This window comes from Lacrimispora sp. YZC11, assembly GCF_057543815.1.
Genome location: NZ_BAAJYQ010000005.1, coordinates 634,386 through 692,056, shown reverse-complemented (window position 1 = coordinate 692,056; position 57,671 = coordinate 634,386). Strand labels below are relative to the sequence as shown.

Here is a 57,671-nt window from a genome sequence, read left to right as displayed (position 1 = left end):
GTATGAAGAAACTTAGAAGAATAGAGCCTACCAAAGAAGAAAAGAAAAAGTTGAAGGTTGCTGCGTATTGTAGAGTTAGTACAAGATTCGAGAGCCAACAAAGCAGCATTGATTTACAAATTTCTAATTATGAAACCATCATACAAAGTAATCCTCAGTGGGAATATGCAGGTGTTTATTTTGATTATGGCAGTGGACTAAGGCAAAAAGGTCGATCTAATTTAGAGAATATGATAAATAAGGCTTGTGCTGGCGAGATTGAATACATTCTTACGAAATCTCTCAGTAGATTATCTAGGAATGTTTTAGATACATTAATTATCATAAGAAAATTAAAAGAAAGGGGCATTAATATGTATTTTGAAAATGAAAATCTAAATTCAATTGAAGATGAAGCAGAATTTGCAATCACTCTTAGTGGTATTTTAGCTCAGGAAGAAAGCAGAAATCTAAGTGAGAATATTCAATGGGGTTATCAAAGAAAATTTGAAAACGGAGATATCTTTACTAAGTATAAAAATTTTATGGGTTATAAATGCCAAAACGGCAACTTAGTTATTGTACCTGAGCAAGCAGAAGTAGTGAAAACAATATTTATACTATATTTAGATGGCATGACATTACAGCAGATAAAAGAGCATTTAGAAAACCAGAAAATCAAAACTGCTACAGGTAAAGATATTTGGTCAACGTACGTTATCCAGAAGATGCTCAAAAATGAGAAGTATAAAGGTTGCACCATGTTTCAGAAAACTTTTACTGAGGATTACCTTACTGGAAAAAGAAAAGTGAATCATGGTGAGAGGGCAAAATATTATATAGAAGATACTCACCCTGCTATTGTATCAAAAGATGTATTTGATAGAGTGCAAGCGGAAATGAAACGTCGTGAAAGAATTGTACGTAATAATGATGGGAGTATAGAAGTGTCAAAGAACAAATTCAATAGCAAGTACATACTAGGCAATTTATTAGTATGTGGGGACTGTGGCGCATCCTATCGTAGAAGAACGGAACGTGGCAAAGTTTTATGGAGATGTGCTACCAGAATTGAAAGGGGCAAAAATGAGTGTGCCCTATCCCCTACAATAAATGAAGAGTGGTTAAAGGAAGAGCTTTCAAAGCTGATTTGTCACGGTATTTACGATGAAAGTGTAGTGAAGAGTAAGGTGGATAGAATTGAAGTGTATGATGGACATATTTTAATTAAAAGATACGACGTGAGAAGTGTTATTTGCTGTGTAAATATGTTATAATTTGTATGTAAAAAGATGAGCTACCACAAAGCTTAAAATATATGTATTAATTTGGAGAGAAAGTTGGTGGGCACATGGCGAAAAGGAAAGCAGGTAAAGCAAAAAAGATAAATTCTTGTACATCTAAGTCAACTATTCAAGAATTGCAAGTGTCAAGAACTGGAGGGCAAATTGCACTCACAGGATTTACTTATCAATTTCTATATTCTTGCTATTTGATATTGTCTGAAATAGAAGAAAATACTGTTTTTTATTTAGAGGGAATTGAAGATATTGATAAGATTAGCCTTATAGATTCGGATGATTGTATTACTCATATACAATTAAAATATTCAACACAAAAACAAGATGCCAGTTTTTTAAAAGATGCTCTAAAAAACTATTTAGAAGCCTATCTTATTGATAAAAATCGAAATTTTAAATTGATTTATGATTTTCAGGTTGCTAAGGGAAATTTGAGTAAACTTTTTGATAGCAGTTTAGATGTTACTTCTAACACTTATTGGGCAAAGATAATTGAGCAAATTAAAGAAGAAAATCCATTTTGGAATTGGAATGGCTTCTCATACGATAGCTTTATCTCCAAGCTTTCTTTTGAAAAAATAGAAAAAAGCACTTTGTCTCGAGAAATTGAAAAGCTGTTGATAGGCACTTACGATATTGTAACAGACAATATTTCTATATTTGCAAACGGTCTTAAAATTTGTTGTTTAGAAAAAATGGAACACAGAAATAGCATTAATAAAAATGAGCTTGATACAGTAATTCTCAATATTAAAGATGACATTAGCAAGGGTGTACATAACCCTGCACACAGTTGGATAAAAAAAGTTGTTTTTGAGTCTGGCGACAACACCGAAACAGACTATAGCTATTATGAAGGGAAAAAACCTTCTTATCAGGATATCGCACGGCACTTACCAGTTAAAAGAACTTTATTGGAAAAGGAAGTTGCTATATCTGTCGAAGAAAATAGAGTGACTGTAATTAAAGCATCGAGCGGTCAAGGGAAAACAACCTTGGCTCTTAAAGTTGCATATGACTTGCAAGAGCAATATACAATTTATCAGCTTTTATGGTGTAATGACCAAAAAGAGTTGAGCAATATAGTTTCTTATTTTGCCACGAGAGTAAAAATGGGAGAAAAGCCACTAATTATTATTGATAATCTAGATTCTCAACTTAGTGAGTGGAATAGATTAGCCCAACTTCTACAAGATGAAGTAGCATATCATTACAGATTAGTTATAACGACCAGAGAAGATGATTGGTATAATTATAGCGGAGATTTAAGCAACGTTAGATCCTTACAAGTAGTTAAATTGTTTCTTGGTGAAGAAGAAGCACAGGGTATTTTTAAAGTGCTTAGTCAAACAGGTAAATTGCACCCATCAATTACAGATTGGCGAAAATCGTTTAGGATTGTTGAAAAAAAGAAATTACTGATTGAATATATTTATTTACTTACTCATGGCGAAATGCTATCTGAGCGAATCAATAATCAAATTATTCAAATTAGTGGTACTAATTCCGGTAAAATTAAGTGCGAAATTCTTCGCAAGATTTGTTTCGCAGACATATGCGGTATTAAACTTTCAGCAAATAAACTCATTGGTAGTTTAACAGAAACAACCTCTCAAGATTATGGAGAACTGCTAAAGAGCATTGAAAATGAATTTTTAATTCGCATTGATAGTACGGAAAAACATATAGAAGGATTACATCCAGTTCGATCACAGCACATTGTTGATAAGCTGCATGAATTTATTGAGTTAGAAACTACTGCATTGCAAGTTATAAATATTGCAGATTCTACTTATTACGCCAAGCTATTTTCTTGTCTCCCAAAGTTAATAAGTAATAAAGAAAATTTCTATTTACAATTAGTTGAAGTGATATGGGATAAAAACAATTTGACCCCATATGTAGATGCTTTGCGTGGCATATTTTCTGGTAGCGTTATGCAATATTACCTTGCCAATCAGAGTATTTATGATGATGCAAACGAACATGGTGGTTTATTCCTTTTAGATATGGAGTTAAATCCATTTACTAAATTTGAGGAGATAGACACCTCCCTAAACACTTTAGATGATATACAAAAAATAGTGCCTGCTAACAAAAACATAGAATATCTAGGCAACCTTAGAAATACTACACCTAAAATAGAGTTATCAAAAACAGACATCTACTTTCTGTGTAAAGCTCTACATGAACGCTTTAAAAATGATGAAGCCTTTAATATTACATCGGATATTACTTCATATGCTACAATTATTTATTGGCTCATCAACATTGACCATTCTTTTAATTTATCAAATAACATTTCCCTAAAATTGCTTTGGGAACGCTGCAACAGTTATTCCATGGACACTATATCAACTATTATGTACACTTGTTTTTGTGGAAACAGAGAAAGCTACATGGCATATGTTTATGAAAATTTAGATTGTATTTTAGCATATTTAAGGAATGAAACTGAATCACTACAAGTATATGTTAACGAGAAAAGAGATGAAATCCATGTGAATTACATTCTCTTTGCAAGCGAAATCAATAAAGGCAATGACGAGAGTGTGGCAAGATTAAAAACCGTATGCAAAATGCTTCCCATTTTTGATACTTATTGTGCTGATGCTATTAAACCAGTGATAGATGTACTGTCTGGATATGAAATTCCTAATGATGCACATAAGACTATGCCAATCAGAAATATTGTAATTATGTTTCATCAAGAATTTACATCCCTTTGGAGCAAAACAATTCTCAGCAATTATGAATGCGATAGTATTTATGAATGGCTAGAGCATTGGTTTTGTATTAGAACTAATATTGTAAATTTGTCCAATAAAATTGTTGTGTGCATTCATAGACTGCTGGAGCAAAAACAATTAGGCAAACTTGCAGATGAAATAGATGAACTTAGGGAAGAATTAAATAAAAAGCTGATTAGAGAGTATAAATATCCTTATGAGGATAGACCTTTTGACGAAAAAGCAAATCTTCCAGAGGGGCTAAGCAAAATCAAAAGCGAATTTTTTCATAGCATACAAAATTTCTACAACCAAGTAGTTGGATTTTTGAGTAGAGATAACGAGAAATCTCGGTTAGCATTAATAAATTTACGGCAGACATTGTCGACTCTAAAGAAAATGCAAACATACTTTAACGAGATATGTATAGAACAAAAAATACTAATGGAAAAACATCAAGAGTTATGCAAAAATGAAGATGAAGCATATCAACGCCTGATGAGTTCATGCCTGTATTTTAATGAACACAAACCTGGTAAATACTTTAATAAATATCAAATAAGCATTTGGTATGAGAATAACTATAAAGAAAAACTTATAAAAACATTATATGCCTTAAGTGATTTATCAGCTGCATATTCCATAAGTTTCCCTAAACATTATTTCTTCGATGGGATACTAAGTCAATATCCGATTATTGTGAACAATTTTGATATGACAGATGGTGATAAACTTTTGCATCTCTTGTACCTATGCACTCCTTTTGCCGAATTAGAATATGATTATTTGATTCTCTTATGTTGCAACAAACCCAATATCTTAATTCCTAATGGTTTAAAGATTCCAAAGAGATTTTTTGAGACACTAAAACAAGCTGTCGAAAATGAGGATGAGTCTTTGATAAATGAATTGACTCCGCCTTTTCCTGTAGAGGTTACATCACAAATGGTGAACTGTTTTGCCAATAGGTATGATGTTGAAAAGCCTGCTGTTACAGGATACGAAAATGTTGACCGTGTAGGCGAACTTTTGTGGGCACTCTCAAAATCTCGACAAGTGCTAATCGACAATCAGGATGCAAAGTATTTTAATATTATTGAAAAAAAGTATAAAGATGAAATTCTAAAACTTCTTGGAGATATTAATAGTAAAATTGCAGATAAGCATTTTACTGAAATCTCCAATATTTGCAAAACTGTATGTGAAGGCGAGGAATTTTTGGATGTGGAACTAAATGCATTTTACAATAATCTCATCAGTATTTGCTTGGATTAACTCCAGTTTGCATAGAGAAAATTACATTCGATATTAATAAAACAGAAATGATTTACAGATTTATAGGTGCGAAACCAGTATCTAGTTTCTTTTCTTATAGCGAAATAGGATTAAAAAATTGGTTCTCAATAATCGTTTTTGAAGAAAAAGGGTCCGCTAAGGAACCAGTGGGTCTCCACGACATCATTATTGTCTACTCAACGCATGTGGAGACGGTTATCCAATTAAAGAAGCTCTAGTGATAAAAAGATAAGAAAGGGAGTAAATGCTATAAGGCATTGTAGGAGATTACAGGAATGGAATGTTGGTTATCAAAAGATATTTGGAATTGGGATGCTCGTTATGAAAGTGGAACAGAATTAGATGCTGAAGTATGGAAAAGAGCCTATGAAATATGGGACCGTGCTAAATTTTTAATTGATATAAATGATAATTTATTCTGTTTAAGTGATGGGATCACCAATTTAAAAAGAAGTATAAATCAACGATTAAAAAATATTGAAAAAGTATATCATTTTAAAAATATTGATTTTGAAAATAAAGCTAAGGGCTACTTAGAATTATTAGAACAATTTGATATTGTTCGTCCTCTTATAATGAAAGAATTATTAAGGATAAGGAATGAGATAGAACATAACGATGCATTGCCGCCAAACGCTAATAGATGTCAGGAGCTGGTAGATATAGTTTGGTATTTTTTAAAATCTACAGATTCGCTTGTGCAGATTTTAAAAAAAAGTTATTATTTTCAGTTCTATGACGACGAAGGCAGTGAAACTCAGTATGGATTTTCAGTTTCAGTAGATTATAATTCACATAGTAACTTAAAAATATGTGGGTGGTTTCCTGCAAGCATAGTTAGCTTAAGTGAAAAAGAAGATTTCCTTGAAGTTTTTTTAAAAGATTTTAACGGTCCTGAAAAATTTAAAAATACAAATTATCATCAAGATAAACTCGAAACAGATAGATGGATAAATGGTAATATTCGTATAAATAATAAAACTAATTATAAAAATATTATTAAGAAACTCTTGATTACTTATTAGTTTAAAAGTCCCTGTGGTGAAATATAACTAGATTTATTGTTCACGCCAAGGCCCCATCAGGTCCAATAGGCATCTTTTTTATCTCTTCAAGGCATTGTGAGATTTGTGTCGAAATTTGTCGCACAAAATAACAAACCATAATGTACGCTATAGCCTCTATATGGTAAAATAAAAGGTAGCTACAATAAATTAATTTCTAAGTAATTGATATTACTTGAAAATAGTGGTTTGAATTTCTGCTTATGCCGATAAAGATTTACATCTTAAACAGATGTAATCAAAGCAAATGCATAGAATATATTGAAGAAGTATTGACTCCCAGAATTTTTACAGAATGTTCTGGGAGTCTGTTTTTTTAGTTTTGTACCCAATGCAGTAGAAGAATTAAAACAGCCGAGAAAATATCTAACAGTGGGGAACTTTGAAGTAATCAAAGATGCTTTTATATTTGTACTGTGGAGAAAATTCGAAATGGCACATTCTCTTTTAATCTTGGCTCATTATTATTTCTCAATGATTTTTAAGGTATCTGATTGCATCTACCAGGTGGTATAATTTTCTTATCAAAAATATGGGAAGTGATACCTGTGGTAAAATAGGTTACTTAAAACGTTGGAATAGAAAATAAATTAATTAACATCAATTAGAGATAAAGTTGTGGAGATTGGAGAATAATATGGAAATAAAAACCATACCTTGCTTGAACTGCATGAAACCTTATGCAGCTTTAAGTCACATCGGCAATGTAGACTGTTATATGATATATCGCGAAAAGCCGGGGTGATCCGAGTCACAGATTAAAATGGGAGGATAATATCATGGGATTAAAAGATATAAAACTTTGGAAAAAAAGTGTTCCTGATGCCGACTTAATTTCTACTATTGGGGACTTGAATAACGAAGGGTTACCTACCCTAACCCCTTATTTATTAAAAGGAGAGAAACCCCGCCCTGCAATTATTGTTTGCCCGGGCGGATCATTTCAAATTAGAGCGTCTAATGAAGGAAAACCAATTGCAAAATGGCTGAATCAAATAGGAATAAATGCTTTTGTTTTAAATTATCGGGTTGCTCCTTTTACTCCATTTACGTCAACCAAAGATGCAGTACGAGCGGTTAGGTATATTCGGTATCATGCCCTAGAATTTAATATTGATCCGGAACGGATCGGCATGATAGGATTTTCAGCTGGCGGTTATCTCACCGCTTTTGTAGGAACTCGTTTTGATAATGGAATTACAGAACCAGATAGCCGAAATACGCAAATTATGTCGATGCTTTTGGGAGAACCAGATTTTAACGATCCGATTGATCAAACGAGTTCTAAACTTAATGCGATCATTTTATGTTATGCTGAGACCTCCCCATTTTCTAAGGAAAAATTGCCGCCGGATTATCTATTAACAAAAGATATAACAGTGGATGAATTTATAGACTTTACTTCAAATCATAAATATGTTACAGCGAAGACACCACCGACTTTTCTATGGATTACAGCGACCGATCACTGGAATTTTCAGCGTCAAAACTTACTTTTTGCTCAAGCGCTAAATGAGCTAAATCTACCCTTTGATTTACATATATTCTCCCAAGGTCCCCATGGTTTAGGATTAGGTGAGGATGAACCTACGGTAGCAATCTGGCCAAAACTTTGTGAAAATTGGCTTCAAGGATTATAGTATTCCGTTTATTAATTTCATACTCGGAATGGTTAGTTCAAACAACAGAAATAGTATCACGGTGAGTCATTGGAGAATTAAGCGTGGGGGAATATGGAGTATCTTAATAGACTTTTGCTTTATATCTGTTTTATTAGTACCATATATTGCCCCCATGTATAGAACAGAAATAACCAGAAAAACACCTTGACGGGATATGTGTTTTCGCTTATTATAAAGGAAATATAGTATTTTTAAACTAGGAAAGGTAATAACAAATATGAACTCGATACTTAAATGGGTAAAATTGGAATCTATTATGATCGCAATATTTCAAGTTAAGGCTAGAAGTGCGTCCAAATTTAATAGATTCAAAGTTAGCCATATAAGGTTTTTGGAGTATTCTGATTAATATCATTTGATATTACGGTGATAATTAAAAATTAGCAACCCAAAGCTTATTGGCTTTGGGCTTTTTTTCGTTCATTTTTAAGTAAAGGGTAAAGTCAGAGTTTAATTATAAGAAAGGTCAGGTAGAGTCATGATAGAATTAAGTATTAATAATTTAACGAAATTTTATGGAGCGAACAAGATATTTGAAACGATATGCTTTGAGGTGAAAACTGGGGAGAGGATTGGGTTAATTGGTAAGAATGGGTGTGGGAAGACTACAATTATGAAAATTATTATGGGCAGGTTTAAGGAAAGTAACTTAAATTTACAAGGGTGGTTTGAGGATACCGGACAAGTGCAGGTTGGGGAAGCTTCGTATGGGGAGGAGGTTTCAGAAGATTATCAGGCAGGAGAGGTAAATCTTCGTAAAGGGATTAAGGTAGGGTATTTAAATCAGATACCTGTTTACAGTGAGGATACCAAAGCGATTGATGTAATCCGCATGGCTTTTCAAAAAGTCTTTGATTTGAAGAGACGGTTATCAGAGCTTGAAGGGGTGTTTCAGACTTCTTCGGGTGAGAAGCTTGAAAAAGCACTGTTAAGTTACGGACGGCTCACGGAGGAGTATGAGATAGCCGGAGGATATGAGCTGGAAACGAAGATTAACAAGATTACAGAGGGACTTAAAATTAATGATATTTTAAAGCAACTGTCATTTCAAAGTTTAAGCGGCGGAGAAAAAACCAGAGTGATTTTGGCGAAGATACTTCTTGAGGAGCCAGATATTCTGCTTCTTGACGAACCTACCAACCATCTGGACTTAGAAACCACAGAATGGCTGGAGGGCTTTTTAAAGGATTATAAAGGTTCTGTTCTGATTATATCCCATGACAGATATTTTCTGGATAATGTTGCTATGAAAATCGTGGAGTTAGAGTTTAGCCGGGCTAATATTTACATGGGGAATTATAGTTATTATGTACTGGAAAAAGAGAGACGGTTCTTAATTGACTATAGGAATTATATCAACCAGCAGAAAAAGATCGAACAGATGGAAAAACAGATTGAGCGTTACCGCATCTGGGGAAATATGAGAGACAGTGAAACGATGTTTAAACGGGCAAAGGAATTGGAAAAACGTCTGGAAAAGATTGAAGTATTGGATAAACCGGTCCATGAAGGCAGGAAGGTGCGACTTAATCAGGATAGCGCAAACCGTTCCGGAAAAATGGTATTAGAAACCAAACACTTAAGTAAATGTTTTGGTGATGCGGTATTACTAAAAGACATTGATATGAAAGTTTATTATCAGGATAGTGCCTGCATTATCGGGAAAAACGGCTGCGGCAAATCTACCCTGCTTAAGCTGATATTAGGAGAATTAAAACCAGATTACGGTACGGTAAAAATTGGCGCTCAGGTTAAAATCGGTTATCTCCCTCAACAGGTTATTTTTGAAGATGAAGACCAGACCATACTTGAATACTTTTCTGGTCATCACAATATTACTTATGAAGCTGCCAGAAACCAGCTAGCAAGAGTATTATTCTTTAAAGACGATGTCCATAAGAAAATAAGATTCTTATCCGGTGGGGAGAAGAGCCGGTTAAGGTTATGTTCTTTAACCTTTGAAAAAGTGAATTTTATGATTCTGGATGAGCCTACCAATCACTTGGATATTGATTCCAGGGAAGTGCTGGAGGAAACTTTAACCGCATTTGAAGGAACCCTGTTATTTGTATCCCATGACCGGTATTTTATAAATAAAGTTGCAGGTAAAATCATGTCATTTGAAAATAACCATCTTATTACTTATCCGGGAGATTATACGTATTATCAGGAAGAATTGCAAAAGGCGGGAAAATTTGAGGACCAGTCAAACGAAAAGGCTAGGGTTCTAAGCAACCTGTTAAAGGTTTATGAAGATGATAAGCGTTATAAGAAGGAACAGCCCCAAAAGCCATATGAAAAGAAGCCTTCCATTGGGGTAGAAGTGAATCAATACAGCAGAACGGATAACAAATCCAGGAAGTTGAATACGCAAAAGTCAGATATTCTTGTGAATGAGATTGAAGCCATAGAAGCTGCATTAAAAGCATTGGAACAAGAGATAAATAATAATAATTCCAATTTCGAATATTTACAGGAATTATACTTAAAAAAAGAAACTATAGAAAAAGAACTGGATTTCGTTTATGATAAATGGGAGAACTGTCAGTAATACAGAAAAATCATCACCTAATTCACGGTGAAGGAAATATTAATTTACTTGAAAAGCTTAATATTGCCAGGCGCAATCATTGCAGGTGTGTGATTGAAACAAAAACAGTTGCATCTTTGCAGGAGTCATTAAATTGGTTGGTAACCCATTGGAGCAATAAATAAATGCAAGTAGATAAGCTCAAGGCTCCAACGGGTCTCTCTTTTTCTATAAGTATTAGTCAATTTAATGTCTACGCCAAGGCCAAAATGCGTCTTTCAGGAATCTGCATTACTGCCTCAACACACGTGGAGGTAATAACTCTGTTGCAGAAAGCCTGAGACAGAAGTGCAGAATAGTAATGCTAATTTGACATATTAAAACGGATAAGTAAATAATACAGTAAATAAAGATAGGCATTAGCGTAATTATACCGTAGGGTAAATATACGTTAATGTCTTGGTAGAAGAATGCTCTGAAATACAACTATCAGAGCAAATGAAAGAAGGTTTGTAATGATTAGACCAATAATGAAGGATGTCGTTTTCCTGAATCAGAAGTCAGATCCAGCAACGGAAGCGGACAAGCAGGTGGTTCAGGATTTGCTTGATACTTTAAAAGCGAATGAAGCAGGCTGTGTAGGTATGGCGGCTAACATGATTGGTGTCAAGAAGAGAATAATAGCAGTGAGTATGGGTTTTGCTAATATTGCTATGATTAATCCAGTGATTGTAAAGAAGTCTGGTGCGTACGAGACGGAGGAAGGCTGTCTTTCTTTGATTGGAGTTCGCAAGACCACCAGGTATAAGGATATCGAGGTGGAGTTTCAGGATATGAATTTTAATAAACAGTGCCAGAAGTTTTCCGGATGGATTGCACAGATTATACAACATGAAATCGACCACTGCGATGGCATAGTGATATAGAAGTATAGGCATTGATGGAAGTTGTAATAGTGAAATGAATACTAGAAAAGTGGAATAGAAGGATTTTAAGCTTAATATAAGAATCGGGAGGTCAGATCATGGTAGAGACAGGAACAAAAGCACCAGCATTTTCATTGCCGGATCAGAATGGATTGATGCACACGTTGGAGGAGTACAAGGGGAGGAAGGTTATTTTATATTTCTATCCAAAGGACAATACTCCGGGCTGCACCAAGCAGGCTTGCAGCTTTGGAGAGTTGTATCCGCAGTTTCAGGAAAAGGGAGCTGTGGTTCTTGGGGTGAGTAAGGACAGTGTGGCATCACATAAAAAATTTGAGGAAAAGTATGGACTACCATTTACATTGCTTTCTGATACGGAACTTACCTGTATTCAGGCATATGATGTCTGGCAGGAAAAAATGAATTATGGTAAGGTTAGCATGGGAGTGGTTCGAACCACATATCTCATCGATGAAGATGGGGTAATTGTAAAAGCCTTTGGTAAAGTGAAGGCAGAGGAGAATCCGGCACAAATGCTGGCGCAGTTATAGGATATGAAGATAATAATTTCTCCGGCAAAGAAGATGAATGAGGATACGGATTCCATTGAGGTTACCGGAATGCCCGGATTTATTAATGATGCTATAATATTGATGCATGAAATGCAGTCCTTGTCCTTATCAGAGGGAAAAGCATTGTGGAAATGCAATGATAAATTGGCAGAATTAAACTATAAGCGCTACAAAGATATGGCTTTGATGCGTAGACTGACACCGGCAGTAATAGCATATGAGGGCTTGCAGTATCAGCATATGGCCCCGAAAGTGCTTACAACCAGGGCACTTTCGTACCTATCGGATCATTTGCGGATTCTGTCAGGCTTCTATGGAGTACTCAAGCCCTTTGATGGGGTAACGCCATATCGACTAGAAATGCAGGCAAAGCTATCCGTGAATGATTGTAAAGATTTATATGATTTCTGGGGAGACCGGTTGTATCATAGTCTAGTGGACGATGACAGAATTATCCTTAACTTGGCTTCGAAGGAATACTCACAATGCATCGAGAAATATATCACACCGAAGGATCGATTTATTACGATTGAGTTTGGTGAGCTAGTGGAAGGGAAAGTGAAGCAAAAGGGAACAATATCGAAGATGGCTCGCGGTGATATGGTGCGGTTCATGGCAGAGAATAATATTTCTGATTTGAATGGTCTCAAGGATTTTCAGGAGCTAGGATTTGCTTATTCCAAGGAGCTTTCCAGCAATTCAAAATACGTATTTATAATGTGAGATGAGAGGTTGTCATGAGAACCAGAGAAGAGGTATAGCTTATTGCCTTACGTTCAGGGCTGTAGACCAGGAGGCTCCCTTTCATAAGTAAGAGGTTGCTACTAAAAATTGATTTAAAAGGAATTGATATTACTTGTAAATAGTGGTTTGGATTTCTGCCGTCGCGGATAAAGATTTACATCTTAAAACAGATGTTATCAAGCCAAATGCATAGGATATATTGAAGAAGTATTGACTCCTGAAATTTTTGTAGAATGAATGGAGGTCTGTTTTTTTTGTATTACAGGTAGAGATTATAAGGGAAGTACAATTGACAAATTTATTTAAAGCAATGCCTTCTTTTTTTACTATAGAAAAAGGGGTGTGCCCTATGCAAAAAGTTACAGGATTTCATCAATCTTATCTACTCGACCTAAAGTTTATTTTTACGTTTGGAAAAATATATCTATGAGTAGAAAAAGGAAGATAAGTACTAAGACAGCTGAGCTTAACGCAAAGGAAGAATATATTGCATTTAGATGATGTTTCTAAAGTAGAGAAAGATTATATAAAAGCTTTAAAAAATAAGGAAATCAAGCTGTTAGATAAAGATAATGAAAAATAATTTTATGTTATAAAAATAGGAAGTAGATTATTTTTAATAGAGGGAGGGTATTCTGTGAATTTTTATATAGCATCGAGTTTCAAGAATGTTGAACAGGTACGAGAGATTTCTAATGAGCTAAAGTTAAAAGGTTATATCCACACATATGATTGGACTCAAAACGAAAAAGCTAGTTCCCTCGAAAAATTAGCTACTATCGGTGTAAAAGAAAAAGAAGCAGTGATGAATTCGGATTTCCTTGTTATTTTATTGCCAGCAGGTAAAGGGAGTCATATTGAGTTAGGAATAGCCCTTGGGCTTAGAAAACGAATATATATATATTCCCCGACAAATGAAATTTACGAATATGATAAAACAAGCACTTTTTATCATATAGAAGGTGTAAATAAGTTTGTTGGGAGTTTTGATTTATTCACGCAATACCTAATGGAACAAGAAAATCAAGTTAAAATGAATCTTAATAAGAAGGATTAAACCGTCTTTTATTATATAATCTATAAAGTTTTTTATACTATGCATATGCAGAAAAGAATCGAGAGATTTCGATTACGAACAGGTGTGGATATATAAAATAGTTAAGAGTATATGCCGCCGGAAACCATAGAAATACCAATATCTTTTTGTAAGAGCTGGTGTAGTGACTTTTTTCCAGTTATACCATATAATGGGAGGTGACACCTAAAGGAAATTACAAATCAGGGGGGGACATAAGATGAAAAATGAGAGAATGTTAAAATCAATGATTGCCAAATGCCTGGTGTTGGCAATGAGCATTAGTTTTGTGCCTGGGAATGTTTGGGCACAATCACGAAACAGCCCAATGTTAAAGGATCAGGTAATTGCGACACCATCCAATGCAGACGAATTTATAGGGGAGGAAGAGGAAGTAGAAATCACGGACGATTATGATTTAGCGACGGATTCTGATGCCAAAGGAAAGATTCCGGTTGAAAACTTGGTTTTATTAACAAATCCTGTTCCTTTTGAAGAGATAACACTGGATGGACGAGAGTTTTCTACAATAGTTTCCGGTAATGCGGTTCCATACTATCACGTGATTAAGTATACTGTTCCTGAAGGTAAGGGTGGGCACTATACAATAGATGCTGAATATATCGATAGTAGTTATGGTTCATTTACCTTTTATATTTGTAACGAAGAACAATATGAAACAATATGTAATAAAATTGAAACGAAAGGATATCCGGTTTATGCATCAACACCAACGGAGTGTCTTGCTTACAAGAGCTATGGATCTCTTGGTTATCGGCTGGAGGAGGGGCAGGATTACTACTTTATTTCAGCCCAGAGAAATGATGATGATGATGATTATAATTTAGCCCTGACACGTGACATAGACGTGACTCTCGATTGTTCAGATGCCACAAGAGCAGGAACACAGGCATTATATTCTAAAGGTAGTGAGTGGCATTATTCCAGCAACAGAGATTCATTTTATGGAGAAAGAAACATTACTCCTCCGGAAAAATCAGGGTATCGATTTGAAGGATATTATATGGAGGCGAATGGACAAGGAACACAAGTGATTGATGACCAGGGAGAGATTTTGCCGGAAATGAGTGCACTGTCAGAAGATTGTACAGTGTATGCTCATTGGAAACCATTTAGTCCGGTTTCCTGTCAGGAGATCAAACTGGAGGGGCGAAGATTTTCCATGATAGTATCCGGCGGTGAACGTCCATATTATCAAGCTTTTAAATTTACAGTTCCCGAAGATGGCGGCGGCTCTTATTCATTTTATCAATCCCGTATAAAAGATGAGATTGATGCGTCCGGCTATATTTGCACTCCAGAGCAATATGAAAGGATGTGCCATAAAATTGAGCAAAATAAATGCTCTATTTTCTCACCGGCACAAACAGATTATCTGATAGATGACTATTATTCCTTTGGCATTTATTATAATTTAGAGGCTGGAAAGGATTATTACTTTATCTCGGCCGGAATTAGCGATAAAGAAGGTAATTATAAGGTAGTCTTTGAGCGTGATATCACGGTCACTTTCGTAGCGTCAGATGCAGATCAGCCTGGAACTGTTGCAGTTTATTCGAAAGGTGGAAAATGGATTGAGAGGGGCGGTTCGTATTCTGATTTGATAAAAGTCAATCGTCCGCAAAAGGATGGCTTTAAATTTGCTGGATATTTTACCGAGGAGAATGGACAGGGGATAAAGGTCATCGATTATGATGGGGAGATTCTTGCGGAAATGTCAGAGTTGAACAATGATACAAAAGTCTATACTCACTGGGAACGCTTCAGTCCGGTTGCGTATGAAGATATTTTGCTGTCAGATGGCAGATATTCAGTCACTTGCATTGCAGAGAACGCACCGTACTATAAGGTACTTAGATTTAAAGTACCTGAAAATGGCGACGGATATTATACCTTCTATAATAGCAGTGATGAAGATCAGCGTATGTATGGTTATTTGTGCAATTCTGACCAATATGAAGAATTATGCAGGAAGATAGAGGCCGATGGTTGTGGTCAGTGGTTTCCAAATCCGGAGGATTATTATGTTAGCTACAGTTCTATATTGAATGTATGTCATCAATTGGAAAGTGGACAGGAATATTTTTTTGTTGCAGCCAGAGGTTCAAAGAAGGTTGAAGGCGAATATCAATTATTGTTTAGACGTGACATTGAAGTGGTACTGGATGCGGGAGAGGCAGATTATCAGGGAACTTCAGTGTTATACTCAAGTGGCAATCGATGGAATAAGAATGACGATCGACAGTGGGAGATTACTGACATAATAACCCCAAGGAGAGAAGGATATCTGTTTGCTGGTTATTTTTCGGAAAAAAACGGCCGGGGAAATATGGTAATTGATCAGGATGGCTATATTTACCATGAAGATATGCATGAATTTAAAGACAATACTACGATCTATGCTTTGTGGGAAGATAAAAATCTTGAATTTAAAACAGATTACCTGGCCAATGGAATAAAAGGTGTTTCGTACAAGCATCAACTGGAAATTGCATCTAAAATGACTTTTTTATGGTGGGTAAGTGAAGGAGAACTTCCTGGAGGGCTTTATCTGGATTTCTTTAATGGCTGCATTATTGGACTGCCGACTGAAACCGGCACTAAAACGGTCGTAATAACAGCAGGCAATTCACAGATTAAATTGCACAAAGAATTTACAATCACCATTAATGAGCCAACACATTCAGACAGTGACGAGGAACATCCGGGCACTTGGATCATGGATGAAAACGGCAATTGGCGCTACTACAGCAGCGGCAGAAATTATTATTCAAACGAATGGAAATACCTCGAATACAATGGTACGTCCCACTGGTATTATTTTGGCAGTGACGGCTATCTAATAACCGGTTGGTTTGCTGACAATACCGGAAAATGGTATTATTTAAATCCTGTTTCCAATGGCACCAGAGGTGCGATGCAGACCGGCTGGCTGACAGATCCACTGGATGGATACCGCTATTATCTCGATCCACAGACCGGGCAGATGGCAATAGGCTGGGTTAATGTTGATGGAATTTGGTATTACTTTACCGAGTCGGGAGGAGAATATTCCGGTTGGAAATGGGATGCGGTTGCCGGAGCATGGCAATATGAGAATATCGGAAGACGTCCAACGGGGGCACTGGAACCGAATAAGAAGTGAAATTAGTAATCTGATTGGTACAAGACACTTGTATTTTAATTGGATTAGTGATTTTTATGACACTTCCTAAAGAACAAAAATAAGATGAAAGATGATGGAGCTGGAAAAATGAGCAAAGGAAAAGCAAAGCATTTGGTAGTGATCTCCTATGATGCATTTTCAGAAGATAACTGGGAAAAGGCAAGTCGGCTTCCCAACCTTTCCCGATTAATAAAAAGCGGAGCATTCAGTACAAAATTAAAAAGCGTCTATCCGACTCTTACCTATGTAGTGCATACCACTATGGTGACCGGCGTTTATCCGGATAAGCATGGAATCTATCATAATACCCCTCTCCAGCCTTTCATTGATGAAGAAGAACAGGCGTGGTTCTGGTTTAAAAAGGACATCAAGGCACCTGCTGTGTATGATGCTTTGAGAAATTGTGAAATGAAATCAGCCGGAATTCTGTGGCCTGTTACCGGAAAGGCCTCCATTCGCTATAATCTTCCGGAGATAAAGGCAATCGGACGTGAGAATCAATCTCTTAAGATCTTAAAAAATGGAAGTCCATTTTTTTGTATTGGGCTTGAGAAAAAATATGGAAAATCTAGAAAAGGGATTGAACAGCCTTACCTGGATGATTTTACAGCCATGTGCGGAAAAGACACCATTCTAAGCAAAAAACCGGAACTTCTGATGATGCACTTCATTGAACTGGACGATGCGAAGCATCATTATGGGACAGACAGTCCTGAGATTGACAATGTTCTGATCCGGATGGATGAAAGAATCGGTAAGATTATCGAGGCAGTTCGGGAGGCAGGCATTTTTGAGGAAACGGTTTTTCTGGTGTTGGGAGATCATGGGCAGAAAAATGTAAGGTACAAGGTGAAGCTGAATCAATTGTTAAAAGAAGAAGGCCTTATTTATGAAGAAAAAGGGAAAATGTTTTGGAGAGCCTATATACAGTCTACAGGAGGGTCTGCCTATTTGCACTTAAAGGAAAATGACGAGGAAGCGAAGCAGCGTGTACTACAGATTCTAGCGGCAGAAGAGAAGAACTTAGGTATTGAGAGGATCTATACCAGAGAAGAACTGGAACGTTTTCATGCGTTCCCGATTTCGGGGTATATGCTGGAAGCAAAGACTGGTTACTGTTTTGATGACAGCCTTACCGGGTCCCTTGTGACTGACTTGGAGAAAGAGAATAGAAAGTATGCAACTCATGGGTATTCACCAGAGAAACCAGAGTATCGATGTGGCTTTGTAGTATCAGGAAATTGTATTAAGAAAGAATACCAGTTGGGAGAAATCCAGATGGTAGATATAGCTCCTACGATTGCAGCAATTCTCGGCATTGATTTCGGTCCTTGTGACGGCAGAGTGTTGGATGAGATATTCAGAATTAATACGAAAGCGTAAAACACCTGGGAAGAAGTATGCCTTTTCGGCATTATTTTTACTCACTCAAGGCATGTGGAAACCGTCGTGTTGCTGGAGCGGAAACCGCAGTAAATCAGAGGATTTCGAGGATTTGGGCAGGATATGTGGGTGTGCTTTTGTGGTTGTTCGGGGGATAATATGTTTCCGGTTACCGTGGTGGGGTAAGGAAAATGAACGTTTTGGCAAAAGAAGTGGACTTACTTTTAATGGTTTAATGATACTAATACGAGGAATAGGAAATGAGATATGAGCCAGAGCACTTTTATTTTGATTTTATTTTTCTAGAACGAAGAAATATTAGTCATATCAAAGAAAAATTGATTTTGAGAATATTGTGGAACTATTGCAGAATTAGCTGAATTGACGGGATTTAGAATCCAGAACTATATAGAAAAACATTATTTGAAAACTGAAGAATAACGTCAAGTTGCTTTAAATACATGGCAAGATATCGAATTTTGTGATTTAGAAGAGGCATATACTTATTCTTCTGTTGTAGATTCTGAAGATTTATATCGAATTGATTATATAAAACGGAAAAGAAAATTTCCAGCGTCAATAATTTTTACTCTAACTGAAGGAATCACAGAAGAATTTTTTGGTGTGTGGTTATTAGAAAATGATGAAATACTTACAGAAGATTTTTTTAATCCGGATATTAACAGGAGTATAATATATCCAATTCCTTAAAAATATAAGAAACAATCAATTGCGAATAACCTGTAAGAGATGGAGGAATCTTGTGGGAACATAGAGGGGCGGGCTGAGCGAAAATGTCAGGAAGATAAGAGTTTTACAATGATGATTGCTACAGGAAACTTACTCTTTGGATAGTTTGAGTTAATGCTTGGAGGATAAAATGTTTATTAAAAGTTTAAATATATCTGACTTAGGATATATTCAAAGTTTGGAGATACAATTTAGCAACAATAAGGTTAACATTCTTCAAGGAGGGAATTGTTGCGGAAAAACTACGATTTTGGCTACGTTGTATTCGATATTGCAAGATAAAGAAATCTTGCAATATAAGTCTGAAGGCAGCAAGACGCAATTACAGATAGAAATAGTTGAGGATAATTGTAAAGTAAAAGTGAAGAAGAGTTATGTTGATGGTCGTCCTAAACTACTAATTAATTCTTTTGATGAAATGAAGAAATTATTATCTATTAGGCGTGATAGACTATACTTGTTTAGTGGTGAATTTATAGGGAATAAATATAAACTTGATAGTGACCAGATTAACAATGCAGGAAATCTGCTTAATAAATTGGAGATAGTTGATGAGTACACAGCACTCATTTCGACTGAAGATAATAAATCCTATAACTTTATGTCTGGGGGTATGCAAGCATATTATTGGATCCTTAATTTATTGTATCATGTTCCTCAGAATAGTGTTGTTATGATAGATGAACTATTTGCTAAACTGGATTTGCATATGACAGAAAATATCCTAAACATTATGGATAAAATTGAAAATGTTCAATTTATATTAACTGCAAATTCGATGTTGGATGTAAAAAGAGATTATAATAAAATCGTTTTAGAATCGAAGTACGTGCATTCATATAGGTATAGTGTATCTGATTTTAGTTATAGAAGAGTTTTTAGCAATAGTTTGAAGGTATTATCTGCTCTTGTAAATGATGAAAAGCGGAATTCATATGATAGACATATTATTAAATATGAATTAGGAAAAGAAATTGACGAAGTAGAAAACAGAAGCGTAGAATTTAAAGAAATTAAAGGAAATAATCCATGTAATTCAATTATTGATAATGCAGAAATCTACATTAACTCTTATCTTAATAGTAGGGTGTCAGGAATCGGTATTATAAAATGGGGGATTTCAGATGAAGGAATTATAAAAGGTGTAAGACTTAGTAAAAGGGATAGAGATACAATTGATAAAATGATTTCTGAGAAAGTAGGACAGATGAAGCCATATGTTAGTACCGAAGGAATTCATATATCCTTTGAAGAGATTATATCTGAAGGGAAAATCCTGAATGAACTGTTTATTGTTGAAATATCGGTTGAATCCGTTGATTCAGATATTCTCTTTTCTACTTCAAAAAGCGAAATATACATTAAGACAGATGGTGGAAAACGAAAACTTAATCCATTTGAAATACAACAGGAGTTACAGTTACGTTTAAGGCTCTGAATTAGGACAGTGGGGTAAACCGTAATTTTGCTATGTGGTATAAGAAATAACTTTCACCGCACGTTGAAACCATTGTATTGCTGGAGCAGAAAGCCCAGTAAACCAAAGGGTTTCGAGGTTTTGGGAGTGATATGTGGGTGTACTTTTGTGGTTGGATAAGATGGGATATATTTCCTGTTACCGTAGTGGGGTAAGGAAAATGAACGTTTTAGCAAAAGAGTTAAACTTGTGTTAAGGGGAATTCGTGAATAAAAACCAAATATGAAAGAGTAGTCTATGTCTATATGCATAGAAAAAATATGGAAATAAATATGTCATAGTTTATTAATGTCATGGGAGGAAACAATAATACATGATAAAAATTGAGAAATTTATGAAACTTGCTTCTTGCATGGATTTAAGAGTTTGGAAGTGTTTATTGCTAATTAGACAAGCATCTAAGGCTTATAGACCACCTTATTTGCAACTGACTATAAACGATTTTTTGGAAGACAATGATATTGGTAAAGAATTACATGAAACGCCTTGGGATATTATAGTTAATGCAACAATTTCAAATCCTGAAGGTTATGTTATTGCAATTACATATGCAATGAAGATGATAACACCACATTTGTCTATTATTGACATGTTAATAGATGAGTTACAAACTATAAAAATAGATAAGTTGGATTTTCGTGAAATAGTTGATTTTTTGTCAAATGTTTCTTTGGATGATTCCTCTTTGTCTATGCTCTATGAATTTGCATTATCCAAAGAGTTATTAGCAACTTCTTATTTAAAGGGAGATTTCTATACACCTAGAAGTATTGTTGATTTCATGTTAAAAATGTTTAATATAAAAAATCAAGGGAGTATTTATGATCCCTGTTGTGGAAGTGCTGCTTTGCTATGTCGAGCGGCTAACCTGTATCCTGATAAAAAGTTAGGATTGTTTGGTCAGACGTTGGATAATACTTCGTATCAAATTTGCTTGATGAATCTTTTTTTGCATGGGTTCTTTGCTGATTTAGGAGACCGTCCAGCCAATACATTATTGGAAGATCTGCATGAAAAGCAAAAATTTGATTATATCATTACAAATCCACCATTCAACCAACGTGACTGGTTTGATGAAAGGGATATTACAGGGGCTGATAAATGGATATATGGCTTACCACCGGTAAAAAATGCAAATTTTGCATGGATTCAACATGTCATTAGTCATTTAACAAACAATGGTAGCGCAGCGATTATATTACCTAATAGCACGTTGACAACACAAAACAGGAAGGAAGATAAGATACGTCAAAAAATTCTTTATGACCAGTTTATAGAATGTATTATTACACTTCCAGCAGGACTTTTTTACAATACCAAAATTCCCTGCTGTATATGGTTTATAAATAAAGTCTCTAAGAGAAGTCGAGATGTACTCTTAATTGATGCAACAAAGATGAAGCTAAAACAAAACAATGACATAGAATTTAAAAAGTTGATGGAAGTGATACAGGAGTATCGGATGGGAATCTTGCAGAAGATAACTGAGTTTTATGCAATTGTTTCTTTAGAGAAAATCGAGCAAAACCGTTACAATTTAAGTCCGAACCTATATACCAAAAGGAAATCAATATCACTATTGTCTATACAAAAAAATAAATTGCAGTTTGAAACTTCAGTTGATACATTATGTCCTCTTATATCTGATTCATTACTGTGCACATGTATAAGAGAATGGAAAACAACAAAGGTATCCACTAATTGGAAAAAAGCGTTTATACCAGAGTTATATGACATATTTGGTGGTATTTTAAAAAGAAAAGAATCGTTTGGTCATGGAACACCGATGGTGGATGTAAAAACAGTTTTGCGTCATCTCTTCCTTCCGGACTTGTTATCATCGTTTGTTGAGGTATCTAAAGAGGAAGCAGAAAAATATAGTATAAAATTAGGTGATATTCTATTAAATCGAACAAGTGAGACAATTGGAGAACTGGCTTGCTGCAGTGTTTCAACTAAAGATTATAATGCGGTATTCGGTAACTATGTTAAGAGACTACGACCTTGGAACAGATCGATTGTTGATTCATTTTATATGGCAGGTTATTTTCGTAGCATGATATACCGCCAAGAAGTAGAGAATGTTTCTCCTGTATATACAACTTATGCTACAATGAATATTGATAGGCTTTCTTCTATATCTATTTATTACCCTGAATTAGAAATGCAGCACAAGATTGGAGAAACTTTATTTAACCTTTCTAATTTTCAAGAGAGAAATTGTAATAGTGAATTAAATGCAAAGATTGGAGAGTTTTTACAGTTGCTTATTGAGCAGTTTATTACATATCCTGTGTTGTTACTACAAAAGAAGGAGAACTAGAGATGAATCAACAGAAACAAATGCAGCTTGTACTTTTGTTCTCACTAAATGAATTGGGAGGTGGTGGACAGAGAAGACAAGTGTTAGAATATATTAACAATAGCAACTATTGGTTTAAGAATGACCTAAACGATAAAATAAGGTCTTCTCGCAATGAGAATGTGTGGAGAAATAATTTCTCATATGAACGCCAACATCTGAAAGCATTAGGGTATATGAAAAATTGCTCAGATGGGACATGGGAAATAACGGTGGAGGGAAAGACGCAATTAATATTAATGGTCGAGGAAGCTAAGAAGCTAAAATTGAATGCCAGTATCTGCTTTACACCTATTTTCTTCCAAAAAATTATATCTGAAGAGGAATCTCTTGAAGCAGAACAAAAGCAGCTTTTTATAGAAAAGGCATCATCAACTCGTAACAATTCAGAAGATACATATATTTACTATTCAATCGAACCGCAGCCAATAGGAACTATATCCTCTCCTTCCTCCAAAAATCGAAACTATCTGAGAAGCTATTCTGTCTCAATGCAGGCACTTAAAACAGCTGGACATATATGTGAAATAGATCCAACTCATATATCATTTATACGAAAGAATAGTACAGTCTTATATATGGAGCCTCATCATTTGGTTCCTATATCATTTACAGAATATTTTGGCGTAAATCTTGATAGAGAGCAGAATATTTTTTCGCTATGTAGTAATTGCCATAATCAAATCCATTATGGTTTGAAAGAAGATGTTCGATGTATGGTTTCTAAACTATTTTTATCTCGAGAATTTGAGATTAATTCAATAATAGGGAGGAAGGTTAGTATGGAAGAACTTTATTGGATTTATGAAGTTTTGTAATACAATGAAATTATTATTACTAGATGTAATCATATCTTATTGTGATTAGAATATAAATAACGGAAAATGACGAAACATGTCATTCGCAGGGGGTAATGCTTATTGATAATAAGGCAAATGACTTCAGATATTATAGTATTAGATGTGTCTTAGGCTGATTGAATTATGGTTATATTTGTTTAGAAATATGGTTATTAATGTTTATAAAGAGTGAAGTGAATATAGATGAGTATAGAATATGGTACAACTTGTACACCAATTATGTAATATAAAAATAAAGCATAAGATATAAAAATGGAAGTAGGAAACGAATGGGATAAATAGATTATATTAGATTTAGTTTTAATTAATATAATAAGTAAATTTGTATGGGGTATTACAGCCCTTTTGCTATGTAGTATAAGTATTCTATTTCACCGCATGTGGAGACGGTATGTCTTCTGATGAAAAAAGCCCAATAAATCAAAGGATTTTGGCATTTTGCAAATAAAATGGATGTGTGTTTTGTTTCCTTAGTGTGATAATATGAGAAGCGATTTACCCCAGCGGATAGGTTTGTCGGAATGAGTGACGAACATTTTGGCGAAAGGGTACTTTTACACAAAATTTTTTCAAATTATAAGGAACCATGTAAAGGACGCAGGAAGATGAATAATGATTTTGAAAATATAAACGAATTTAAGATAGTACTTGAAGTAGCGAAGAAGCAATTTTGACCTTGCAAATATAATTACTTGCGAAAATACTGAAATCGTTTTGGATTCAGAGATAATCACTGCTTTGCAGCAGTTATATTTTATTGCCGAATCGTATGATACTTTATGAATATTCAATTTTTCTTATTAACTTAAATTTAGCATTTGAACGATCATAAAAAATCCTAACAAGGTTTATCCAGATATCTTATATGGCAATATTTTAGCATTAGATAAATTGGCATGCTTTATTTTTTGTTGAATTAAAATATGTTGCGTTCAATAGAAAGAGAGTGAAAAGCATGGTGAAATCAGGCCGAGTCCCAAATTCCCAAACCAGCAGCATTCATATCGAGTATAGTAATCCATATAAATTGCAGTAACCTAGCTCTATGGTGAATTAATAAATTATGTTTGATAAGGAGATTTATTCAATATGACACAGTTTACTGAGGAAATCCTTATAATAATTAAGGGAATACCATATGGGAGAGTTATGAGCTACGGGCAGATTGCAAGACTTGCAGGAAATACTAGAGGTGCGAGACAGGTAGTTAGGATACTTCATTCAATGTCTGAGAAGTACAATCTCCCATGGCATCGTATAATTAACTCTAAAGGTAAAATATCAATTACTGATAAAAGGCATGCAGCCATTCAAAGAGAACTTCTAATTTCGGAAGGAGTAGAAGTATCTGAGGAAGGATACATAGATATTTCTACATATGGAATATGAGATCAATGCTGCGGTTGTTATAGTCAACAACTAACCCGATGATACAGTCATACCGCTATTCAAAAAGTCAATTGGTATGTTAAACGGATAAGTTTATATGGAATTTTGATAGAAAAGGTTCCGGTTCTGTTAAAAGTTTTCATAACTTATCCTATAGAAAAATTCGTATAGCTTTGTAATCAGTAAGCAACACTCTCAATACTTTTGCAGGTACCATAGCTCACATATTTAATCATTACCTAATAATCTAACCAGCTGTACCGGTATAGAAGTAGCCGATGCTCTCTGCACATTTTTTCTACCCAGAAATCTAAAATTATGGGTGGCTATTTGCTAGTGCTGATATAATTCATCAGTGTTATTTCCTCCGCTTTATATAGTTCTTTTTCTGAAGCGTTTTTGACTTTACCAAGAAGGAGAATTCGTGATGTTCTCGATAAGGTAACGGAAGGGCCGATTGTAAGATCATTACAATAGTGTCAGTTGAGTTTCCCCGCCAGAATACAAATAAGAACTTTTATAGGTCACATCATATAAACGAAATAGCAGTTTTTTTAATGTCGTCGGTTTTTCATGACATTTGAAAAATCCTTTGGAATCAGTTATTATAAACATGGAAACAATAGTTTTATTTACACAGAATACTTTCATTTTTCTGATATTATTCTGTATTTGCCAGGGAGGAAAATTGAAAGATGAAAATATTATTGGTGGAAGACGACAGGGAAATCAGTGAGATGTTAATAGATTTTCTTCAGATGGAGGGCTTTGAAGTCCAAAGTTCCTTTGATGGAGAGCAAGCAGTAAAAACATTTTTCAGCGGGTCTTATGACCTGGTGATTTTGGATTTAATGCTGCCGAAAATCAGCGGACTGGAGGTCATGAAACGGATCAGAAAGGAAAGTGTGGTTCCTATTATAATTCTGTCTGCCAAGGATACGGAATCGGATAAGATTTTTGGATTGGGACTGGGTGCGGATGATTATATTACAAAACCATTTTCTCTTACGGAGGTGCTTGCCAGAGTAAAGGCAAATCTGCGGCGTACCACCCAGTATTCTTCTGGAGGGGAAACTACCTCTGTTTGTCTTGGCCTGGGAGATTTGGAAATGAATCTGGAAAGTCATACGGTACACAAAAATGGACTGGCAGTGGACTTAACTGCAAAGGAATATGAAATCCTTCGTCTGCTTCTTTCCAATCCGAAAAAGGTTTATACCAAGGCACAGCTCTATTCTTTCATATGGCAGGATGATTATTTGGGTGATGAAAATGCCGTCAATGTTCATATCAGCCGTCTCCGTACAAAGATTGAGGATGATCCCAGGAAGCCACAGTATATTCTAACCGTTTGGGGAATCGGATACAAGTTGGGAAGTCCAAAGGAGTGAATTCATGTCTCTATTAAATAGAAAGACTTTAAAACAAATTCAAAATATTAGTGATGAACTGGAAAGCATTTTAGATGAAGATACTGATGAAAAATTGATGTTATTTACCGAAGATAAGGAAATCAAGCATCTTTTGGAACAGATCAACCGCACGCTGGAAGACAGGCAAAATGCAAATGCCGGTTATCGCAGATCGGAATTAAATACCAAACGAATGCTTTCTAATATTTCTCATGATTTGAAGACGCCCCTGACAGTTATCATCGGTTATTTGGAAATGCTTTTGATGCAGGAGAATCTTGAAAAGGACATGGTAAGAAAGGTTTCTCATAAGGCCAACGAATTAAAGGAGCAGATCGACCAATTTTTTACACTTGCAAAATTGGAAGCAGGAGATACGGTATTGACTATGTCCAAAATAAACTTAAATGAATTTTGCCGGGAGGCCATTGTTGATTTCTATAATATCTTAACGGAGAAAGAATTTAAAGTGAACATAAACATTCCTGATCCCCCTGTTTTCGTTTATGCGGATCGGGAAGCATTGGGACGTATTCTTAATAATCTGATCAGCAATGCAGTCCGCTATGGAGATGCAGGACATTACCTGGGACTGAACCTTCGCATGGAGGACAACTTTGTTTGTGTGGATGTCATTGACCATGGAAAAGGCATTGCATATTCGGAAATTTCACGTGTATTTGACCGTCTCTATACGTTAGAAGATTCTAGAAACCGGGAGATCCAGGGCAATGGATTAGGTCTTACCATAGCAAAAAGCCTGGCAGAAAAAATCAACGGCACACTGACTTTAAAAAGTATCCAGAATGAGGAGACTGTATTCACTTTAAAACTCCAGCAGTTTAATTACTAAATTTTTTGCATTGAAATTTTCTTGCGCGAAAGAAATTCGTAAGATTTATTCAAGAGTTTTGAAGAAATCACATGCTAGAATTTTGGATATGGAAAGGAAGTGACAAAATGCAGATAATTTTAACAACGGATCATTTAAACAAACAAATAGGTGCAGAAACCATTGTATCCGATTTAAACATGCATATTGCTAAAGGAGAGATTTATGGCTTTCTTGGGCCAAATGGCGCAGGAAAAACAACGGTGATGAAGATGATCACCAATCAATGGAAACCAACTTCAGGAGATATCATTTTATTTGGTGAAAAACTGCTCCCTGATTCGTATTCATTTTTAAAACGTATGGGTAGCATGATTGAATTTCCGGTGTTTTATAATGAACTGACGGCGGAAGAAAATTTAAAGATGCACTGTGAATACATGGGTTATTACAGTCCCGATAGTGTAGAAAAAGCATTGTCCCTGCTGTCTCTGTCAGATACCAGAGGAAAAAAGGTGAAGGAATTTTCGCTGGGAATGAAGCAGCGGTTGGGTATTGCAAGAGCCGTTCTTACAAAGCCGGAATTTTTGGTACTGGATGAACCGACAAATGGCCTTGACCCGGCAGGTATGAAACAGCTTCGTGATCTGTTCCTGATGCTGTGCAAAGAGTATGGAATGACCATTCTTATTTCAAGCCATTTGCTTTCTGAAATCGAAAGCATTGCACATACCATAGGAATCATTCATAAAGGCAGGTTGGTAAGAGAAATTTCTATGAAAGAGATTACAGACAAGGGGCTTGAGTATCTGGAGATCAAAACACCGGAGACAGCGAAAGCATCTTATATTTTTACAGACCGTTTTAATATTTCAAACTTTAAAGTGTTAAATGACAATCGTATCAGGGTCTATGCAAAACAAGCCACGTCACAGGAGATTATGAAGGCGTTAACGGAAAATCAGATTGAAATTCAGGGGTTCCATTCCCATTCAGAGTCTTTGGAAGAGTATTTTCTGAAAGTCACAGGAGGTGAGAGCGAATGTGGAAATTAATTCGGATGGAATGGAAAAAGAATCATACGAAAAAATATATGATCAGACAGGCAATCGTAATTGCAGTCCTTGGACTTCTTTTATTTGCCTTGTGCTATGGGGGGATTACTGTTGATCCTGAAACAGGACTGACGGAATCCGCACCAGAGATAGAGACTATGGCAGTGCAGATTGATCTGTTTACCAATCTTACGTTTTTGATTTTTACGTCGGTGATGCTGTCTTCCTTTATAATCAGTGCGTATAAAAACAAAACTCAGAGTCTGATGTTCAGTTATCCCATTCCCAGGAAAAAAATTATTTTATCCCAGATGCTTGCAGTATGGATTTTCTGTGGGGCAGTTCTTTTCATCGGAAAACTGTTGATTTATCTGTTATTGGCATCTGCATCAGGGCTGAAAGCTGACTTCCCGCTGGGGTATGATATGACAAGCATAAGCTTTTATATACAGGTTCTATTAAAGACGGTTCTTACGGTGACCCTGGCATTTATCCCTTTGTATATAGGAAAATTGATGAAGTCATCGAAGGCAGCTATTATTTCTTCATTTTTATTGTTTTCAGTTATGAATGGGACCATAGGAGACTTGACTTTAAGGGGAAATACGTTTCTTCCTGTCTGTTTATTTGGTGTTTCCCTTATTTGCGGATTTTTTACAGTGCACAACGTTGAAAAAGAAGATGTGATGTAAATCAATTCTTGCGATTGGTCCAATTGCGAATATTTTATCATTGCTTATAACAGCAGCAATTACATATCTGAATAACTTATCGCCTGTTATTACTTCTCTTGTTGTGGGAGTCATATATCAGCCGCTGGTAATTCTTGGCTTACACTGGCCATTAATAACGATTGGCATCACAAATATGGGGGCAATGGGTTACGATTATATTATTCCGATGATTTTTACTGCTTCTTTTACACAAACAGCAGTAGTTTTGGCAGTATATTGCAAAACAAAAGATAAAAAGGTTAAAAATATCTGCATTCCAGCAATGATTTCAGGATGCTTTTGTATTATTGAGCCAGCGATTTACGGCGTTACGCTGCCGGTTAAAAAACGTTTTGCTTTTAGTATCATTGGTGCGACGGTAGGTGCTGTAATCATTTCCATATTTAGTGCCAGAATGTATGCTGTTAGCGTAGGTGTGTTGGGAACAGTTGCATTCATTAATCCAAACGGTGATATGAGCGGATTCTTCGTTGCCATAGTAGCTACCATTATTTCCATGGTTGTGGCATTCTTGTTGACGTTTATATTTTTCAATGAGCAAAATTCGGATATCAGTTTAATAGCTGATAAAAAACAATCTTCCCATAGCATTATCGCTTCCCCATTAAAAGGAAAAACAATAAAATTGGAAAATGTAGAAGATGCATCATTTTCAAAAGGAGTATTGGGAAAAGGAATAGCTATTTTACCATCCGAGGGCAGAGTTATTGCACCCTGTGACGGAGTTGTCACAGCACTGTTTCCTACGGGTCATGCAATTGCCATTACCAGTGATGACGGATGTGAGATTTTAATACATGTAGGGACCGATACGGTACGGTTAAACGGTAAGTATTTCACAAAAAAAGTGCAACAAGGAGCAACGGTAAAAAAAGGCGATGTATTGGTGGAATTTGATATAGAAGGCATAACAAAAGAAGGATATAGCCTGATCAGTCCAATCATTATTATAAACAGTGATGAATATTTTGACATTGTGGAAACTATGAATGAAAATGTAGATTATTTTGACCAATTAATCAGAGTGATTTCAAAGGAAAATGAAGTAGCCTATAAGTTAGCGGAGGATTAAATGAAAAGTGAAATAGATAAGGAACAGTATTTAAGAATACGAGGAGTTTTGATTGGCGGAGCCTATGGAGATGCCATGGGCATGCCCACAGAGTTCTGGACGCAGGAGCATATTAATGTAAGATTTCCCAAGGGAATAGAAGAACTTCTTCCATCGCAAGCGGATGATTTTTTTGGCAGAACCATGTCAGCTGGTGAAATTACGGATGATACCATTAATACAATGATGATAGCAAAAATGATAATTGAAAATCATGGCATTATCAATACAGAAAGTTATATCAATCAATTGATTAAGTGGAAAAACGAGTCAAAAGTAGCGGCACTTGTATGTGGACCAAGTACACTAAAAGCACTGGAAGCAATTGAGCGAGGGGTATCCGTAGAGGAGACCGGAAAACTCGGTACAACAAACGGAGCTGCAATGAAAATAAGTCCAATTGGAATTATATCAGACTATCGAGACATGGACTCTCTGATCAATAATGTAAGTATGATATGCAAACCCTCGCATAATACTTCAATTGCCATACAGGGAGCCAGTATTGTTGCCGGAATTGTCAGTTATGTTGTCTCGGGTGGAAATGACATAGAAAAGATATGGAACCTGGCGGAAGAAATTACCGGACGAGCATTGAGCCGTGGCTTTCAGATTCCATCAGCATCTCTCGTTCAGAGAATGAAACTGGCAAAAAAAATGATTAGAAATTGTACAATGCCAGAGGCGTTGAAAAACCTATATGAAGTGATAGGTACAGGAGTTGAGACCATAGAAACCATTCCATCCATTCTTGCAATCATAGAATTATCCGGGGGCGATCCCATAATATCCGCTAAGCTTTGTGCATCCATTGGCGGGGATACGGATACCATCGGAGCAATAGCTACAGGCATATGCGGAGGTATGAATCCGAACTTTAACGATTCGCTGATTAAGGATTTAGAGAGAACGAATAATTTAAACTTCGATGAACTAAGCAATGAGTTATACCTTCTGTCACCATCGCGGAAGAACAATTACTGATAGAGAAAAGGAAAATCCTAATAAATATAAGGTGAACTTATAAAATGAAAGTAGACAGGATAAAAAGTAAAATTTTATCCTGTCTACTTTTATGTATAAATACCATATAGAGGTGTTTTTATGACTCAAATAGGAAGACCTAAAGGAACAAAAAATTGCAAAAGTAACTGTAAAAAGACCGAAAACTCGTTATCCTGTTGGCTTTATGGATTACTTGTCATAAATAAATCCTCCTCATTGCGTACGGCGTTTTTGTTCATGGTTTTACACTGTACAAAACGCTGTCGTTCACTTATAATTAGAGCATAGACTATAACGTAACGTTCGAGTCAAGAGCTTTTTGAACGTTTTTGAAAAAATCATGATAAAAAATTAGCAAGGAGGTAAAGCAATGAAAAGTGTAATGAAGTGAGCAGGCTTTCCGGCGTAAGTCGCCGCACCTTGCAATATTATGCTGAAATCGGATTATTAACGCCCAGCGCGGTAAAAGAATCGGGTTATCGGCAATATGATGATGAGAGTCTGCGTCGACTGTGATCCGACCAGTCAAGAGAAGAATGTTATGCGCTTGGGGAAGAGATACTGGGGTATCTAATCGGAATACTGATAAGGGGTATTACGGAAAACTCTATCCGCAGTGATCTGGATGTAGTAAAGACGGCACTTACTTTATGGGCTTGCATGCTTGGCGTGTTTAATACCGCGAATAGGAAGGAAAACTATATTAAGAACTATCACAGGATGACACCGGAGGAATTGATATCATTAGCTTTTCAGCTTATCATACGGTCAATACAAACTATAAATGGAGGGAATCATCAATGAGCAAGAGGAAGGTGAAGAAAACAATGACCATTATATTTTCATGCGTTGGAGCGCTGCTTATCATCGCTTTTGTATCCTTATTTATCATAAGCGGAATTTTTAAACAACCAAAGTATTTGGAGCCCTGGCAAAAGAATTACTCGCAAAAATTTGATGATCCCAGGATACGTCTGGTGGCTCATGGCCTGCTGTCTGCAAACGGCCATAACATGCAGCCGTGGAAAATTCGGCTCGACAGGGAAAACCCCATGGTAGAGGCATTAAATATCTATCATACAACTCCAGGAAATGAACTAAAATCGGAAAATTATGTCACTGAAATCTGCTATCCAATCAAAAAATCAAAAAATAGTACTTGACTCTCTTACGATGTGAGGGTTTATTCTCCTGTTATAAGTATGACTGAAACGACAGGAGGTTTCAAATTTATGCCAAAGAAATTAATCAAGTTAAAGCATCATTTGGACGATTACGAATGTATGTGGAACGGTATAGAGGATTTATATATTCGAGATACCGGAGAAAAACTTCCACAGAGTTTTTTTTTCAGCCTCTCCTCATTCGGCTCGTTCTGCTACATGAAAACGCCTAAATCGGACTTAAAACGTATGATTGTATTTGGAGACGGACGCACAAAGCAAATGTATGAATTTCTTGCTCCTATTGTAGGATTTGAGTACAAGCATTATGAGTATCAAACCTTTGAACAGGCAATTAAAAAAGCTAAGGCGGAAATAGATGCCGGGCATCCGGCAGTTTTAGGTGCTTTGGACATGTACCATCTGCCATACTTTACAAAACTATATCATGAAGAACACATTCCCTTTCACTATATTTTGATGGTAGGATACGATGATGATGCGAAGTGCATTTATCTTCTTGATTGCGGACGCCAAGAGGTAAAAATCCTATTCTATGATGAATTACGTTACGCTTGGAATTGCAGTTATCCGGGCTTATCAAAACCGAATACTGTTTGTACGGTCAGAATGAACCCTACGAAAAATAAATACCAAATCGCAAAGGAAGCGCTGACCCAAAAAAGTGAGATGTTTTTGAATCCGCCGGTTGGATTTGTTGGCAGGAGAGGATTTGAAAAATTCATTCAAGAGTTGCCTGAGCTAAAAAGTGAGCTTACGAAAGAAGAATTTCATAATATACTCACAAATATGGTAATGTTTTTCGGTACAGTGCCAACTGTTCCAAATGCGTTAAAGGGAATTAAGGAGCCGGACGAGGTGAGCTTTGGCGGTGGATTTGATAAAATAAGCCGTATTCTTCTTGAGCTAGGTAAAGAATGTGGAAATGAGGTGTGGCTTGAGGCTGCTGATCATTTTGGAGAAGGAGCAGCAATCGTTTCAGAAATCACAGATGTCATCGTGGCCTATCTAACAGGGGCAAATGACAGGATGGTCGAATTGCCGGAACTATTTAAAAAGGGTATGGAGATCATGACAGATGAGTTTATTCTTTTGGGAAAATAACTTTCCCAACTAATATCAATACTATAAAAAATGAAACTTGGAGGTAAAATGTATCGCTTGTGATTTTAAAAAAGAGTACAAAGAGTTTTATATGCCTAAGAATATACCGGAAATAATAACTGTTCCGGCCGCGAATTATATTGCTGTAAGAGGAAAAGGGAACCCAAATCAAGAAGACAGTACATATCAACAAGCCATTGGCATTCTTTATGCCATTGCATACACAATCAAAATGAGCTATAAGGGTTCACACAAGATTGAAGGTTTTATCGAATATGTAATGCCTCCGTTGGAAGGTTTTTGGTGGCAGGAGGGTGTAAAAGGTGTTGACTACGGAAACAAGGACACGTTTAACTGGATTTCAGTTAATAGCATTCATTTATCATGAGTTTTTCAGCCTACTATGTATCATTTGATTTCCATATGTATAATATTACGCAATAGTGACTTGACAAAAGCGTATGGCAACCATATACTATTGGTATGGAAGAGATTAAAAACAACAAACATAAAATTGCATATGAATCTTTAGAATTGGCGTTTGCTTTAATGGAACTAGATAAAAAGACACGTTACTACGGAACGAATGTGCCAATTTTTCACTCTGAAATACATGTAATAAAGGCGATAGCCGAACATCCATGCATTCATGTGGCTGGTCTAGCCGATGTTCTAGGAGTAACAAAGGGAGCTGTTTCCGAAATTCTCAAAAAGCTGGAGAGAAAGGCTCTGGTTATAAAGGAAGTTGATGAGCTAAATTTATCTAGATATTCACTGAGCCTAACGGAAAAAGGGAAAAAAGCCCATAAAAATCATATGCATTACCATGATATTTTAAATAGTAATGTGGAAAATGAGCTACAAAATGCAACCGAGGCGGAACTAAAATTTTTGTCTAGCTTCTTGTCATCCCTGATAAGCAGAGTTGAAAATTTCGATGAAAATATAGTTGAATAAAAATTTTACATAAGCGTATGGTAACTATACACATTTTTTTATAATAGAGTTAGGAGGTGCTAACATGAAAAAGAAAAGGATAAAACATCATACTTTTGATAATAGTGAAGCCAGCGAACGGCTGTATCAACAAAAACTAAAAGCTGACCAAAGAACATTTCAAACATTTTTTAATTCTTTTTCGCAATACTTCTGTGTTCCTTTTTATCCATATGATTATCCGATATTTCCGCAAACCAATTCGTTTGTCGATCAACCGGAGGATAACAAGAATAAGGAGTACTTAAAAAAGCAAAAAAAATAATTGCGCCAAAGAGTATGGCAACTATACACATTCTGCCTAAGCTTAAAATGGAGGGCTAGTTGTGCAACAAAATAAACGTCATCATTCGGAGAAAAAACTTAGTCCTTCAAGGGAGGAATATTTAAAAGCTATATATAAGCTATCTAAAAGAACTCAATCAGTACGCTCAATTGACATCTCTGTATATTTAGGAGTTTCAAAGCCTAGCGTTCATAGAGCGGTGACTACATTGCAAGAAGAGGGACTCATCATCAAGCCTTTGGGTGGCGAAATCCAGCTCACTGAGGAAGGCCGCAAACAAGGAGAAGCCATTATGGCTAAGTTTCAGATCATAAGACAATTTTTGATTACTTGTTGTAACGTTAATGAACTGACAGCAAGTGCAGATGCCTGCAAAATGGAACATATCATAAGCGATGATGCTGTTTTTGCTCTTAAAAAATATTTAGGTCTAGTACAAGTAGACGATCCTTGAAGAATAAGAAACAATTTTTTTGAGCATAGGTTAGTCTATGCTTACTCGATAACAAATTTCATGGAAAACAGACGGCACGCATTGCATTCTCGATAAGCCGTAAACACAGTCAGCCAAAGCATAACTGATTTAAGCTCCTGATTGATGATCGTGCTAATCAAATAAAGAAAGAAGAGGTGCAAAAATGCAGAAAACTTTACTAAGAATTCATTTGAATTGTATTTGCTAAATGCATTCTATCGGTTGTAGCTTTCAAAAATATACCTTACCACCAAGGCCAATTTGCGCCTTTCGGGAATCCGAATCACAGCATCAACACATACAGAAGTTATTGTCGAAAACTGTCGAAATAAAATATGAAGTTTATAATATACGTTTTATTCAGAATATGGTAAAATAAAAATGGAATTGATTATTATATAATGGTTTACATGTTTGCAGGATTTAATTATTTGTAGATAAGCGGTAAGGATTTCTGCTGGTACTAATGAGAATATAAAGCTTTCAAAAGAGAAAGTTATAAAATAAGAAGAATATATCGCATATCAAAAGAGTAATGACTCCCAGACTTTATTATAAATAATTCTGGGAGTCTGTTTTTTGAGAATGATGTAGGGAGGTGTAAAATGTCTATATTTGATACGATAAATAATGATAAGTTTTTTAATCCGTTTTGTTGCCGGAATAAAGAACTAGGGGCTAAAATCAGAGTTGAAAATGCTCGGTTTTAGTCCCCTTTTTCAGCGAAAAAGCTGATGACAATTCGGGGAAATTGGAAGTTGGACGGCACAATATATCGCCATGCGGGCAATGGAGTGGCCGGATGCTTTTCTTCAAACGGACGTTGGTGTAAAAAAACACTCTATCCTCTGAGGTCAAAAGAACTTCTAGAAATATCAAATGCATGGCATCCTTAGCGCAGTTACGCTACAATCAATCTTTGGAATACGTTAAAGAGAAATAATGCAAGGAGGATTCAAATGTATTATAGGACAACTTATCCGTCACCCGTAGGTTTGATTACGCTTGCTTGTGACGGAGACAATATTGTTGGTGTATGGAATGAAGGGCAAAAATATCATGGTGCTGACATATCCGTAGAAATGATCGAAAAGGATGATATGCCAGTATTTGATGCGGTAAAAAAATGGCTGGACAGATATTTTGCAGGTAAGAAACCTGCCATTTCCGAATTGACGCTGGCTCCTATAGGCGGCGAATTTTGGAAAAGTGTATGGACTATTTTGTGTGAAATACCATATGGCGAGATAACCACATATGGCGATATCGCGAAAAAAATGGCGGTTAAAATGAACAAGGAAACGATGTCGAGTCAAGCGGTAGGAGGCGCTGTTGGACATAATCCTATATCTATTATTATTCCTTGCCATCGGGTCGTTGGAGCAAATGGCAGCTTGACAGGCTATGCCGGGGGTCTGAAAACAAAAGTAAAGCTGCTCGAATTGGAAGGTGTCGATATGTCCCGGTTGTTTGTACCTACAAAGGGTACGGCTCTTTAAGGATAAAAATATGATAATCAGTACTTGTGCGGAAAATGGTCATCAGAATTGCAGTAACAAGGCATGTGGAAACATCGTGTTGCTGGAGAGAAAAGCCCTGTAATTCAAGGGTTTGGAGGTTTTGGCAGAGCCATCTGAATTGTGACTTGGAGATACAAAGAAGTAGAGTAAGAAAAGATACCGATTAGGAAATTATGCCTAATCGGTTTTCTTTGCTCTTTTTCAGATAGTAATAGCAAGGATGATGTGGTAGAATAGAACGGAAAACAGCTTGATAAACTTGAGCAGAGATTTGAAAGCACAATAGCTAAGCCAATAAAGAAAGTTGTGCAGAAGGAAAGGATGTACAATTCCAAGAAATATTCAAAGGTCTTTTACCAATATTTAATAGGACAGTAAGTATGGTAGATGGAATGTTTAATGTCGATTCAAAAGTATATGGGGAATATGAAGAATACCGGCATGAATGTTATTTGAACAAATGATTAGATCCATTAAATACAATATATCAATGTTTTGGTCAGGGGAGTTTCCGCCAGATTAGGATGCCTGGTTAAATATGATCTAACAGCTTGATGCAGCTGAGAGATTACTGAGTTTTACATGGGGATAGGGTTATGATAAAAGATATAAGGAAAACATTGTCATTAAGTATATCATTCTAGCTCCCTGTCAAAAATTGAGGGAGCGGTTCTTTTTGTGAGTTAGACTAATTTATAATGTTGTATATTTTTGGCAAGGACATATGCCGCTCTAAATAGACTGGTTTTGTCAAGCGTCAGATAAGAGATAAATTTAAACAATACAGATTAATAGGAGAGTTTATGCAATTTAAAGATTTAAATATTATGCCTGATATTATAAAGGCATTGGAAAAAGAAAGCTACGATATACCTACACCGATACAGGAAGAAGCAATACCTGTAATATTAAGCGGCAGGGATTTACTGGGCTGCGCCCAGACAGGTACCGGAAAAACAGCTGCATTTGCCATACCAACGATTCAGTTGCTCAGCGAAGAAAAAGTGCCTCATCAGGCAAAACAAAATATAAGGGCTCTAATCGTAACGCCGACTAGAGAGCTTGCACTGCAAATTTATGAAAGTTTTAATACTTATGGGAAATTCACCAATTTAAAATGTTGTGTAGTCTTTGGGGGTGTATCTCAAAAGCCGCAGGAGGAAAATTTAAAACAAAGGGTAGATATACTGGTGGCAACACCAGGAAGACTACTGGCCTTAATCGATCAAAAAATAATAAATATAGAACATATTAAAATATTTATATTGGACGAAGCTGACCGTATGCTGGATATGGGATTTATTCATGATGTTAAAAGGATCATTGCTAAAACACCTTTAAAAAAGCAAACATTACTTTTCTCGGCCACGATGCCGCCAGACATCGCCAAGCTGGCGGGTACGATTCTGAAGACTCCTGCGAAAATAGAAATCACTCCTGTATCATCAACAGTGGATACCATCGAGCAGTATCTGTACTTTGTTGACAAAAATAATAAGAAGGATTTGCTTTTACACATTCTAAAAGATAAAAACATAGTTTCAGCACTTGTATTTACACGTACCAAGCACGGGGCGGATCGTCTTATTAAGCAATTATCAAGGAATAACGTAATTGCGCAGGCAATCCATGGTGATAAATCTCAAGGAGCGCGTCAGAATGCATTAAACAATTTTAAAAACAAGACATTGCGAATATTGCTTGCAACAGATATCGCGTCAAGAGGAATAGACATAGATGAATTAACCCATGTTATTAATTATGACCTGCCAGATATGCCAGAGACGTATGTACATCGTATTGGACGAACAGGCAGGGCAGGACTTGGTGGTACAGCAATATCTTTCTGCGATTTTGATGAAAAAGGACAACTTAACGATATTGAAAAGTTAATTGGGAAGAAATTAATAGAAATAAAAGATCATCCCTACCCATTAAAGAACAACGCCCCGGCGATAAAGGCTGTGCAGCCAAGAAGAGATACAGCAAAAACAGCGAAATCTCAAGCCAAACCCCCAAAGAAAGCAATTTTAAAATCAAAAACATCACCTCAAACGGCTTCACAAAAATCGGGTGTATCGTCTAAGAGAGAGTCAGTGCATACAGCTTCCATAGATGGCGTTTCATCAGCAAAGAAAAAGTATCGAATGACAGCAGATGGAAAATTGAAAGAGAAATGGAGTTCTAATAAAATTTCAATGAAGGACAAAAAGCGGTAAATTTGGATATGTAAAAGAGTTACAAGTTATATGAAAATGAAGCATGGCGGTTGGTTTTTCAAAAACTTGACTTGCAGCCAATAAACCACTAGGTCCTGACGGTATCTTTATTATCGGCTCAAGTCATGTGCCCCCTGATTATATAAAAAGACTAATGAATTGAACAGGGGTAATAGATTATAATATAATTAAAAAGAGCATTGTGTGACAAGCGGTCAGAATATATCTGTGCTATCCTTTTATCCAGGAGGTGTAATATGCATGCATGGGAAGCAATTCAAAACTCATTGAACTATATTGAAGACCATTTGTCAGAGAATATAAAGATAGAAACTCTTGCAAATGTAGCGTCATTATCACCATATTATTTTCAACGCTTGTTTGGGCGTTTAGTGAAAAAAACTGTAAATGAATATGTGAGGCTGCGCAGATTGGCAAAAGCTTCGGAAGCTCTTAAAAGCAAAGAAAAGCGTATCATTGATGTGGCACTTGATTATGGATTTTCAGATCATGCCAACTTTACTCGTGCATTTAAAGATGCATATGGCATTACACCAGATGAATATCGTGCTTATCCTGTTATACTCAATCATTTTATCAGACCCGATCTATTTTTGAACTATGTCACGGTTGATGAAAATGTACCGATAATCGCTGATGGCATTGTGGTTGAAGTGATTCGCAGAAAACTGGATGAACCGCGCACATTTATAGGAATTGAAGGCGAGGTGCCTGTTGCTGAATTAACAGGAGGCAAAGCTACCGGTATTGCTACTACTGGGCTAATATGGGAAAAATTCCATCGTCAGAAATCGAATATTCCCCATTTACTGCCGAATGGCAATGAATTTGGTATTCTTTATTTGGGAGATGCCAGAGAAGGTTGCTGTAACTACATGGCCGGAGCGGAAACCGCCGGAAATATACAGGAAGATGGATATGCTTCCTATACACTTCCAAGCGGCGAATATGCCGTTTGCTGCTTTGAGGCGGAAAACTTTGCGGAACTTATTGGTTCCGCAATTTTTAAAGCGACCTCATTTATGAACTGCTGGATGAAAAAGCACAGCCTGACTTGCGGCGATTTCGCTGCCGAGATATATTATGATAAAAATCCGGATGCAAGCTATATGGAGCTGTGGCTGCCATTAAGCTCATCACAAAGAATATTAAAAAGTAAGGAAACATGGAATAAAAACAACGGAACACAAAAGCCATCAATGGCAGCCATTAGTGCCTATGTGAATAGTACTTTGTTTGAATGCCTATGCAAACATGTGGAGACAGAATATCAGTGCAAGCCTGTGATGGAATATAGTAGATGCTCCTTGCAATACGGATGGAATGTGAAATATAAAAAGGCAGGACGTACTTTATGTACCCTATATCCAATGGAGGGATACTTTATTGCACTTATTGTCATTGGTTATCGTGAGCAGACAGAAACCGAATTGTCGCTTCCTTTTTTTACTGAGTATTTGCAACAGTTGTACCACGAAACGAAAATGGGTATGGGTCAGAAGTGGCTCATGGTCAACGTGACGGATGATGCGGTACTAGAGGATGTTAAGCAATGCATCGCTATCCGTAGAGGTAAAAAAAAGAATTAATCTGGAGGTAATGGAAATGGCAATCATATCAAAAATCAATCTGCTGGAGCAACCGGAGCAGCATGTACTGTCTATCCGCACCACAATTCATTTCAATGATTACCCGGATACTGCCAAACAAGCCTATGGGATAATTATGGAATATGCAGCATGTAATAGTTTGTTGCTCTCCGGTGGTCCTTTTGTATGCTACCATAATGCTGATTTAGAAAACCTTGATGTAGAAATGGGTTTTCCTGTTGCCAAGCCTATATTGGGAAATGATGATATCGAGGGGTATACCATACCTGTTCAAAAAGCGGTGTCAGGCATATTCTTAGGCGCTTATGAAGATACTGATCCGCTGATGGTTGAAATTATACAGTGGATAATAGAGCATGGCTATGAACAGCAAGGAAAGATTTACAATTATTATTTGAATGATGATAATCGCAATGCAAGTGAACTGCTTACACAGATTGTCGTGCCAATAAAATAGATTTGACTTTTCTATAGATTATAATTTCATTATCTGTGAGATACATTAAGAATATAGATGATGATTTTTGGTATTATCCAATTGGTATACAGTACGGTGCAGTGTTGGGATACCGCTGGACAGGAATAAGAAGATACCAACCGTGTTTTGAATATTTGCTTCTGGTGGATATGTTAAAATAAACAAAGAGGGCTGTGTGAATGATGCTGTCAGACGATTCCTTACTGTTAAGAAAGATATGGGAATTCTGGATGATCCGATGATGGAGAAAATAAAATCTGAGGAGAGCAGCGTAGGTTCACAGTAACGGTATGAGGATGAGACCTCATGCCGTTACTTTCATATACAGGTAAATTTTAAGCTGTGGGGGAATTGCTTAGCTGGGAGCGCAAGATATTGGGTGTGCTTAAATAAATAAGTAAAAGGATATTAAATACCAAATCGTAGCACAAGTATGCCTTACGGATCGGCAGTAAAAGACAATCTTTAATTCACTGTTAATACTGTCTGCAGTATTCAAAAGAACCCGTTTATTTATTCAAAAATATAAGAAACACGGTAGACGCAGTCCGAAAATCAGGACTGCGTCTTTTAGTTCCGAATAATACACAAAGACGTTGAAAAAGTGCCATATTGTGAAAGCCGGATTATACAAAAGAAATTACAATAAAGAAAAGGGTTTGTATAAACAACGAGGAGGATTAAGGATGCATCGAAAGACAGCGCTGATTACAGGTGGAGCAAGAGGAATTGGAAAGCAGATTTCTTTGGATTTAGCGGAGGAAGGATACAATATTGTAGTTAATTACCGCAGTGATAAGGAATCGGCCTATGAGATATGCGAAAAAGCAAAAGAGTATGGGGTAGAGAGTCTGGCTGTATATGCAGATTTGGGAAGTGTCAAAGACATTGAACAAATGTATCAAATTGCCTTTGAAACATTTGATGTGATAGATTTGGTTGTAAACAATGCAGGAATCAGCAGTGAAGTATATTTTTTAGATGCAACAGAAGAAATGTTTGATGATATGACTGCAATTGACTGGAAAGGACTGTTTTTCAGCAGTCAGATTGCTGCAAAAAGGATGGTGGAAAAGAATGTGAAAGGAGTAATCATTAACATTTCATCCAATCAGGTAGAAGGGTGCTGGCCAAGAGCGACCATCTATGGACCGACAAAAGCGGCTGTTACAAAGTTTACCAAAAATGCGGCGATGGAGCTGTCATTAAAGGGAATACGCATGGTTGCAGTGGCTCCGGGCTATACGGATGTGGGCTGGGAGCCTGGAGATATCCGGTTGGAGGCGGCAGAACGGCTCCCTTTCAAAAGATTCGCAACTACAAAGGAGATCGCTCAGGCGGTCATCTATTTGGCATCGGATAAAGCGGCATATATTACAGGGACTTCCTTAATGATAGAAGGAGGGGCCACTCTTCCTGTGGTTGCAGCCAATGACTTTGTGGAGGTAAAGTAGGATGGAGGAGTATCAATACTACAATCAGCTTTTAAAAGGAGATGGAGGTGCCCTGAAAAGGGCATTGTATAAGTCCATGGGATTTACGGATTCCGCTCTGGAAAAGCCGCTGATTGCCATTGTCAATACATACACCAATGCAACGCCAGGCCATTATAACATAAATGAAATGTGTGATCAGGTGAAAAAAGGTATCGAATCAAACGGCGGTACGGCCATGGTGTTCGGTAGCATTGCACCCTGTGACGGCATAGCAGAAGGGCATGATGGGATGCGTTATATATTACCATCCCGGGATTTGATAACCTCTTCGGTTGAATGTATGGTTAGGGCTCATAAATTTGATGGACTGGTATTGCTTGGTTCCTGCGATAAAATTGTACCGGGTCTTTTGATGGCGGCTGCAAGGCTGGATATCCCGTCTGTTTTCTGCAATAGCGGCCCCATGATGCCTGCCGTGTATAAGAATAAACATTATGACGGAAATATAGTAACAGAGGCAATCGGCTGGAAACAGCGGGGAGAAATCACACAGGAAGAATTCCGGGAGATCGAAAATATTGCGGAGCCTTGTGTTGGTTCCTGCGCCATGCTGGGAACTGCAAATACAATGGGCTGCTTGGCGGAAGCAATGGGAATGAGTTTACCGGGAAGCGGAACCGTGCCTGCAATTTATTCCAAACGCATGCAGATTGCATACACCACGGGAGAAGTAATCGTTGATCTGGTTGCAAAAAAAATTACAGCCCGTCAGATCATTACAAAAGACTCCATTTATAATGCAATGGCCGTTTTAATGGGAATCGGCGGATCAACCAATGCCATTATGCATTTACAGGCGATACACAAAGAAGCAGGATTAGGGGAATTGCCTCTTACCCTATTTGACGAATTAAGCAGAAAAATACCTCAAATAGCATCGGTCTATCCAGCATCTCCTTACGATATGGTAGATTTTTATGAAGCTGGAGGTGTACCTGCGGTCATGAAAGAATTGGAGCCTCTGCTCCATATGGAATGCCTCAATGTTTCCGGAAGTACCATGAAAGAGTCTTTAAAACAGTTCGGTTTTACCAGACGCAGGGAGGTAATCAAATCCACCAGTGAACCCTTTCACTTAACAGGAGGGGTAGCAGTCCTAAGAGGAAATTTAGCACCCCTTGGAGCCGTTGTAAAACCGGCAGCTATACCGGATCACATGATGAGAATAGAGGGGAAGGTCCAGGTATTCCAGAGTGAACAGGAGGCGTGCCATGCCATATTAAATGGGCTGGTGGAAAGAAATACCATAATTGTTCTTCGCTATGAGGGCCCCAAAGGCGGCCCCGGTATGCCGGAAATGTATCGTCCTATGAAATGCCTGGAAGGCATGAATTTATCAGACAGCTGTGCATTGATTACAGACGGTAGATTTTCCGGATCCAACCGGGGATGTTTTGTTGGCCATGTTTCACCGGAAGCCTACGAAGGCGGGATTCTTGCTCTGGTGGAGAATGACGATATCATTCGAATTGATGTGGACAAAAGAGAGATATCCTTATTAGTGGAAGATACCGTATTAAATGAAAGAAGAAACCATTGGATCCGTCCGGAAAAAGAAGTTTTAGACGGATATTTAAATACTTATAAAAAAATCAGCCAATCAGCGGCACAAGGCGCAGTGGTGGAATAGGAGCATAGTATGATTGAATGGAAAAATGATGATGAATTGTTTGAATTATTGAGGAGTGAATTGTATTCAGCCGTAATCGGTGACATTTTAGATAAGATGGGGTATTTTCATCAGTTTCTGCCCCAGAGAATACAGCCAATCAATACCGGAATGGTAGTGGCGGGACGTGCAATGACGGTGTTGGAGGCCGATGCGTTCGAAGAGCTTTCCAATGGGAAAAATCCCATAATGAGGAAACCCTTTGGACTGATGCTGGAAGCTTTGGATGATTTAAAAAAGAATGAGGTGTATATCTGTACCGGCTCTTCTCCTTTCTACGCTTTGGTAGGAGAACTGATGTGTACCAGGATGCAGATATTAGGCGCTGCAGGGGCGGTAGCCAATGGTTTCCATAGAGATACAAATGGAATAGAAGAATTAAAATTCCCCTGTTTCTCCTATGGCAGATACGCACAGGACCAGGCTCCCAGGGGAAAAGTTATTGACTTTAGAGTGCCCATTGAGATTGAAGGAGTACGCATTTATCCGGGTGATATTATTTTCGGTGATTTAGAGGGGGTTCTGGTAATTCCAAAAGCAGTAGAAAAGGAAGTCATTCAAAGGGCATATGAAAAGGCTACGGGAGAGAAGATCGTGGCGGAAGCAATAAAGGGCGGAATGGGTGCGAAAGAATCATTTGACAAATATGGGATAATGTAAACAACTGGAATTGCCATATCTCACCGGTTATGATATTATGATACCGAATATTGCTCTGCTGCATTTTGGTTGTATTGCACTAAGAAAGTCAAAGGGGTTATCGTATGCAGGGAATCATGAAAAACATTTATTCATTATTAAACCATGAAGATTATAAAGTGGCAATAAGAAAAGCCGGAAAATATAAGTTCCAGAAAAGTTACAGATTTGAGATGCATAAGCACCAGGAGCAAGAGATTAATTACATAAACGTAGGCTGTTGTGTCATGAAGATTCATAATGAATATGTTCCCTTAAAAGCGGGTGACTGCATTATTATTAATCCCTATGTAAGACATTCTTTTATGGTTGACATGAGCAACGCATGCTGCATTACCCAGTTAGAGTATTCGGTAACCGTACCAAAAGAGCTTGAAGGAAAAATACCGGCATTGAATCAGACGGGAACTTATAGGAAAATGGTATCCTGTGAGAATTTGTGTAAGGCCCTGGAGAATGTGAGCAGAATTTTTCGGGAACAGACGGAAGAAAATGAATACACAAGCGCCCAGTTGGAGCTGGCTCTGGCTCAGATGTATATCGTGTTTTCGGAACAGTATATTAAAATGGAAGAAGAGGAAGATTCTGAATTACATGGGGTGGTGGGAAAAGTAATCCGGTATATCAACGATCACATAGAAGAAGAACTCAATATGGAGGAAATTTCCAGGAAGTACCACGTAAGTGACAGATACATCCGAAAATACTGCAATAAATACCTGGGGATGAATTGCACAACCTATATCACCATGCTCCGTATAGCAAAAGCCAAGGAATTGCTCTGGAACAGTAACAAGAGTATTACTGACATTGCCATGCGGACGGGGTTCAGCAGTTCTCAGTATTTCAGCCGCGTATTTCGCAAATATGCAGATATGACACCAGCGGACTACAGAGAGATGTGGAGAGGAGAAACTGCGGATGAAATATAAAAGAGATGTCATCGCCACAGATCTTCGATTAGGGGAAGGGTGTATATGGGATCAGGCACGAAATAAGGTGCACTTTGTGGATATTGAAGGATTTACCATTTATTCTTATTCCTTGCATGACGGAACCATAGAAGAATTTAATATGGGAGATTATGTTGGCTGTATTGCATTAAATGATCAAGGTGACTTGATTGCAGCGGTCAGAAACAGGATCATCCGTTTGAATCTGAGCACCGGGAAGCAAGAGTCCGTTATGCAGATCAGCCTGCCCGGATATATTCGTTTCAATGATGGAAAACTGGATCCATATGGAAATCTGTGGGTCGGGACCATGGCCATTGATCAGACCCATCCTAAAGCTCATGGGGCGGGATCCTTATACTGTATAAAAGGAGGAAGGGTCATTTCCAAATACGATGGCTTCACTATTTCCAATGGGCTGGTCTGGAATCCATCAGGAGATAAATTATATCACATCGATACCCCAACCCAAAAGATTGATGTATATGATGTGGTGGAAGAATGTGTCTTAAGCAATAAAAAAACAGCAGTTTCCATCGATGACAAGGAAGGGGCTCCCGATGGAATGTGCATGGATGGCCGCGGCCAACTGTGGGTTGCAATGTGGGGCGGGGGAAAAGTTTGTTGCTATGACCCCGGTACGGGAAGTAAAATCAAAGAAGTGCAGGTGCCGGATCCAAATGTATCCTGCTGCATAATAGGCGGTGCGGATAAGAATTTATTATTTGTTACCACAGCTCAGGATGAGCATAAGAATCCAGGAAAGGTGTATGTATTTACCAGGGAACATATACAGGAAGAGTGGTATTAGCTTTATGGCATGACGGGAAGAAAAAAGGACAAGGGAGAATCGGCATTTCCCCTTGTCTTTTTGTGTGTAAAATTATTATCAATCAGTTCCGAATAATACACAAAAAACCAGATAAAGTTCCTGTGAGTTAAAGAGAATCATTGGAATGATTGATATAATGTCTATAGAAAGTCATAAAACATCAGTGTGTTTTATTTGATTTGCATAACACATATCATGAAACGGTCAAAAAGGTTTGATATTTGGTGAGGAGAAAATACACATGGGCCATGTACTTGAGTTTAAAAATATTTCAAAATATTTTCCGGGTGTGAAAGCACTGGATCAGATATGCTTCCAATCCTTTGGGGGAGAGGTACTTGCATTCCTGGGGGAAAACGGAGCGGGAAAATCCACATTATTAAAAGTGCTGAATGGGGATTATCAGCCAACGGAAGGAGAGTACCTGCTGGATGGGGTTCAAAAGCATTTTAACACGCCTCATGAAGCAATTCAGGAGGGAATCAGTGTTATTTATCAGGAAAGGCAGATACTGCTGGAATTAAGCGTTTCGGAAAATATTTTTCTGGGCAGAATGCCGGCCAACCGGCTGGGCGTGATAGATACTGCCAAAGCCAATAAAATGACACAGAAAATCATTGATGAGTTTGGTCTGCCGATTGTGCCGACTGCCAAAGTAAAGGATTTAAGCATTGCCTATCAGCAGATGGTTGAAATCATGAAGGCTTATAGCAGAGAGAATCTAAAGGTCATTTGTTTTGATGAGCCAACAGCCAGCTTAAGTGATTCGGAAATTGACAGTCTGTTCCGGATCATAGAAAAACTAAAAGAACAGGGAAAGATTATTATTTATGTTTCACATCGAATGAGTGAAATACAGCGTATTGCAGATAAAGTGGCAATATTCAAGGATGGCCGATACGTGGATACGGTAATAACCAAGGAAATCGAGGAAAAGAAGCTGATCAAGATGATGGTAGGCCGTGACCTGGGTGATATTTTCAATAATCTGGACCGGAATAAGCAAATAGGAGAAGTCCTTTTAGAAGTAAAAGATATTTCTTCCGATTATGTGAAGGAAACTTCATTTACCTTGCGAAAAGGTGAGGTGCTGGGATTTTCCGGTTTGGTTGGGGCCGGAAGAACAGAATTAATGCGGGCAATTATAGGGGCAGATAAGCTTCGGACCGGAGAGATTTATCTGGAGGGAAAGAGGATCACCAACCGATCTCCAAAGGAGGCAATAGAAAACGGCATTGTTCTTGTGCCGGAAGACCGTAAACTGCAAGGGATTTTATCCAACTTAAGTGTTTCCGGCAATGTGAATATATCCTTAATGGATAAAAACTCTAATAAATTTGGTGTAATTGACACAAAAAAAGAAAAAGTTGAAGTAGAAAAAAGCATAAAAGACTTTCGGATAAAGACTCCTTCACCGGATAAGAAGATTGTGGAATTATCGGGAGGGAATCAGCAAAAATGCATTGTTGCCAGATGGATTGCCACAAATCCCAAAGTGTTAATTCTGGATGAGCCGACCAAAGGAATTGACGTAGGTGCAAAGTCTGAATTCTATAGCATGATCTGTGAATTCGCAAAACAAGGGCTTGGAGTTATCTTAATATCTTCAGAATTGCCCGAAGTAATTGGTCTCTCTGATCGAATTATTGTTATGAAATCGTTGCGGATATCGGGAGAAATCAAGCGTGAGGAAGCAACGGAAGATGAATTATTAAGATTAGGAATGATAGGAGAGTAACGATAATGAACAAAAATGAGAGAAAGAAAAAGCCGATGAAAGCCGGTATTGCAAAACGAATTGTCAATGGAATCGGAGAAGATAAATTAGTCCTGTCTGCTGCGATTATTGTAGTATTTGTACTTTTTACTTCCTTAAACCGAAATTTCTTAAGTATGCAGAACATGATTAATCTGTTGGTAGCCGCATCCCTGGTTGGAATGGTAGCAGTGGGTCATACTTATCTGATTATTGCAGGACAGAATGATTTATCTCCAGGATCCCTGGCAGCATTTTCCGGGGTCCTTGTAGCCTTATTATTGAACTGGGGAATGCCGCTGCCCGTTGCCATTCCTCTGACCTTATGCAGTGGGGTAGTGGTAGGGCTGTTTAACGCCTGGATGGTGAATAAAATCAAGCTGGAGGCGTTTATCGCCACCTTGGTAACCCAGGCAATTGTGAGAGGATTTGCCTATATCATCTGCAACGGAAAGCCGGTTGCCATAAGCAACAAATCCTTTATCCTATTAGGAAAACTGAGAATTTTGAATATTCCGCTGGCAGTCTGGTGCATGATTTTGTCCTTTGTAATCTTTGGGTTCATTCTATCAAAAACAAAATTCGGACGCAGCATTTATGCAATAGGGGGCAGCACGGAAGCTGCGAGATTAGCAGGATTAAATCCTCAGAGAATGAACACCCTTTGCTTTATTATTATCGGTTTGCTCACATCTTTAGGGGGAATCATATTTTCGGCAAGAATGAATTCAGGACAGCCGTCAGCCAATATTAACCTGGAGTTTGATGCCATCACAGCGGTTATATTAGGCGGGGTCTCCTTTCTAGGTGGTGTGGGAAGCATGGGCGGAACCGTGTTAGGTGTCATTCTGATTCAGGCATTTAATACAGGACTTATTATGGTTAATGTGCCCAGTTTCTGGCAATATGTAGCCCGGGGAGCCTTGCTGCTGTTTGCATTGGCATCAGACTATATCAGAAAGGAAAGACGGGAAAAGGAGTTATTGGCAGCAAGCATGAAAAATGCAATATAGAGATACTCAATATAGATACATACAGTATTCAGTAACATTTCACATGAAAATGTGGATTGATATAAAAATCTTAGAGGAGGAATAAACAATGAAAAAAAGGCTGATAAGTGTATTGTTATGTGCAGCAATGGCGGGGGCAATGTTAGCTGGATGCAGCACAGCGGAGACAACTAAAACGGAATCCAGTGGGGAAAATAAGATTCAGGGGGATGAAAAATTAGTTGTTTATGGTATTTACAAAGCCGGAGATCAGACCTGGTTTATTGATGAAGGAGAAGCTGCAAAAAAAGCAGTAGAAGCAGCAGGCGGAGAGTTTATCTATGTTGATGCAAAGATGAATCCGGAGGAGTATTTAAAGGCCATTGATAACGCAATTGCCAACAATGCTTCCGGTATTGTAACCTGTATTCCGGATCAAACCATGTCCCAGGCGGTCATTGACAAAGTACAGGCAACTGGCATTCCCATTGTGGCAGCTGATGATGCCCTTCAGAATGCTGCTGGTGAAAAACTTGCACCCTGGGTTGGAATCAACGCCTATAAAATTGGTGAAGCAAATGGAGAATGGTTAGCGAAATACGTAAAAGATAATGATCTTTCTTCCGATGGGGAAGTAGGATTGATGGTTATGACTATGGATACTGTATCCAGCTGCGTACCCAGAGCAGAAGGTGAGTTAGATAAGTTCACAGAATTGGTTCCGGATTTCAACAGCGGTAATATTTTCAAAGCGGATTACGACGGAACCACTGATAAGGGAAATACGGCCGCGGCTGCAGTTATTACTGCTAACCCACAGATTAAAAAATGGCTGGTAACAGGTGCAAATGAGGAAGGCTGTATTGGTGCGGCGCGTGCACTGGAAAGCGCAGGGCTTGACGGGGAGGCATGCGTAGTAGGGCTTGGTGCGTACATGTCCAAAGATGAGTGGAATAATAAGGGGGCCGAAGGAACCTGCGTAAAAGCTTCCGCGTATTTCTCCGCAGAATCAGTAGGTGCTGGTTCCGTAAAGGTACTGTTGGACCTTATAAATGGAAAAGAAGTAGAAAAGGAAATTGCAGTAGATGCAATTGTTGTGACTCCAGAGACTTATAAAGAGGTTATGGGAAGCTATGCAGAATAGAATGATCTGGTAAGATCCTCGAACCTATAAAGACCTCCAAACCGATGACGATAACGGATTCGGTTTGGAGGTCTTTGTAGATTATCTGTTGCGGACTAAAATCCCGGCCGTGCAATCAGACAAACGACTCCCTCACGAGTATTTTAAATTGTTTGTCATTATATTATTTTGATAGGATGCCAAGCTATTATTTTGCTCATTATACCGGTCTATGAGAAAAGAAAGCCGAAGCAGGAAAAGCGTATTAATGTCTGTAAGATCAACCCGGCATATTTCAGTGATACGGTTTAACCGGTAGACAAGGGAATTTCGGTGGATATAAAGACTTTCTGAAGTTAATTTAATGTTACACCCCTTTTCTATGTAGACATATAAGGTCTTATACAGCTGCGAACCATTTTCATGGTCATACTGATTGAGTACTGCCAGAGCAGGATGACAGTACCACCCTAATTTATCTGGATCTTTTACTTCCGAAAACAAATCATAAATCTGATAATCCTGATAGAGGTATACCAATTCTTCCGGGTTTAATTTATGGCCCAACTCTAATGCTGCATGTGCTTGTTCATAGTGGCTTACAAAGTTTTCAATGCAGGAAAAAGAGTTACTGATTCCTATTCGTATCTGTTCCTTTTTAGAAAAATATTTCAACATTTCCAGTAACTCTAAATCTATTTCAGTATCTTCTTTTAACGGAATAACCGCAACAATCCCGTTATTATGGTAAGTGACATGGGTATCGGGAATCTGTATTTTCAGATTCTTGCATATAATAATTTTTAAGTACGGTTGCCCAGGATATCTTGTAGGACGAAGGAATAGAACCCTCATTTTGGCAGGAAATTGAAGTTCTGTCAGTCTTGGCATGATATCCTTAGAAGGCGTTCCGATCAGCATATCATATAATACTTCATGATAAAGGCTGTTTTTTTCAAATAAGTCCGATTTATAGTACGAAATGGTGTAGCTGATCACATGGCTTATTGTACTTAACATTTCAAAATGGGAAGGAAGAAAGTTGTTCTCTCCTTCAATCATCAATAAAAATCCAATCTGGGTTTGATTATGAAAAACTTTACTGCTCAACTTACGGAAAGGGGATTTGGTGCAGGTGACTTCTATGGCGGCTGTAGTCTGGGAAGCGTTGCGTATGGATTTTAATCCTTTTACTTCATTGATAAATTCATAACAGCAGTATCCCTTCTTTGTATTTTCTATCCAAAGAGGATCGAGGACAGGGATAGATGTAGAATTGGCAATGATTTTAAAGTTCATATCACAGAACAGCAAAGAATTTCCAAGCCTCACAGAGGCAGCATCAATAACGGCTTCAATGTTATGGGTTTTATCAGCGATAGCAGTAAGTTCCTCAAAAATTCCTTTACGAGTCGTTTCAATCAAAGTTTTTGCATCGTTGAATATGGTAAATAAAGAGTCTTCTGCTACCAAAGCGATATTACTTCCTACAGTGGGAAGGGGAGGCGCTGCAGAATCCGTGCGTGCAATTATGCATTGGGATGGAATAGATACTGCATTTTCTAATTGTTTATCATAACCAAAGTAAAGAGTATTCCTAATCGTATTATCATGCTTGTTGTCAATCAAAGCAACATCCTGTATTTCTAAATCTTCTCCTTGTGATAGGATATCAATTGAATATTCTTCTGAGATTTTTTCTACAAACTTTGTAAATTTCATAGTTTCCCCCATTTTTAGAAATGATCTGTTTAAAATATATTTTTACTATAGTGCACTATGAACAAATTGTCAAATTTTTATCATTCACGGTACACATTGTTAAATTGCTGATTTTAACGTATTCTTATGGCATTATGAAGGTTATGGCTTCATGCAGATAATCTTATATATAGGAACATCGTAGGAGGGGAAAAATGTATTACAAATTATTTGAAGAGGGAAGAATTGGAAAGGTAATGATTAAGAATCGTTTGGTCATGTCTCCTATGGGGTGCGGACTTGCCAATCTTGATGGAACGCCGTCTGAAGATATGATTGCTTTTTACGAAGCAAGAGCGGTTGGCGGTGCAGGAATCATCATACCAGAGATTACCCGTATCAATGATGCGCATGGGGCAGGGCTTATGAGACAGCTGTCAGTCACAAAAGACAGGCATATCGGACCACTGGCTGAACTTGCGGAAGCAGTACATAAGCATGGCAGCAAGATATTTATACAGTTGCATCATCCTGGACGTGAAACAGTGTCTGCACTTATTGGCGGACAGCCGGTAGTTGCACCGTCTCCGATTCCTTGTAAATTAGTAAAACAGGAGACTCGTGCACTTACCATAGATGAAATAAAACAATTGATTTTGCAGTTTATTGAAGGTGCTGTCAGAGTTCAAAAAGCAGGTTGTGACGGCGTGGAATTACACGCAGCACATGGATATCTGTTGCATCAGTTTCTGTCTCCTTATACAAATAAAAGAGAAGACGAATACGGCGGAAGTTTTGAAAACCGTCTTAGAATGATGATTGAAATTATCGATGGAATACGGAAAGAATGTGGTCCGGATTTTCCGGTCGGTGTCCGGTTAAGTGTAGAAGAATTTCTGGATAAGACAGGTGTAACAGAAGAGTATATCCATATTCAAGATGGTGTAAAGATTGCCATGGCCTTAGAGCAGGCGGGTATTGATTTTATTGATACCAGCTGTGGATTATATGAAACAGGCATGACCTGCATAGAACCTATTTCTTTCCCGCAGGGTTGGAGACATGACATGCTTTTGGCAGTAAAAAGTCATGTGAAAATTCCTGTAATCGGTGTATCGGTATTTAGAGAACCTGCAGTAGCGGAAAAATTCCTGGAAGAAGGGGTAGTGGATTTTATTTCCATGGGACGTACCTGGAATGCCGATGAAGAGTGGGGGAAAAAAGTACAGGAAGGAAGAGAAAATGAGTTACGCAAATGCATCTCCTGTCTGCGCTGCTTTGAAAGTCTGAATGAATATAACGCTGCCGGTTTACCGCCGGAATGTGCATTAAACCCCAGATATGCAAGAGAGCGGAAATATGGGAATCTTGTTCACGATACCAAAGGACATACTGCAATTGTTGTTGGCGGCGGACCGGCTGGAATGTGTGCAGCACAAACCCTTGCCCTTCGTGGAGTCAAAGTGACTTTGCTTGACCGTCAAAGTGAACTTGGAGGAACCGTTAATCTGGCCAAGAAACCGCCGTTAAAGGAACGTATGCAGTGGATTGCCGATTACTATAGCGGTGAATTCAAACGGCTTGGAGTAGAAGTAAAATTAAATACGGAAGCAACCGCAGATATGATTATGGAATATAAGCCAGATGCAGTCATTCTTGCCACAGGCTCTGCCTCCATTATTCCAGGAAAAATCCCCGGAATAATGGGCGACAACGTATTTACGGTGGAATCGGTGCTGTCAGGTAATTCAGCATTAAAAGGGAAAAAAGTAGCTGTGATCGGTGCAGGGCTTACAGGACTTGAGACGGCAGAATATCTTTGTGAAGAGGGAAATCAGGTTACCATTATTGATATGCTTGATAAGCCTGCTCCAAATGCAAACCATACCAATGTAGCTGATGTCTGTGGACGCCTGGCTAAATCCGGTGCAGATTATTTGCTGGGGCATTCCTTAAAAGAGATAAAAACCGATAGTATTGTACTGGAGAGATTGGAAGATCATGCAGAAGTTAATGTATCTGCCGATGCAGTCGTACTTTCTCTTGGATTCAGACCGGATCAATCTCTGGTTTCTGAATTAGAAGCAAAGGGTGCAGAGGTGAAGGTAATAGGAAGTGCCATTAAAGATGGAACTATTGCACCTGCAGTACGTACAGGTTATGAGGCAGGAAGTGAATTATTTACGGAAAAACAAAAAGCTCCAAGCTTTCGGCTTTCCAAAGATGAAATACCAAACTTCGGCAAGATATCTCTAATGGATAATCAGGAGGGACTCTACATCAGCTATCTTACTGACCCGGCAGCAATTGTGCGGATACTTCCGCCGCCATTGAAACCGTTTTCTATGCCGGTAGTTACCTTATCCATCTGCCATGTGAATAATCCAACATTTGCAGATGACTACTATGAAGCCATTTTGGGGGTTTATGCAACCTACGGCAAGACACTTGGCTTATATACGATGGGTCTGGTACTTGGCGGATCCGGAGCTGAAATGGCAGTACAATGCGGCCGTGATAATGGAAGTATTCCAAAGAAACTGGGAGGAGAATTTGTCATTAGAAGAATTGGTGACACGGTAACTGCAGGAGTAACGAGAAGAGGAACACAGCTTGTAGAAGCAACCATGAAATTAGGTGAATATAATAATCCTCTGACCGCGGCTCTCTATCAATTCCCGGCAGCAGGCAAGCAGACATTTGGAGGCGGGTTCTATTTCCATTTTGACCGGATGCCGGATGAAAACGGTGTTTCTCAGTTCCTGAACGGAGCATTGCTTATGAATCAATGCGAATATAATTATCAATCATGGGAGCCGGGAATTGTTTCGCTCAATTTAAAATCAAGTATTGATGACCCATGGGCAGAACTTCCTGTTAACACCATAATAGGCGGTGCTTATTCAAAGAACTGTTTGTTAGTACATAAACTTAATTTAGTAAAAAAATTAGAAGCCAATGATGTAATTCCATATTTGTTAACCGGGCGCTATGACCGTACGGCATTTATGGAAACAGGCCGTATTTAATTCGGTTTTTGGGAATATTATTTGTAGTCTCGATTGATAAAAAAGAAAGGAAGTATATAAATATGGAAAATTTTTTTGATTTAACCGGAAAAGTAGCTGTAGTAACAGGAGCAAGTTCAGGGCTTGGTGCAGATGCGGCACTAGCCTATGCAAACGCAGGAGCAGATGTTGCATTACTGGCAAGACGTACTGAAAAGTTAAACGAAGTAAAAGCAGAAATTGAGAAAATAGGCAGAAAGGTAGTTGCAGTCGGATGTGATGTTACAAATGAGGAAAGTGTAAAGACAGCAATGCAAACCGTGCTTGATACCTTCGGCCACATTGATATTCTGTTAAATAATGCAGGAATTGCTGTTCGCGGCGGTGTAGACAGCATGTCCGTGGAGGATTGGGATAAATCCTTTGATACGAATGTGAAGGGAATCTTTTTAGCAAGCAAATATGTTCTTCCGCAGATGAAGGAAAGAGGCTATGGTAAAATTATTAATATCGCATCCGTAAATGCGGTTGTTGCAGATAAGTTTGATGTATTTATCAGACATTCCTACAATTCATCCAAAGCTGCAGTGGTTGGCTTAACAAGAGGTATGGCAGCTTCCTATGCAAAATATGGTATCACTGTGAATGCCATTGGACCGGCTCTTTTTGAAAGTGAAATGACGAGTGAAACTTTATTTAAGTCAGAAAATTTTCTGAACCAATATAATACATTGAACCCGGCAGGACGTCCAGGAAGAAGAGGGGAATTAAATGGTACAGTTCTCTATCTTTCCAGCGATAGTTCCAGTTATGTCCAGGGCCAGTTCATAATCGTAGATGGCGGCGGAGCCCTTGTTTAGAATTAAGTGTTTTAACTGGCAGTAGTACAAAATACGGCAATTTACTTGCCAACGGCCTCATCTTAAAAACACGTTCAAAGTTTTGGATACTGAACTGAACCCCAAAAGTTAGACCTAAAAATCTAACGATTGGAGGTCACCTCATACAGACAAAACCGGACGTGTTTTTATTTTGGCATATTATATTGGAAAACAACAATGCAATTCTGAAAAAAGCGTAAACCTCCAAACTGAGTAATTTTATTTTACATCAGATTGAAGGTTCACACAAACTTTGGGATGCTCTGTTTTTGCTGTTGTTATATCATTAAATCAAGTGATATTCTCTGAGCAGTTTTTCAATATCTGTACCTGCAATCTTCTTCATAGCTTCATTGAATACAACTTTAATATTGGGGTCAAGTTCTAAATCTGTAATCCTTTTACCATCTCCTAATTTTGAAGTAGCATTAAGCAGATCACGAACATCATACGTGCTTCCCCAGACTTCTGGTACGCCTCGGTCAATATCCAAAAGCGTATAGACACTTTCCATAGCGGTACGGACAGAGTATTCAATTGTAAAAATCGTATCACGTTTTGTCTCAGCAAATTGGCCTAGGAAAGCAAAGTTTACGCTGCCTGCCGGAATAACGTCAGGGCGGTCACCAGCTTCTCGCGGCATAAAGAATGCAGTAATATAAGGCATCATACAAGGAACCGTGTTAGCGCTGTGCTCGGCCATATCCTCAATTTCATTTTCCGGAACACCCATGTGATACAACCACTCCATACAGATTTCCTTGCCTGTGCATTCACGCATAGGTTTTTTGACATAATTGCCGGGTTTGTCAGTAAATAAACCGTATACCCAGCCAACCAACTGATCCTTAGGCTGATTACGGAAATGAGGCTGACGGTTAAATGTCCAGCTGAGCAGCCAGTTGGAATCCTTAACGGTTACAATGCCACCGGTAACCACCTTGCCGCTAAATGGATCACGTTTACAAATTTTCTGGATGTAAGGGGGAATTCGGTTATCAATCGTCGTCACGGTTGCAGACATCCAGTTACTTTGCTCTGCATCATAGCAGAATTTATCCGGGTGTCCGAAGGACGGATCCTGAGCCGCTATTTTGCGCCACATATCCCAGCCGCCGCCCTGCTTGATTTCATGGTTGAAAGATGCAGGAGCGTTTTGGCTGCCGATAGAGGAGTTTTCAACGCAGCCGCCGTTCGTGATAAATACCAAATC

Annotated in this window: 43 protein-coding genes and 1 pseudogene (1 of these 44 only partly in view); 42 read left to right on the top strand and 2 right to left on the bottom strand. The window is 37.7% G+C overall.

Annotation, left to right across the window (positions count from 1 at the left end; all coding sequences use genetic code 11):
- The first annotated feature begins 2 nt into the window (after positions 1–2).
- The 40 genes and pseudogenes from AC27IJ_RS06265 to AC27IJ_RS06070 all read left to right on the top strand — a co-directional run bounded on the left by AC27IJ_RS06265 (position 3) and on the right by AC27IJ_RS06070 (position 50,889).
- A complete protein-coding gene (locus tag AC27IJ_RS06265) occupies positions 3–1,256 on the top strand; it encodes a recombinase family protein (protein WP_487148030.1) in 1,254 nt (417 codons plus the stop codon).
- 74 nt (positions 1,257–1,330) lie between these two features.
- Positions 1,331–5,284, top strand: coding sequence for a P-loop NTPase (locus AC27IJ_RS06260; protein ID WP_487148028.1), 3,954 nt, complete (start codon positions 1,331–1,333; stop codon positions 5,282–5,284).
- A 296-nt stretch (positions 5,285–5,580) separates the two neighbouring features.
- Positions 5,581–6,330: a hypothetical protein gene (locus tag AC27IJ_RS06255; RefSeq protein ID WP_487148026.1), complete on the top strand. Its 750-nt coding sequence runs from the start codon at positions 5,581–5,583 to the stop codon at positions 6,328–6,330.
- An 818-nt stretch (positions 6,331–7,148) separates the two neighbouring features.
- On the top strand, positions 7,149–8,009 hold the full coding sequence (locus tag AC27IJ_RS06250; RefSeq protein WP_487148024.1) for an alpha/beta hydrolase: 861 nt from the start codon (positions 7,149–7,151) through the stop codon (positions 8,007–8,009).
- Between the two features lie 520 nt (positions 8,010–8,529).
- Positions 8,530–10,602 carry a ribosomal protection-like ABC-F family protein gene (gene abc-f, locus AC27IJ_RS06245; protein WP_487148022.1) on the top strand — a complete coding sequence of 691 codons (2,073 nt, stop codon included), beginning with the start codon at positions 8,530–8,532 and terminating at the stop codon, positions 10,600–10,602.
- A gap of 494 nt (positions 10,603–11,096) precedes the next feature.
- Positions 11,097–11,507, top strand: a complete 411-nt coding sequence (locus tag AC27IJ_RS06240) for a peptide deformylase (protein WP_487148020.1) — start codon at positions 11,097–11,099, stop codon at positions 11,505–11,507.
- 98 nt (positions 11,508–11,605) lie between these two features.
- Complete coding sequence (locus tag AC27IJ_RS06235; protein ID WP_313257992.1) at positions 11,606–12,058, top strand: peroxiredoxin; 453 nt, start codon at positions 11,606–11,608, stop codon at positions 12,056–12,058.
- A 3-nt stretch (positions 12,059–12,061) separates the two neighbouring features.
- A complete protein-coding gene (gene yaaA, locus AC27IJ_RS06230) occupies positions 12,062–12,802 on the top strand; it encodes a peroxide stress protein YaaA (RefSeq protein ID WP_313257994.1) in 741 nt (246 codons plus the stop codon).
- 658 nt (positions 12,803–13,460) lie between these two features.
- Complete coding sequence (locus AC27IJ_RS06225) at positions 13,461–13,880, top strand: hypothetical protein (RefSeq protein WP_312441448.1); 420 nt, start codon at positions 13,461–13,463, stop codon at positions 13,878–13,880.
- 238 nt (positions 13,881–14,118) lie between these two features.
- Complete coding sequence (locus tag AC27IJ_RS06220; RefSeq protein WP_487148017.1) at positions 14,119–17,064, top strand: N-acetylmuramoyl-L-alanine amidase family protein; 2,946 nt, start codon at positions 14,119–14,121, stop codon at positions 17,062–17,064.
- 108 nt (positions 17,065–17,172) lie between these two features.
- Positions 17,173–18,468 (top strand): alkaline phosphatase family protein, encoded by a 1,296-nt coding sequence (locus AC27IJ_RS06215; RefSeq protein WP_487148015.1) that lies wholly within the window; start codon positions 17,173–17,175, stop codon positions 18,466–18,468.
- 880 nt (positions 18,469–19,348) lie between these two features.
- Positions 19,349–20,656: an RNA-binding domain-containing protein gene (locus tag AC27IJ_RS06210; protein ID WP_487148014.1), complete on the top strand. Its 1,308-nt coding sequence runs from the start codon at positions 19,349–19,351 to the stop codon at positions 20,654–20,656.
- Between the two features lie 352 nt (positions 20,657–21,008).
- Positions 21,009–23,018 (top strand): N-6 DNA methylase, encoded by a 2,010-nt coding sequence (locus tag AC27IJ_RS06205; RefSeq protein ID WP_487148012.1) that lies wholly within the window; start codon positions 21,009–21,011, stop codon positions 23,016–23,018.
- Between the two features lie 2 nt (positions 23,019–23,020).
- Positions 23,021–23,875 carry a winged helix-turn-helix domain-containing protein gene (locus AC27IJ_RS06200; protein WP_487148010.1) on the top strand — a complete coding sequence of 285 codons (855 nt, stop codon included), beginning with the start codon at positions 23,021–23,023 and terminating at the stop codon, positions 23,873–23,875.
- 1,131 nt (positions 23,876–25,006) lie between these two features.
- Complete coding sequence (locus AC27IJ_RS06195; RefSeq protein ID WP_312441452.1) at positions 25,007–25,306, top strand: MGMT family protein; 300 nt, start codon at positions 25,007–25,009, stop codon at positions 25,304–25,306.
- Positions 25,307–26,001: 695 nt separating this feature from the next.
- A complete protein-coding gene (locus AC27IJ_RS06190) occupies positions 26,002–26,697 on the top strand; it encodes a response regulator transcription factor (RefSeq protein WP_312441453.1) in 696 nt (231 codons plus the stop codon).
- 4 nt (positions 26,698–26,701) lie between these two features.
- Positions 26,702–27,571, top strand: a complete 870-nt coding sequence (locus tag AC27IJ_RS06185) for a sensor histidine kinase (RefSeq protein WP_487148007.1) — start codon at positions 26,702–26,704, stop codon at positions 27,569–27,571.
- A gap of 107 nt (positions 27,572–27,678) precedes the next feature.
- Entirely contained in the window at positions 27,679–28,605 is a 927-nt protein-coding gene (locus tag AC27IJ_RS06180) for an ABC transporter ATP-binding protein (protein WP_312441457.1), read from the top strand.
- Positions 28,593–29,297 carry an ABC transporter permease gene (locus tag AC27IJ_RS06175; RefSeq protein ID WP_487148004.1) on the top strand — a complete coding sequence of 235 codons (705 nt, stop codon included), beginning with the start codon at positions 28,593–28,595 and terminating at the stop codon, positions 29,295–29,297. The genes AC27IJ_RS06180 and AC27IJ_RS06175 overlap by 13 nt, the downstream gene beginning before the upstream one ends.
- Positions 29,298–29,301: 4 nt before the next feature.
- Complete coding sequence (locus AC27IJ_RS06170) at positions 29,302–30,411, top strand: glucose PTS transporter subunit IIA (RefSeq protein WP_487148043.1); 1,110 nt, start codon at positions 29,302–29,304, stop codon at positions 30,409–30,411.
- Entirely contained in the window at positions 30,412–31,434 is a 1,023-nt protein-coding gene (locus tag AC27IJ_RS06165; RefSeq protein WP_312441467.1) for an ADP-ribosylglycohydrolase family protein, read from the top strand.
- A gap of 408 nt (positions 31,435–31,842) precedes the next feature.
- On the top strand, positions 31,843–31,971 hold the full coding sequence (locus AC27IJ_RS06160; RefSeq protein WP_331667192.1) for a MerR family DNA-binding transcriptional regulator: 129 nt from the start codon (positions 31,843–31,845) through the stop codon (positions 31,969–31,971).
- A gap of 284 nt (positions 31,972–32,255) precedes the next feature.
- On the top strand, positions 32,256–32,618 hold the full coding sequence (locus AC27IJ_RS06155; protein ID WP_487148001.1) for a hypothetical protein: 363 nt from the start codon (positions 32,256–32,258) through the stop codon (positions 32,616–32,618).
- A 69-nt stretch (positions 32,619–32,687) separates the two neighbouring features.
- Positions 32,688–33,743, top strand: coding sequence for a BtrH N-terminal domain-containing protein (locus AC27IJ_RS06150; protein WP_487147999.1), 1,056 nt, complete (start codon positions 32,688–32,690; stop codon positions 33,741–33,743).
- 52 nt (positions 33,744–33,795) lie between these two features.
- Positions 33,796–34,110 (top strand): annotated as a pseudogene (locus tag AC27IJ_RS06145) (GyrI-like domain-containing protein); the annotation flags it as partial.
- 116 nt (positions 34,111–34,226) lie between these two features.
- Complete coding sequence (locus AC27IJ_RS06140; RefSeq protein WP_312441470.1) at positions 34,227–34,700, top strand: MarR family winged helix-turn-helix transcriptional regulator; 474 nt, start codon at positions 34,227–34,229, stop codon at positions 34,698–34,700.
- A 64-nt stretch (positions 34,701–34,764) separates the two neighbouring features.
- Positions 34,765–35,004 (top strand): hypothetical protein, encoded by a 240-nt coding sequence (locus tag AC27IJ_RS06135; RefSeq protein WP_312441471.1) that lies wholly within the window; start codon positions 34,765–34,767, stop codon positions 35,002–35,004.
- Positions 35,005–35,065: 61 nt separating this feature from the next.
- Positions 35,066–35,479 carry a metal-dependent transcriptional regulator gene (locus tag AC27IJ_RS06130; protein ID WP_313258024.1) on the top strand — a complete coding sequence of 138 codons (414 nt, stop codon included), beginning with the start codon at positions 35,066–35,068 and terminating at the stop codon, positions 35,477–35,479.
- 980 nt (positions 35,480–36,459) lie between these two features.
- Positions 36,460–36,999 (top strand): methylated-DNA--[protein]-cysteine S-methyltransferase, encoded by a 540-nt coding sequence (locus tag AC27IJ_RS06125; protein WP_313258028.1) that lies wholly within the window; start codon positions 36,460–36,462, stop codon positions 36,997–36,999.
- A gap of 824 nt (positions 37,000–37,823) precedes the next feature.
- Entirely contained in the window at positions 37,824–39,239 is a 1,416-nt protein-coding gene (locus AC27IJ_RS06120) for a DEAD/DEAH box helicase (protein WP_312441475.1), read from the top strand.
- Between the two features lie 257 nt (positions 39,240–39,496).
- On the top strand, positions 39,497–40,849 hold the full coding sequence (locus tag AC27IJ_RS06115; protein WP_487147996.1) for a DUF3788 family protein: 1,353 nt from the start codon (positions 39,497–39,499) through the stop codon (positions 40,847–40,849).
- Positions 40,850–40,865: 16 nt separating this feature from the next.
- Positions 40,866–41,327: a GyrI-like domain-containing protein gene (locus AC27IJ_RS06110; RefSeq protein WP_487147995.1), complete on the top strand. Its 462-nt coding sequence runs from the start codon at positions 40,866–40,868 to the stop codon at positions 41,325–41,327.
- Between the two features lie 707 nt (positions 41,328–42,034).
- Positions 42,035–42,802: an SDR family NAD(P)-dependent oxidoreductase gene (locus tag AC27IJ_RS06105; RefSeq protein WP_487147994.1), complete on the top strand. Its 768-nt coding sequence runs from the start codon at positions 42,035–42,037 to the stop codon at positions 42,800–42,802.
- 1 nt (position 42,803) lies between these two features.
- The gene (gene ilvD, locus AC27IJ_RS06100) at positions 42,804–44,474 is read left to right on the top strand and encodes a dihydroxy-acid dehydratase (protein ID WP_487147993.1); all 1,671 of its coding nucleotides are present in this window, start codon (positions 42,804–42,806) and stop codon (positions 44,472–44,474) included.
- Between the two features lie 9 nt (positions 44,475–44,483).
- Complete coding sequence (locus tag AC27IJ_RS06095; RefSeq protein WP_312441480.1) at positions 44,484–45,173, top strand: RraA family protein; 690 nt, start codon at positions 44,484–44,486, stop codon at positions 45,171–45,173.
- 116 nt (positions 45,174–45,289) lie between these two features.
- Entirely contained in the window at positions 45,290–46,144 is an 855-nt protein-coding gene (locus AC27IJ_RS06090; protein ID WP_312441481.1) for an AraC family transcriptional regulator, read from the top strand.
- On the top strand, positions 46,134–46,976 hold the full coding sequence (locus AC27IJ_RS06085) for an SMP-30/gluconolactonase/LRE family protein (RefSeq protein ID WP_487147992.1): 843 nt from the start codon (positions 46,134–46,136) through the stop codon (positions 46,974–46,976). The genes AC27IJ_RS06090 and AC27IJ_RS06085 overlap by 11 nt, the downstream gene beginning before the upstream one ends.
- A 262-nt stretch (positions 46,977–47,238) precedes the next feature.
- Positions 47,239–48,735, top strand: coding sequence for a sugar ABC transporter ATP-binding protein (locus AC27IJ_RS06080; protein ID WP_312441484.1), 1,497 nt, complete (start codon positions 47,239–47,241; stop codon positions 48,733–48,735).
- 5 nt (positions 48,736–48,740) lie between these two features.
- Positions 48,741–49,766, top strand: coding sequence for an ABC transporter permease (locus tag AC27IJ_RS06075; RefSeq protein WP_312441485.1), 1,026 nt, complete (start codon positions 48,741–48,743; stop codon positions 49,764–49,766).
- 88 nt (positions 49,767–49,854) lie between these two features.
- Complete coding sequence (locus tag AC27IJ_RS06070) at positions 49,855–50,889, top strand: substrate-binding domain-containing protein (protein ID WP_487147991.1); 1,035 nt, start codon at positions 49,855–49,857, stop codon at positions 50,887–50,889.
- A 132-nt stretch (positions 50,890–51,021) separates the two neighbouring features.
- Here the strand turns inward: AC27IJ_RS06070 and AC27IJ_RS06065 are convergent, their stop codons facing one another.
- Positions 51,022–52,590, bottom strand: coding sequence for a PucR family transcriptional regulator (locus tag AC27IJ_RS06065; protein ID WP_487147990.1), 1,569 nt, complete (start codon positions 52,588–52,590; stop codon positions 51,022–51,024).
- 194 nt (positions 52,591–52,784) lie between these two features.
- On the opposite strand from AC27IJ_RS06065, the gene AC27IJ_RS06060 reads away from it, so the two are divergent.
- Complete coding sequence (locus AC27IJ_RS06060) at positions 52,785–55,598, top strand: oxidoreductase (protein WP_487147988.1); 2,814 nt, start codon at positions 52,785–52,787, stop codon at positions 55,596–55,598.
- Between the two features lie 62 nt (positions 55,599–55,660).
- Positions 55,661–56,437, top strand: coding sequence for an SDR family NAD(P)-dependent oxidoreductase (locus tag AC27IJ_RS06055; protein WP_312441489.1), 777 nt, complete (start codon positions 55,661–55,663; stop codon positions 56,435–56,437).
- A 307-nt stretch (positions 56,438–56,744) separates the two neighbouring features.
- Here AC27IJ_RS06055 and AC27IJ_RS06050 read toward each other — a convergent pair whose 3' ends face one another.
- A protein-coding gene (locus tag AC27IJ_RS06050; RefSeq protein WP_487147985.1) for an oleate hydratase crosses the window boundary here: on the bottom strand, positions 56,745–57,671 show its 3' portion. 849 nt of this gene lie beyond the right edge of the window; 927 of the gene's 1,776 nt are visible here — the last part of the coding sequence; the start codon falls outside the window, past its right edge; its stop codon occupies positions 56,745–56,747.

Bases quoted from the DNA above. Each gene is read 5' to 3' on its own strand.
- AC27IJ_RS06180 (WP_312441457.1), top strand. From the start codon at position 27,679: ATGCAGATAATTTTAACAACGGATCATTTAAACAAACAAATAGGTGCA.
- AC27IJ_RS06240 (WP_487148020.1), top strand. From the start codon at position 11,097: ATGATTAGACCAATAATGAAGGATGTCGTTTTCCTGAATCAGAAGTCA.
- AC27IJ_RS06260 (WP_487148028.1), top strand. From the start codon at position 1,331: ATGGCGAAAAGGAAAGCAGGTAAAGCAAAAAAGATAAATTCTTGTACA.
- AC27IJ_RS06065 (WP_487147990.1), bottom strand. From the start codon at position 52,590: ATGAAATTTACAAAGTTTGTAGAAAAAATCTCAGAAGAATATTCAATT.
- AC27IJ_RS06070 (WP_487147991.1), top strand. From the start codon at position 49,855: ATGAAAAAAAGGCTGATAAGTGTATTGTTATGTGCAGCAATGGCGGGG.
- abc-f (WP_487148022.1), top strand. From the start codon at position 8,530: ATGATAGAATTAAGTATTAATAATTTAACGAAATTTTATGGAGCGAAC.
- AC27IJ_RS06205 (WP_487148012.1), top strand. From the start codon at position 21,009: ATGATAAAAATTGAGAAATTTATGAAACTTGCTTCTTGCATGGATTTA.
- AC27IJ_RS06120 (WP_312441475.1), top strand. From the start codon at position 37,824: ATGCAATTTAAAGATTTAAATATTATGCCTGATATTATAAAGGCATTG.
- AC27IJ_RS06125 (WP_313258028.1), top strand. From the start codon at position 36,460: ATGTATTATAGGACAACTTATCCGTCACCCGTAGGTTTGATTACGCTT.
- AC27IJ_RS06210 (WP_487148014.1), top strand. From the start codon at position 19,349: ATGTTTATTAAAAGTTTAAATATATCTGACTTAGGATATATTCAAAGT.
- AC27IJ_RS06090 (WP_312441481.1), top strand. From the start codon at position 45,290: ATGAAAAACATTTATTCATTATTAAACCATGAAGATTATAAAGTGGCA.
- AC27IJ_RS06110 (WP_487147995.1), top strand. From the start codon at position 40,866: ATGGCAATCATATCAAAAATCAATCTGCTGGAGCAACCGGAGCAGCAT.
- AC27IJ_RS06140 (WP_312441470.1), top strand. From the start codon at position 34,227: ATGGAAGAGATTAAAAACAACAAACATAAAATTGCATATGAATCTTTA.
- ilvD (WP_487147993.1), top strand. From the start codon at position 42,804: ATGGAGGAGTATCAATACTACAATCAGCTTTTAAAAGGAGATGGAGGT.
- AC27IJ_RS06190 (WP_312441453.1), top strand. From the start codon at position 26,002: ATGAAAATATTATTGGTGGAAGACGACAGGGAAATCAGTGAGATGTTA.
- AC27IJ_RS06195 (WP_312441452.1), top strand. From the start codon at position 25,007: ATGACACAGTTTACTGAGGAAATCCTTATAATAATTAAGGGAATACCA.
- AC27IJ_RS06220 (WP_487148017.1), top strand. From the start codon at position 14,119: ATGAAAAATGAGAGAATGTTAAAATCAATGATTGCCAAATGCCTGGTG.
- AC27IJ_RS06200 (WP_487148010.1), top strand. From the start codon at position 23,021: ATGAATCAACAGAAACAAATGCAGCTTGTACTTTTGTTCTCACTAAAT.
- AC27IJ_RS06095 (WP_312441480.1), top strand. From the start codon at position 44,484: ATGATTGAATGGAAAAATGATGATGAATTGTTTGAATTATTGAGGAGT.
- AC27IJ_RS06185 (WP_487148007.1), top strand. From the start codon at position 26,702: ATGTCTCTATTAAATAGAAAGACTTTAAAACAAATTCAAAATATTAGT.
- AC27IJ_RS06055 (WP_312441489.1), top strand. From the start codon at position 55,661: ATGGAAAATTTTTTTGATTTAACCGGAAAAGTAGCTGTAGTAACAGGA.
- AC27IJ_RS06265 (WP_487148030.1), top strand. From the start codon at position 3: ATGAAGAAACTTAGAAGAATAGAGCCTACCAAAGAAGAAAAGAAAAAG.
- AC27IJ_RS06155 (WP_487148001.1), top strand. From the start codon at position 32,256: ATGAGCAAGAGGAAGGTGAAGAAAACAATGACCATTATATTTTCATGC.
- AC27IJ_RS06255 (WP_487148026.1), top strand. From the start codon at position 5,581: ATGGAATGTTGGTTATCAAAAGATATTTGGAATTGGGATGCTCGTTAT.
- AC27IJ_RS06165 (WP_312441467.1), top strand. From the start codon at position 30,412: ATGAAAAGTGAAATAGATAAGGAACAGTATTTAAGAATACGAGGAGTT.
- AC27IJ_RS06115 (WP_487147996.1), top strand. From the start codon at position 39,497: ATGCATGCATGGGAAGCAATTCAAAACTCATTGAACTATATTGAAGAC.
- AC27IJ_RS06075 (WP_312441485.1), top strand. From the start codon at position 48,741: ATGAACAAAAATGAGAGAAAGAAAAAGCCGATGAAAGCCGGTATTGCA.
- AC27IJ_RS06235 (WP_313257992.1), top strand. From the start codon at position 11,606: ATGGTAGAGACAGGAACAAAAGCACCAGCATTTTCATTGCCGGATCAG.
- AC27IJ_RS06060 (WP_487147988.1), top strand. From the start codon at position 52,785: ATGTATTACAAATTATTTGAAGAGGGAAGAATTGGAAAGGTAATGATT.
- AC27IJ_RS06150 (WP_487147999.1), top strand. From the start codon at position 32,688: ATGCCAAAGAAATTAATCAAGTTAAAGCATCATTTGGACGATTACGAA.
- AC27IJ_RS06135 (WP_312441471.1), top strand. From the start codon at position 34,765: ATGAAAAAGAAAAGGATAAAACATCATACTTTTGATAATAGTGAAGCC.
- AC27IJ_RS06085 (WP_487147992.1), top strand. From the start codon at position 46,134: ATGAAATATAAAAGAGATGTCATCGCCACAGATCTTCGATTAGGGGAA.
- AC27IJ_RS06105 (WP_487147994.1), top strand. From the start codon at position 42,035: ATGCATCGAAAGACAGCGCTGATTACAGGTGGAGCAAGAGGAATTGGA.
- yaaA (WP_313257994.1), top strand. From the start codon at position 12,062: ATGAAGATAATAATTTCTCCGGCAAAGAAGATGAATGAGGATACGGAT.
- AC27IJ_RS06080 (WP_312441484.1), top strand. From the start codon at position 47,239: ATGGGCCATGTACTTGAGTTTAAAAATATTTCAAAATATTTTCCGGGT.
- AC27IJ_RS06215 (WP_487148015.1), top strand. From the start codon at position 17,173: ATGAGCAAAGGAAAAGCAAAGCATTTGGTAGTGATCTCCTATGATGCA.
- AC27IJ_RS06175 (WP_487148004.1), top strand. From the start codon at position 28,593: ATGTGGAAATTAATTCGGATGGAATGGAAAAAGAATCATACGAAAAAA.
- AC27IJ_RS06250 (WP_487148024.1), top strand. From the start codon at position 7,149: ATGGGATTAAAAGATATAAAACTTTGGAAAAAAAGTGTTCCTGATGCC.